This window comes from Ferrimonas marina (assembly GCF_900129905.1).
Taxonomy (GTDB): domain Bacteria; phylum Pseudomonadota; class Gammaproteobacteria; order Enterobacterales; family Shewanellaceae; genus Ferrimonas; species Ferrimonas marina.
Genome location: NZ_FQXG01000003.1, coordinates 1 through 56388, shown reverse-complemented (window position 1 = coordinate 56388; position 56388 = coordinate 1). Strand labels below are relative to the sequence as shown.

At 55.6% G+C, this 56388-nt stretch carries 62 protein-coding genes and 1 other RNA gene (1 of these 63 only partly in view); 35 read left to right on the top strand and 28 right to left on the bottom strand.

Going from position 1 to position 56388, the window contains the following annotated elements; all coding sequences use genetic code 11:
• Positions 1-2517, top strand: partial view of a DNA topoisomerase gene (locus tag BUC04_RS07255; protein ID WP_067663422.1) — the 3' portion only. It extends 36 nt beyond the left edge of the window; 2517 of the gene's 2553 nt are visible here — the last part of the coding sequence; its start codon lies beyond the left edge, outside the window; it ends in the stop codon at positions 2515-2517.
• Here the strand turns inward: BUC04_RS07255 and BUC04_RS07250 are convergent.
• Positions 2514-3029 (bottom strand): hypothetical protein, encoded by a 516-nt coding sequence (locus BUC04_RS07250; protein WP_143165577.1) that lies wholly within the window; start codon positions 3027-3029, stop codon positions 2514-2516. The genes BUC04_RS07255 and BUC04_RS07250 overlap by 4 nt on opposite strands.
• Positions 3030-3100: 71 nt before the next feature.
• Here BUC04_RS07250 and BUC04_RS07245 point away from each other — a divergent pair, with 71 nt between their 5' ends.
• Positions 3101-3379 (top strand): hypothetical protein, encoded by a 279-nt coding sequence (locus BUC04_RS07245; protein WP_143165576.1) that lies wholly within the window; start codon positions 3101-3103, stop codon positions 3377-3379.
• On the opposite strand, the gene BUC04_RS23875 is transcribed toward BUC04_RS07245, so the two are convergent.
• The 4 genes from BUC04_RS23875 to BUC04_RS07225 all read right to left on the bottom strand — a co-directional run bounded on the left by BUC04_RS23875 (position 3358) and on the right by BUC04_RS07225 (position 6361).
• A complete protein-coding gene (locus BUC04_RS23875) occupies positions 3358-3666 on the bottom strand; it encodes a hypothetical protein (RefSeq protein ID WP_156480032.1) in 309 nt (102 codons plus the stop codon). The genes BUC04_RS07245 and BUC04_RS23875 overlap by 22 nt on opposite strands.
• 69 nt (positions 3667-3735) lie before the next feature.
• Positions 3736-4839 (bottom strand): peptidoglycan DD-metalloendopeptidase family protein, encoded by a 1104-nt coding sequence (locus BUC04_RS07235; RefSeq protein WP_159437664.1) that lies wholly within the window; start codon positions 4837-4839, stop codon positions 3736-3738.
• A gap of 538 nt (positions 4840-5377) precedes the next feature.
• The gene (locus BUC04_RS07230) at positions 5378-5758 is read right to left on the bottom strand and encodes an HU family DNA-binding protein (protein ID WP_067663438.1); all 381 of its coding nucleotides are present in this window, start codon (positions 5756-5758) and stop codon (positions 5378-5380) included.
• A 255-nt stretch (positions 5759-6013) separates the two neighbouring features.
• Positions 6014-6361 carry a hypothetical protein gene (locus BUC04_RS07225; RefSeq protein WP_067663441.1) on the bottom strand — a complete coding sequence of 116 codons (348 nt, stop codon included), beginning with the start codon at positions 6359-6361 and terminating at the stop codon, positions 6014-6016.
• A gap of 125 nt (positions 6362-6486) precedes the next feature.
• On the opposite strand from BUC04_RS07225, the gene BUC04_RS07220 reads away from it, so the two are divergent.
• The 4 genes from BUC04_RS07220 to BUC04_RS07205 all read left to right on the top strand — a co-directional run bounded on the left by BUC04_RS07220 (position 6487) and on the right by BUC04_RS07205 (position 8627).
• On the top strand, positions 6487-6777 hold the full coding sequence (locus tag BUC04_RS07220) for a hypothetical protein (RefSeq protein WP_067663444.1): 291 nt from the start codon (positions 6487-6489) through the stop codon (positions 6775-6777).
• Positions 6778-6788: 11 nt separating this feature from the next.
• Positions 6789-7001, top strand: a complete 213-nt coding sequence (locus BUC04_RS07215) for a hypothetical protein (RefSeq protein WP_067663447.1) — start codon at positions 6789-6791, stop codon at positions 6999-7001.
• On the top strand, positions 6985-7416 hold the full coding sequence (locus BUC04_RS23570) for a hypothetical protein (protein ID WP_143165575.1): 432 nt from the start codon (positions 6985-6987) through the stop codon (positions 7414-7416). Before BUC04_RS07215 ends, BUC04_RS23570 begins: the two co-directional genes overlap by 17 nt.
• A gap of 74 nt (positions 7417-7490) precedes the next feature.
• A complete protein-coding gene (locus tag BUC04_RS07205) occupies positions 7491-8627 on the top strand; it encodes a mechanosensitive ion channel family protein (RefSeq protein WP_143165574.1) in 1137 nt (378 codons plus the stop codon).
• Between the two features lie 108 nt (positions 8628-8735).
• On the opposite strand, the gene BUC04_RS07200 is transcribed toward BUC04_RS07205, so the two are convergent.
• The 3 genes from BUC04_RS07200 to BUC04_RS07190 all read right to left on the bottom strand — a co-directional run bounded on the left by BUC04_RS07200 (position 8736) and on the right by BUC04_RS07190 (position 10791).
• On the bottom strand, positions 8736-9275 hold the full coding sequence (locus BUC04_RS07200; RefSeq protein ID WP_067663456.1) for a hypothetical protein: 540 nt from the start codon (positions 9273-9275) through the stop codon (positions 8736-8738).
• A 151-nt stretch (positions 9276-9426) separates the two neighbouring features.
• The gene (locus BUC04_RS07195; RefSeq protein ID WP_067663459.1) at positions 9427-10125 is read right to left on the bottom strand and encodes a thioredoxin domain-containing protein; all 699 of its coding nucleotides are present in this window, start codon (positions 10123-10125) and stop codon (positions 9427-9429) included.
• 54 nt (positions 10126-10179) lie between these two features.
• Positions 10180-10791 carry a metal-dependent hydrolase gene (locus BUC04_RS07190; RefSeq protein ID WP_073325728.1) on the bottom strand — a complete coding sequence of 204 codons (612 nt, stop codon included), beginning with the start codon at positions 10789-10791 and terminating at the stop codon, positions 10180-10182.
• A gap of 79 nt (positions 10792-10870) precedes the next feature.
• On the opposite strand from BUC04_RS07190, the gene BUC04_RS07185 reads away from it, so the two are divergent.
• Positions 10871-11422 carry a hypothetical protein gene (locus BUC04_RS07185; protein ID WP_067663465.1) on the top strand — a complete coding sequence of 184 codons (552 nt, stop codon included), beginning with the start codon at positions 10871-10873 and terminating at the stop codon, positions 11420-11422.
• Positions 11423-11425: 3 nt separating this feature from the next.
• Here BUC04_RS07185 and BUC04_RS07180 read toward each other — a convergent pair whose 3' ends face one another.
• The 4 genes from BUC04_RS07180 to BUC04_RS07165 are packed head-to-tail and all read right to left on the bottom strand — an operon-like array spanning position 11426 to position 13567.
• Positions 11426-12235 carry a L,D-transpeptidase family protein gene (locus tag BUC04_RS07180; RefSeq protein WP_067663468.1) on the bottom strand — a complete coding sequence of 270 codons (810 nt, stop codon included), beginning with the start codon at positions 12233-12235 and terminating at the stop codon, positions 11426-11428.
• Positions 12235-12825, bottom strand: a complete 591-nt coding sequence (locus BUC04_RS07175) for a hypothetical protein (protein ID WP_067663471.1) — start codon at positions 12823-12825, stop codon at positions 12235-12237. The genes BUC04_RS07180 and BUC04_RS07175 overlap by 1 nt, the downstream gene beginning before the upstream one ends.
• Complete coding sequence (locus tag BUC04_RS07170) at positions 12819-13277, bottom strand: NUDIX domain-containing protein (RefSeq protein WP_067663474.1); 459 nt, start codon at positions 13275-13277, stop codon at positions 12819-12821. Before BUC04_RS07170 ends, BUC04_RS07175 begins: the two co-directional genes overlap by 7 nt.
• A gap of 2 nt (positions 13278-13279) precedes the next feature.
• A complete protein-coding gene (locus BUC04_RS07165) occupies positions 13280-13567 on the bottom strand; it encodes an HU family DNA-binding protein (protein ID WP_067663477.1) in 288 nt (95 codons plus the stop codon).
• A gap of 107 nt (positions 13568-13674) precedes the next feature.
• On the opposite strand from BUC04_RS07165, the gene BUC04_RS07160 reads away from it, so the two are divergent.
• Positions 13675-14502, top strand: a complete 828-nt coding sequence (locus tag BUC04_RS07160; protein WP_067663479.1) for a hypothetical protein — start codon at positions 13675-13677, stop codon at positions 14500-14502.
• Between the two features lie 30 nt (positions 14503-14532).
• On the opposite strand, the gene BUC04_RS07155 is transcribed toward BUC04_RS07160, so the two are convergent.
• From BUC04_RS07155 to BUC04_RS07145, 3 genes are all read right to left on the bottom strand, one after another.
• Positions 14533-14979 (bottom strand): hypothetical protein, encoded by a 447-nt coding sequence (locus tag BUC04_RS07155; RefSeq protein ID WP_143165573.1) that lies wholly within the window; start codon positions 14977-14979, stop codon positions 14533-14535.
• A 53-nt stretch (positions 14980-15032) separates the two neighbouring features.
• A complete protein-coding gene (locus tag BUC04_RS07150) occupies positions 15033-15329 on the bottom strand; it encodes a hypothetical protein (protein WP_067663484.1) in 297 nt (98 codons plus the stop codon).
• Between the two features lie 75 nt (positions 15330-15404).
• Positions 15405-16001, bottom strand: a complete 597-nt coding sequence (locus BUC04_RS07145) for a hypothetical protein (protein ID WP_067663487.1) — start codon at positions 15999-16001, stop codon at positions 15405-15407.
• 57 nt (positions 16002-16058) lie between these two features.
• On the opposite strand from BUC04_RS07145, the gene BUC04_RS07140 reads away from it, so the two are divergent.
• The 3 genes from BUC04_RS07140 to BUC04_RS07130 all read left to right on the top strand — a co-directional run bounded on the left by BUC04_RS07140 (position 16059) and on the right by BUC04_RS07130 (position 19282).
• The gene (locus tag BUC04_RS07140) at positions 16059-16316 is read left to right on the top strand and encodes a cold-shock protein (RefSeq protein WP_067663490.1); all 258 of its coding nucleotides are present in this window, start codon (positions 16059-16061) and stop codon (positions 16314-16316) included.
• Between the two features lie 76 nt (positions 16317-16392).
• Positions 16393-18612, top strand: coding sequence for a helicase HerA domain-containing protein (locus BUC04_RS07135; RefSeq protein ID WP_067663493.1), 2220 nt, complete (start codon positions 16393-16395; stop codon positions 18610-18612).
• A 106-nt stretch (positions 18613-18718) separates the two neighbouring features.
• Positions 18719-19282 (top strand): hypothetical protein, encoded by a 564-nt coding sequence (locus BUC04_RS07130; protein ID WP_143165572.1) that lies wholly within the window; start codon positions 18719-18721, stop codon positions 19280-19282.
• 11 nt (positions 19283-19293) lie between these two features.
• On the opposite strand, the gene BUC04_RS07125 is transcribed toward BUC04_RS07130, so the two are convergent.
• From BUC04_RS07125 to BUC04_RS07100, 6 genes are all read right to left on the bottom strand, one after another.
• Positions 19294-19971 carry a hypothetical protein gene (locus tag BUC04_RS07125; RefSeq protein ID WP_067663499.1) on the bottom strand — a complete coding sequence of 226 codons (678 nt, stop codon included), beginning with the start codon at positions 19969-19971 and terminating at the stop codon, positions 19294-19296.
• Positions 19971-20990 (bottom strand): hypothetical protein, encoded by a 1020-nt coding sequence (locus tag BUC04_RS07120; RefSeq protein WP_067663502.1) that lies wholly within the window; start codon positions 20988-20990, stop codon positions 19971-19973. Before BUC04_RS07120 ends, BUC04_RS07125 begins: the two co-directional genes overlap by 1 nt.
• Positions 20975-21970: a type I-Fv CRISPR-associated protein Cas7fv gene (gene cas7fv, locus BUC04_RS07115; RefSeq protein WP_067663505.1), complete on the bottom strand. Its 996-nt coding sequence runs from the start codon at positions 21968-21970 to the stop codon at positions 20975-20977. Before cas7fv ends, BUC04_RS07120 begins: the two co-directional genes overlap by 16 nt.
• Positions 21967-24807, bottom strand: coding sequence for a DEAD/DEAH box helicase family protein (locus BUC04_RS07110; protein WP_159437663.1), 2841 nt, complete (start codon positions 24805-24807; stop codon positions 21967-21969). The genes cas7fv and BUC04_RS07110 overlap by 4 nt, the downstream gene beginning before the upstream one ends.
• Before the next feature lie 43 nt (positions 24808-24850).
• Positions 24851-25345 (bottom strand): type I-F CRISPR-associated endoribonuclease Cas6/Csy4, encoded by a 495-nt coding sequence (locus tag BUC04_RS07105; protein ID WP_159437662.1) that lies wholly within the window; start codon positions 25343-25345, stop codon positions 24851-24853.
• Between the two features lie 304 nt (positions 25346-25649).
• Positions 25650-26213, bottom strand: coding sequence for a hypothetical protein (locus BUC04_RS07100; protein WP_067663514.1), 564 nt, complete (start codon positions 26211-26213; stop codon positions 25650-25652).
• A 670-nt stretch (positions 26214-26883) separates the two neighbouring features.
• Between BUC04_RS07100 and BUC04_RS07095 the strand changes: the two genes are divergently transcribed.
• Complete coding sequence (locus BUC04_RS07095) at positions 26884-27210, top strand: cold-shock protein (RefSeq protein ID WP_073325726.1); 327 nt, start codon at positions 26884-26886, stop codon at positions 27208-27210.
• A gap of 143 nt (positions 27211-27353) precedes the next feature.
• Here BUC04_RS07095 and BUC04_RS07090 read toward each other — a convergent pair whose 3' ends face one another.
• Positions 27354-27923: a hypothetical protein gene (locus BUC04_RS07090; RefSeq protein WP_067663519.1), complete on the bottom strand. Its 570-nt coding sequence runs from the start codon at positions 27921-27923 to the stop codon at positions 27354-27356.
• A gap of 477 nt (positions 27924-28400) precedes the next feature.
• Here BUC04_RS07090 and BUC04_RS07080 point away from each other — a divergent pair, with 477 nt between their 5' ends.
• The 6 genes from BUC04_RS07080 to BUC04_RS07050 all read left to right on the top strand — a co-directional run bounded on the left by BUC04_RS07080 (position 28401) and on the right by BUC04_RS07050 (position 33379).
• Positions 28401-28793: a hypothetical protein gene (locus BUC04_RS07080; protein WP_067663525.1), complete on the top strand. Its 393-nt coding sequence runs from the start codon at positions 28401-28403 to the stop codon at positions 28791-28793.
• 7 nt (positions 28794-28800) lie between these two features.
• Entirely contained in the window at positions 28801-29196 is a 396-nt protein-coding gene (locus BUC04_RS07075; protein WP_067663528.1) for a response regulator, read from the top strand.
• 67 nt (positions 29197-29263) lie between these two features.
• Complete coding sequence (locus BUC04_RS07070) at positions 29264-30163, top strand: DNA replication terminus site-binding protein (RefSeq protein WP_073325721.1); 900 nt, start codon at positions 29264-29266, stop codon at positions 30161-30163.
• A 69-nt stretch (positions 30164-30232) separates the two neighbouring features.
• Positions 30233-31381 carry a conjugal transfer protein TraF gene (locus BUC04_RS07065; RefSeq protein WP_067663534.1) on the top strand — a complete coding sequence of 383 codons (1149 nt, stop codon included), beginning with the start codon at positions 30233-30235 and terminating at the stop codon, positions 31379-31381.
• Positions 31382-32194: a DNA adenine methylase gene (locus BUC04_RS07060; protein WP_067663537.1), complete on the top strand. Its 813-nt coding sequence runs from the start codon at positions 31382-31384 to the stop codon at positions 32192-32194.
• 729 nt (positions 32195-32923) lie between these two features.
• Complete coding sequence (locus BUC04_RS07050) at positions 32924-33379, top strand: hypothetical protein (protein WP_067663543.1); 456 nt, start codon at positions 32924-32926, stop codon at positions 33377-33379.
• A gap of 119 nt (positions 33380-33498) precedes the next feature.
• On the opposite strand, the gene BUC04_RS07045 is transcribed toward BUC04_RS07050, so the two are convergent.
• Together BUC04_RS07045 and BUC04_RS07040 are read right to left on the bottom strand one after the other, a co-directional pair.
• Positions 33499-36054 (bottom strand): DotA/TraY family protein, encoded by a 2556-nt coding sequence (locus BUC04_RS07045; RefSeq protein WP_067663546.1) that lies wholly within the window; start codon positions 36052-36054, stop codon positions 33499-33501.
• 153 nt (positions 36055-36207) lie between these two features.
• Complete coding sequence (locus BUC04_RS07040; RefSeq protein WP_067663549.1) at positions 36208-37038, bottom strand: hypothetical protein; 831 nt, start codon at positions 37036-37038, stop codon at positions 36208-36210.
• 91 nt (positions 37039-37129) lie between these two features.
• Here BUC04_RS07040 and BUC04_RS07035 point away from each other — a divergent pair, with 91 nt between their 5' ends.
• The 4 genes from BUC04_RS07035 (at position 37130) to BUC04_RS07020 (ending at position 41074) form a co-directional block, all read left to right on the top strand.
• A complete protein-coding gene (locus tag BUC04_RS07035) occupies positions 37130-37615 on the top strand; it encodes an A1S_2505 family phage non-structural protein (protein ID WP_067663552.1) in 486 nt (161 codons plus the stop codon).
• A 97-nt stretch (positions 37616-37712) separates the two neighbouring features.
• Entirely contained in the window at positions 37713-38165 is a 453-nt protein-coding gene (gene dut / locus BUC04_RS07030) for a dUTP diphosphatase (RefSeq protein WP_073325805.1), read from the top strand.
• A 9-nt stretch (positions 38166-38174) separates the two neighbouring features.
• Entirely contained in the window at positions 38175-38540 is a 366-nt protein-coding gene (locus tag BUC04_RS07025) for a hypothetical protein (RefSeq protein ID WP_067663558.1), read from the top strand.
• 68 nt (positions 38541-38608) lie between these two features.
• Positions 38609-41074 (top strand): primase/helicase family protein, encoded by a 2466-nt coding sequence (locus tag BUC04_RS07020; RefSeq protein ID WP_067663561.1) that lies wholly within the window; start codon positions 38609-38611, stop codon positions 41072-41074.
• A 523-nt stretch (positions 41075-41597) separates the two neighbouring features.
• On the opposite strand, the gene ssrA is transcribed toward BUC04_RS07020, so the two are convergent.
• Positions 41598-41959: a transfer-messenger RNA gene (ssrA, locus tag BUC04_RS07015) on the bottom strand.
• A 171-nt stretch (positions 41960-42130) separates the two neighbouring features.
• Here ssrA and BUC04_RS07010 point away from each other — a divergent pair.
• From BUC04_RS07010 to BUC04_RS06990, 5 genes are all read left to right on the top strand, one after another.
• Positions 42131-43261 (top strand): hypothetical protein, encoded by a 1131-nt coding sequence (locus BUC04_RS07010; protein WP_067663564.1) that lies wholly within the window; start codon positions 42131-42133, stop codon positions 43259-43261.
• Positions 43262-43347: 86 nt separating this feature from the next.
• Positions 43348-43977 carry a thymidine kinase gene (locus BUC04_RS07005; protein ID WP_067663567.1) on the top strand — a complete coding sequence of 210 codons (630 nt, stop codon included), beginning with the start codon at positions 43348-43350 and terminating at the stop codon, positions 43975-43977.
• 185 nt (positions 43978-44162) lie between these two features.
• Positions 44163-45824 carry a hypothetical protein gene (locus BUC04_RS07000; RefSeq protein WP_067663570.1) on the top strand — a complete coding sequence of 554 codons (1662 nt, stop codon included), beginning with the start codon at positions 44163-44165 and terminating at the stop codon, positions 45822-45824.
• Between the two features lie 15 nt (positions 45825-45839).
• Positions 45840-47636 (top strand): S8 family serine peptidase, encoded by a 1797-nt coding sequence (locus BUC04_RS06995; protein WP_082766766.1) that lies wholly within the window; start codon positions 45840-45842, stop codon positions 47634-47636.
• Positions 47637-47724: 88 nt separating this feature from the next.
• Positions 47725-48132, top strand: coding sequence for a hypothetical protein (locus BUC04_RS06990; RefSeq protein WP_143165571.1), 408 nt, complete (start codon positions 47725-47727; stop codon positions 48130-48132).
• On the opposite strand, the gene BUC04_RS06985 is transcribed toward BUC04_RS06990, so the two are convergent.
• Positions 48119-48706 carry a class I SAM-dependent methyltransferase gene (locus BUC04_RS06985; RefSeq protein WP_143165570.1) on the bottom strand — a complete coding sequence of 196 codons (588 nt, stop codon included), beginning with the start codon at positions 48704-48706 and terminating at the stop codon, positions 48119-48121. The two genes, BUC04_RS06990 and BUC04_RS06985, sit on opposite strands and share 14 nt — an antisense overlap.
• A 150-nt stretch (positions 48707-48856) precedes the next feature.
• Here BUC04_RS06985 and BUC04_RS06980 point away from each other — a divergent pair, with 150 nt between their 5' ends.
• The 6 genes from BUC04_RS06980 to BUC04_RS06955 all read left to right on the top strand — a co-directional run bounded on the left by BUC04_RS06980 (position 48857) and on the right by BUC04_RS06955 (position 52418).
• The gene (locus BUC04_RS06980; protein WP_067663581.1) at positions 48857-49369 is read left to right on the top strand and encodes a hypothetical protein; all 513 of its coding nucleotides are present in this window, start codon (positions 48857-48859) and stop codon (positions 49367-49369) included.
• A gap of 13 nt (positions 49370-49382) precedes the next feature.
• Positions 49383-49589 carry a hypothetical protein gene (locus tag BUC04_RS06975; RefSeq protein WP_067663585.1) on the top strand — a complete coding sequence of 69 codons (207 nt, stop codon included), beginning with the start codon at positions 49383-49385 and terminating at the stop codon, positions 49587-49589.
• A 24-nt stretch (positions 49590-49613) separates the two neighbouring features.
• Complete coding sequence (locus BUC04_RS06970) at positions 49614-50078, top strand: hypothetical protein (RefSeq protein ID WP_067663588.1); 465 nt, start codon at positions 49614-49616, stop codon at positions 50076-50078.
• A gap of 4 nt (positions 50079-50082) precedes the next feature.
• Entirely contained in the window at positions 50083-50781 is a 699-nt protein-coding gene (locus BUC04_RS06965; RefSeq protein ID WP_067663591.1) for a hypothetical protein, read from the top strand.
• Between the two features lie 108 nt (positions 50782-50889).
• The gene (locus BUC04_RS06960; protein ID WP_143165568.1) at positions 50890-51504 is read left to right on the top strand and encodes a hypothetical protein; all 615 of its coding nucleotides are present in this window, start codon (positions 50890-50892) and stop codon (positions 51502-51504) included.
• An 11-nt stretch (positions 51505-51515) separates the two neighbouring features.
• Positions 51516-52418 (top strand): hypothetical protein, encoded by a 903-nt coding sequence (locus tag BUC04_RS06955; RefSeq protein WP_067663597.1) that lies wholly within the window; start codon positions 51516-51518, stop codon positions 52416-52418.
• Positions 52419-52649: 231 nt separating this feature from the next.
• Here the strand turns inward: BUC04_RS06955 and BUC04_RS06950 are convergent, their stop codons facing one another.
• Entirely contained in the window at positions 52650-53744 is a 1095-nt protein-coding gene (locus tag BUC04_RS06950; RefSeq protein WP_067663600.1) for a hypothetical protein, read from the bottom strand.
• A gap of 26 nt (positions 53745-53770) precedes the next feature.
• Entirely contained in the window at positions 53771-54844 is a 1074-nt protein-coding gene (locus BUC04_RS06945) for a hypothetical protein (RefSeq protein ID WP_143165567.1), read from the bottom strand.
• 262 nt (positions 54845-55106) lie between these two features.
• Here BUC04_RS06945 and BUC04_RS06940 point away from each other — a divergent pair, with 262 nt between their 5' ends.
• Together BUC04_RS06940 and BUC04_RS06935 are read left to right on the top strand one after the other, a co-directional pair.
• Positions 55107-55370, top strand: coding sequence for a hypothetical protein (locus tag BUC04_RS06940; protein ID WP_067663606.1), 264 nt, complete (start codon positions 55107-55109; stop codon positions 55368-55370).
• Positions 55371-55384: 14 nt separating this feature from the next.
• Complete coding sequence (locus BUC04_RS06935) at positions 55385-56335, top strand: hypothetical protein (RefSeq protein WP_073325719.1); 951 nt, start codon at positions 55385-55387, stop codon at positions 56333-56335.
• Positions 56336-56388: the final 53 nt, after the last annotated feature.

The following is a 56388-nucleotide window of genomic DNA, read 5'->3' as shown; positions in this document are numbered from 1 at the left end:
GACGCCCTTGCTGAAGCGATGGACTGGGAGAAAGGCAGCGGCCAGCACCGGGGTACCTTCGAGGGCGAGCCCATTGCCGTCACCTGGGCCAAAGGCCACCTGCTTACACTCAAATCACCACAGGACATCAACCCTTCTCTGGGCTGGGATGACCCCAAAGCCCTCGAGCAGATCCCCCGGAACTACGAACTAACCCCGGTAGAGGACCCCCCGGGAATCCCGGCGCCGGCCAGGACCGAAGCGTACCTTAGTCGCATCAAGAAGCTGATCAGCCAATGTGATGAGTTCATCATCGGCACCGACTCCGACAGGGAGGGGGAGGCCATCGGCTGGCACATCCTCGACTACCTCGGTTACCGCGGCCCGATACGCAGGGCATGGTTTGCCGCGGGCATGGATCCCAAGTCCATGCGCACAGCTATGAGCAACCTGCTCGATCCTCTCAAGCACAAGGGCGGCCTGCGCGCTGCAGAGGGCAGGGCGCGGGCCGACCGCGCATTTGTCTACCTGGTACGCGCCTACACCTTCTACGGGCAGTACGGGAAGTTCGGCAAGCACCTTGGCACCGGTGATACCGGGCGGGAACGCGTAGTCTCGGTAGGCAGGGTACAGACCCCGACCCTGGCCATGATCGTCCGCAGAGAAAGCGAGATCCGACGTTTTGTCTCAGTGGATCACTACTCCATCACCGCCAGTATTGATGCCGGCGGGATCATCACCGCCAAGCTCAAGAGCCGGATAACCCAGGAGATCTACGCAAGCGAACCTGAGGGCGTCACCTGGGTGGAGAGCAGCGGCCCTGAGTCTGAATCCAAAGTGGGCTTCGATCCTCTCTATACGGACAAGGTGGTGGTTGACCGCTTCAACGACAGCGTCATGATGGTCGCAGATCAGGCCAAGATCACCAGTTACAAGGAAAAGGACACCCAGAAGGCGCCACCCAAGACCTACTCCCTGACTGAGGCCCAGGCCGATATCGGTAAGTTGCTAAAGATCGGGGTGGAGGTCGTCCAAACCATCATCGAAGACCTGTATGGCCAGGGCTTTGTCAGTTACCCACGTACCACCAAGTCCGAACTGCCGATGAACCTCTACACCCAGGCAGATGAACGCAATGGCATGCTGGCGGCGGCCGCGGCAATACCAGAGCTGGCAGAGCCGGCACTGTTGGCCCAGGCGATCCATAACGGCCAGAACGATGCTTACCGACCCTTTACCCCGGCAGTTTTCGTCAAGACCGATCTCCCTCACTACGGGCTGGTTCCAACACACAAGACCTACCCCGACGAAGGCCTCAAGCCGCAGAAAGGGAAGGGGTACAACTCTGGCCAGATGAAGCAGGCCTACCAGGCCATCGCAAAACGCTATGTCCTGGCAATGCTGCCACCGGCACAGATGGCCCGCCAGCAGGTGACGTTCACACTGCCAGTGCCGGATCTGTTGGGACACCCTGACAGCGTGTTTACCGGGACTGGTGAGCGGGTCATTGATCCCGGCTTCCTCAGCTATAGCGAATCCAGCACTAAGGACAAGGACACGTCATTCCAAAAGCTCCAACAAGGGGACATGGGCACGGTACAGTCCCTTTCGCTGGACTCAAAGAAGACCAAGCCACCCCAGCGCTACACCGAAACCAACATCGCCATCGAAATGGAGAAGGTGGGCAAGAACGTAAAGGACCCCAAATACCGCAAGATCTTGGAGAAGTCCGAAGGGATCGGTACCCCCGCGACCCGGACCAACGTCATTCAGGTGCTTAAGGCCCGAAAGTACGTAGTAGTCGATAACGGTGCCTTCAAACCCACCTCAAAAGGGATAGAACTGATCAACTCGGTAGCCGAAAACTGGATGCGCGTCCCTGAAACTACCGCGGTATGGGAAGAATACCTGCGTCAGATTGCTGAGGGCCAAGACGACGAGAAAAACTGCACCATGCGGGACTCCTTCGTAGAGAAACAGGTCACGCTTATCGAGGGAGTGATCCGCGGGCTCAACGAGCAGTACCTGGAGGATCTCGGTGAGAAGCCCCGGCGCCCTCCGTCCAAGGTGACCCCCAAGATGAAGTACCTCATCGAGGCCATTGCCAAGCAAAAGGGCGAAGAGGTGCCACGGTCTGTGCTCAACCGGCCGGCCAAAGCCGTAGAGTACATCGAAGCCAACATCCACGTACTCCCCAAACGTGAAGGGAGCAAGGATGGTGCCCCGTCGGATAAGCAGAAAGCCTTCCTCGAGGGGTTGTGGGGTAGACTGACCCCGGAGGGACAGACATCCCTAGGCGGCGAACAGGCGCTGGCTAACGCGCTCAAGGACAGTAAGGCCTGCTCGGCCCTGATTGAGAAAGCTAAGCCCGTAGTACCGCCGACAGAAAAAATGGAAACCTACGCACGAAAGCTGGCGGAGGGGATGCCAGAAAAGATCCGGCCGGGCGAGGATGTGTTTGCTACCGAGGATGCCTGCCGCCAGTTCATCGATAAAGCGAAGAAACGGCAGGCCAGGAAGAAGCGGAAGGCGAGCTAGTGTAGGCCCACCAGCCAAGAGGCCCCGAGTAGATGGCGCAGGTCTTCGACCTTTTGCCGGATGGCGCCAGGCAACTTGCTACTGCACAAGGGGTAAAACTCGGGGTGCAATCCGATGGCCACAGGCTGCATCTTCACCAACCACTCATCCGCGACAGCTCCAGTGCCCCACCGGCGGACTGCAGTGTCAGCCCCCAGGAACACCAACCGCTCAAAGCCTTCAGCACTGATCAGCCTGGGCAACTCCGGGTCTTCACCGTCAAATACCAACAGGACCCGGTCACTACCTTGCAGATGGGTTGTTTCTCGCAGGCACTGCTCGAGCGCCTCGACAGGAACCTCGCCGAGATCCGCGATCTCAGGCACCAGAACCACCCGGTAGCCTCCGTTGTCACAGAACTCTTGAAGCCCATTGCTCATGGCCTCTTGCTCGACAAGGCCCTGGGAGGACAGGCAAAAGTCAGGTTGGCGAACCTTGATGGTACGAGGGACAGCAGGGATAATCATCAACACGAAACTCTGAAGCGTTTTAAGCCATGATATTTTTGGCTTAGGATAACTTCAATAAATAATGCGGAGCAGTCATGCAGAATTGGAACAAGCCGGCCAGGTGGTGGGCATGCCGAACACTTTCAGTGGTACTGGTCATTATCGGCCTGGTGCTGCTGTATTACCCCAGTGCCGTCGCCAGTCTGCAGAGCACAGCGGTAAACATGCTCTACTACCATATCGCACAGGGCGGAAGCTACGGGGACGCGATTGAGGTGGTGGACATGATACTGAGCACCAGCATTCCCTCTACAGGGATCAGCATCATGTGCCTGGTATTGGCGATCTGCAGTTATTTGCTGGCGGAACCCTGAGCAACGTCATGAGCGACATGCTCGGCCAGCGCCCGGGTGTCGATCTGGTAATTGCCGGACTCGATGGCCCGGGCGATGTCTTCTAGGGACTTGTACTTGGGCGGCTGGTACTCGAGCAGGCGGGATTCCAGCCAACCCTCTTCGTTGGAGCGTGACACCTTAACACCAGGCTCCTGACCCCGCGCAGGCGCAGACGGCGCCGCCTGGGACGCCTGTCGTACCTCGCCCGGCGCGGCCGGTGCGGGTGTAGTTCGCTGCACTGAGTTGAACATGGTGATGGTAGCCAAAATTACCCCTGATACGTTACTAATCGGCAGAATATGGGCATTTGGTAAGTCACTTCAATGCTTTTCTGATCACCCAAGGTGGCTTTGGTAACGAGCCAGGCGCTCAATAAAGCCCTCCGCCATCAGCTGCTCCAGATCCTTCGATGCTGGCAGCGGCATAGTGAGCGGGTTCTTAGGTACCCCGTTTTCGTGGATCTCAAAATGCAGGTGGGGCCCAGTGGAACGGCCAGTATTACCCAGGGAGCCGATCACCTGACCGCGCCGAACCCTCTGCCCCTTGGTCACTGCCATGTCTGACAGGTGCAGATAATAGGTCTGGTACTTACCGTGCTTAATCCGGATGAAGTTGCCATTGAGTCGCTTATACCGGGCCTCAACAACCTCACCGTCAGCGGCCGCCAGCACCGGGGTGCCGACCGGACCAGAAAAATCCACGCCGTTGTGCGGGGCGGTCCTACCGGTAATGGGGTGCTTGCGATTTGGCGAGAAGCCGCTGCTGATCCGACGGTACTCCAGCACCGGCTTACGCAGGAAAGCCAGGGCGCCTGTCTCCCCATCCTCGGTGTAGAACTGCCCATCCATATGGCGATAAAGCGTAACGGACACCCTGGCTCCCTGGTATTGCACCGCTACCGCTTGTGCCGGAGAAACAGCCTGACCGCCAGCAACGACCTCTTTCAACAGCACCCTGAATCGGTCGCCGTTACGGATGTCCTTACCGAAATCGACCCGCCACTCAAGGTGACGCACCAAGCCCTGGACCATCGACGCCGATAGACCGGCCTGAACCGCACTGTCAAAGAAGACACCGCGCTGGACCTGGCCAGCGACAACGCGGATCACCGTCTCAGTCTCTTTGGCCTCGAAGACAGGGTAGAAGCGACCTTTCGAGTTGCGCTTCATCACCATGGCCTCACCAGCTGAGCTGTCCATGGATAACTCCACCAGAGCCCCCTCGTGCTGGCGGATGAACAGCTCTTCCCCGCTGCGCAGGGTGGATAGCCGAGATCTCGACCGCTTATCCCGCAGCAACTCCACCACCGTAACAGCCAGATCCCGTACCCCATGCTGCCTGAGGATCTTGGTTAGGTTATCGCCACTGGCCACCCGATGGGCCACCACGCTCCCCGCCGGTGCCGGCTGTGCCTGACTGTCACGGGCGGCACTTGCCACTGGGGCAACGACAGCTTCAACAGCAGGAGTAACGGCCTCAGCCACCTCATGGTCACCAGTGCTCCCCCCTGCCTTGCTGGCGGTGGGATCCTCAGCCCCGTGGCCCGCAGGTGGCCTCTCGGGTAACTCCGCCCCCGCTTCAGCCTGCACCAGAACTTGGTTGGCTGACGCTGTCGAGTTCTCTGATACTGAAGCCGGATCTGCAGTCTCCGACCGATCAAGGCCAGTGTCGGCAGGTTGGTTCAGCATGGCAGCTAGGTTATCGATCAGCTGATCCATTTGCTCGGCAGTGTAATGATCGCTTGGGTCACCACCCGGTGGCGCCACCCAGGCATCACCAACGAAATCGCCAGCAAGCAGGGGAGCGTCATCAATAGGATCAGAGCCAAGATCGAAGCCAACAACAGCGGGGTCGGGAGTAGGCGTGGTAAATCGGCCAAGCAAAAATGCCAGGACGAAGACACAGAAGTACAGAGGCAGCCCCCGGCGCGACAGCGCCGGGAGCTTGAAGTTTCTAGGGTGCATAATTAATGCTTGGTCAGGCCGCAGTAGCAGCGGAACGGTTCATATGCCGAGCCTGGGCTTGTGCTAATCCCGGCCGGTCCCGAACGGGTGCTGACTTGTTAACGGCCTCGGCCAGACCCTTGGCGGCCTTAAAACGGATGCGGATCTTGGCATCGACTGCGACCGGATCACCGGTTTTAGGGTTGCGGCCCATCTTAGGACGAGACATCTTGCCCTCGAAACAGCCGAACCCACGCAGCTCCACCCGGCCACCGTCCGACACGGTTTGCTGGATACAGCCCAGGAAACTGTCGACCAGGGTCGCGACCTCGGCCTGCGAGAAGCCAAGCTCCTCGAGTTCCAGGTCGTTGTGGATTTCCCTGCAAAGCTCACTACGAAGAATGTAATCTGTCAAAACTGCATATCAATCACTGGCTTTCTTACGGATAGGTATAACCGAGGTTGCCAATAACCACAATAGGATGAAACGACGATATGAGGTTCTCAATTCAAGGGGTTACCGCGGCGCTGTTTATCGTGGTGGCGCTGTGCTCACTGGGGATGGCGGGCTATTTTGCAACAACAGAGCCCCCGCAAGCACAGCTTAGCGGGGGCTGGGTATTCCTGGCAGTATTGTCTTCCGCCCTGGCGGTACGGCTAGTGCGAAAGCTTATTGCTTGAACCGCTCGTAGGGCAGGTAGGCTTTAACCGTACCTGGGTACTCATGGGCACACACGCGAGTGAGAACGTAGGTCGCGGCTATCAAAGCCAGGCCCATGCCTATCATCCAGGTGTCAGAGTGAGCAATCTTGCTCACAACCCCATGCAAAATCTCGGAGCAATACGCGACCACCAGGTACGGCGATGCTTCCGCATTCTTGGCCAGCAGAGGCAGCAAGTTGGTCTTAGTCGCCATGAACACCAGCATGACATACCAAAACACCATGCGACCCACCATGCGGTAGCCGTGATAATGGTAATGGGATTTGGTCCGGGAGTGGCTGACTTGTTCCATCATGTCGCCTCTATAATTTCCATAATTATCTCCGAGTATACAAAATAACCACCCCAGGTCAACCATTTATTTAGGCAATATAACGAATGGGATGATCCCGGGTGGTATTCTTTAAGTGAGGTGAAACGATGCTAGAAACCGACCTTCTCAATATTGAGCGACAGATCCACATGCTCCACAAGAGCCTGGTCAAGATCGGGATGAAGGTCGATCGTGCTTGCATCAACACGGAGGTTCGTGACTCCCTGAGCGGAGACATTGACTCCATTATCGAGGACCTGGCCAAGTACTCTGCCTTCCTACTCGATGTGCAGACCAGTCTGGCCAACCACGAGTTTCACCAAAACCCTAGGAGAACTCAGTTTGTACTTTCGCAGTTCCGCCACGTCCGGAAGTTTTGTGAGACGCAAGCTGCTTAACGGAGCAGCCAATGGATAGATTTGAACTCATCGAGGATAAGCACAAAAGGCAATGCCCGGAGACCTGGGACATGCAGGGCTTTATCGCCGACCTAATGGCCAAAATAGCCGCGGGTGAAATTCCTAAAGAGCAGGCTGTCGCGCAAATGTTTAGCCGGGCGAAAAGTAACCTCAGTAAGGTAGCCGAGCTCCAGAGGAACCAGGACTGTGAGCCGTTACACTAACGTCTTACTCTCAGTGATCGCACTTGCCATGATGTCCTTACCGGCACATGCCGGCGAGCATGAGGTGAGCCTAAAGCCCCCCGCACCCAAAGCAGAGACAGCCGAGCAAGCCCACCGTGTCGGAACACTAAAGCGCCACTTCTATCAGGCCGCGAAACAGGACAACCCCCGCACAGGCCCGAGCATTGATCAGCGCCCCTATCAACAGCGTCTGGCTGAGAAGTTGGAAAATCGGGAATCGCCCTCTATCGCGCAGCCTAGCGGCCACGCCAAGTTGAAACAACAACTCAAAGAAGTCGGCCCCAGCGTGCGCAAAGCAGATCATGCCAGGATGCATGAATTAATGCGCATGAGTTACAGCGAAAATGTCGTAAAGCCAACCAGGCGCACTCACGACCACCCCTGGCTGAAGTAATTTCCACCTAGCAACCATCTCCCCTTTGACGATGCGTTAAGATTTATACACACGCATTATTATTGGTACCCCCTGTGGAAGCGGCACAAGAAATCCCCCTCTCTCCTGGCCAAGTTTTGGTGTTGAAACTTCTGCTGTCATTCGTAGGGGCATGGCTGAGTCACTTCCTGCTCAAACGCCTTATTCACCAAGGTATGCTTGCCGCCGATCGCGAAGAGCCCGGCACCAAGACCCGAGCAATTCAAAGCGCTATCAGAGCGGTCTACTGGCCTGCCCGTGTCGGTATTGTGCTAGCATTCCTCAACCTGGTTGCATCAGGCCTAGGCGACTACTTCGCCGTAGCCGTACAGTCCAGACTTGGGCCACTCAATTGGTACCTGTCCTGGGGCCTGGCCCTGTGGTTCACACTCTCCCTGATTGGCAAGTTCCGCGAGTCCATTGCGCAGGATGCCCTGGCGCACAACAAGCTCATTGATTCCGACGACCCTAATTCGCGCTCGCTCTACCGCGATACCACCCACATCGAGACCGGCGCCCGGGTGCTGAGCATTTTCATGGTGGTGGCCTTTGGCTTGACCGGGCTGCAGGAGGCGGGCGTCTCCATGTCTGCACTGGCGGCCTTTGGTGGCTTTGGCGGCCTGGCGGTCACCTTCGCCGCCAAGGACTTCCTGAGTAACATCTTCGGCGGCCTGATGATCTACCTGGATAAACCGTTCACTGCCGGTGACTGGATCAAGGCTGAGGCGGATGGCATTGAGGGCATTGTCGAGGATGTCGGCTGGCGGATCACCACCATCAGGAAATTCAACAAGGTCCCCCTGTACGTGATGAATGCGCAATTCGCTAAGATCAACGTCGAGAACATCAGCCGCCTCACGCACTACCGACTCTACGAACGACTGTACATAGACACGGCTGACGCGGCCCTGGCGCCGGCCATCATGCGGAGCGTTGCTGGCATGCTGGAGAGCCACTCAGAGGTCGACGACAGCCAGACGGTGCTAGTGAAGGTTGACAGCATTGAGGATGGCAGGCTGCGGTTCTTTGTCTTGTGTTATTGCCGCACTACGAAGTGGGCCCTATATCACCAGATCAAGCAAGAACTGCTGCTGAACATCAACCAAATCGTCCAGGAGCATGGCTCTAAGCTGATTACGCCGCAACGAGCCGTATTGTTCCAGCCGGAACTTGCCGTGGAGAATAACCTTTAACTACGGACTGACTCGCCAAGCCACTCCCGCAGTGCTGCTAGACACTCAATATAAATGGCCACCAGATTAAGCTGGTGGCCATTTTAGATATCCCGTAGCGCTTGTCAGTCACCCTATTTCCGGTGAAGCCAAATCCACTTCCTTCACCGGCGCAAACCTTACAGTCTCAGTAGGGCCCAAAGGGACAATCTCGGCAAACCGAGCATGCAACGCTTTAGGCTCAACTATGTACTCACCACCATGCTTCCACATATGGCGTGCTAACCCAGCCTCTTCGAAGCGTTCATAGATACGCTTCGCTTCATCACTGAGTCGGCTGTGGTACTCCTGGCCCGACACAAGGCCGACATGCTGATTCACCAGGGCCAAGACATCACCATACAAGCCCTTTCCCCGATGCGCGGGTTCGATGTTCGCGTCTTCAGCCCGAATGTAACCACTGGTTTCGCAGTACGCAAAGTAGCCGGAACCAACGATGTCCCCTGCCGGGGAGTACAAGCGCCAGACCAGCCCAGGCTCCGTGCCACTACTGCCATCGTCATACTCAACATCGATGATGGTTTCGTGCTTACGAAAACTCAGTTTATAAATCTCGCCATTCTTTTTCGTGGCATAGGTGTTACCGACTAGCGCCTTGATAGAGTTCATTCCACACCCCACTTAAGCAAAACAAGTGCTCGAGCCGTCATGGCCCAGATCATGACCTGGCTCAGAGCGCACGGGATGCACACTGTCCACGGTACTTGAACCGCAATCCACCAACTAGCTGAGTCTAGGTGAGTACCCAGGCCTGATTGAATTACGGCTGTGTGGCCATCAGCCAATCCGACACCGCCACGATTTCGTCGTAGCCGGAGGTGATGTTTTCGATCATTACCCGGTACTTGCCGGAAACGGCTATGGCCGGTGTGGCATTCATGTGCGGGGTCAGCGCTTGTACCACCTGGCGGTCACGATGAAACTTCTCAGCAAACGACTGGCGCTGGTAGGTCTTATTGAATACCTCCGCTAGCTGCGGGAAGCCCATCCGGACAAAAAACATCTCATCCCCAGGGAACTTGCGGAACCCGGCGTGGCGGGCCTTTAGGTACTCCGGGTGAAGCGCCTCATGGCCGAGATGTTCCAGCGCGTAGTAGCGCATCGCCTCTACCCGATTTCGACCCCAAGGAGCAGGGACATAGGCCATCTCCGGCTTACTGCCGATATAGGCGAAATCCTCATAGGCCTCCTCGAGCCTGGCGCAGTGCACGCAGGCATAAGAGAACAGCATGGTGACGTTCTCTTTAGTCACAAACAGCGGCTCCTCCAAACGCTCCCAGTGCTGACCCTCGATGAACTCGGCTGCCGGAATGCCCCGCTTTGCCTGATCGGCGATGTCGGACGTTACCTGTTTGGCACCGATGTTAACCCTGAAATCGATAGAGCCATGCTTCCAATAGCTATAACCAAAAAACGCAACCACCAACAGGATGGCCGGCATTACCAAACGCTTAAACATGAACCGTACTCCTAGAAACAGTAACTCTAATTATTAATACACATCAGACAAACCTTAACCCCCGATCACGGTAAGAGCGCGCAGCGGGTTTAGTAGGTAGCTCTCAACCCATGGCCAACCAGGGGAATCCTGAGCCATTTGCCAGAGGAGAACATAGTAGGGTTGCGCACCACCTACCGTGGCGACGAACGCCTGCAGACCCAACATCAACATGATCAATACATACCACATCTCGGGTTCCCTACCGGTCCGGATCCATATTAAGGGTACGCGCCAGCGGGCTCTGTTGGGCCACAACAACGGCACCCCCCGGGCCGTGAATGCATCACACAGCATGTGACTGAGGTAGCCAATAAGCCACGCCTGCACAAAGAGGGTCCAGTCGGGGTAATCCATCAACACCAGATGACTGAAGGCCAAGGCCATGGCCAACACACATAAGCCGGAATGCGAAAACCCGCGGTGACCAATCAGCGCGCTAATCGGGCGGGACAAGAAGGGCACCAGGCTGCCAATGCGGGATTTTGGGTGGTCGAGATCCGGGGTAAGCGCCCCAACGATGGCCACTGGAGCTGTAACCAGCATATCGTTAACCCCAATGCTTAGCGCAGCACCGGCATGCAACCATACGGCCACACCACCATAGATGTGGGACTTGTAGTTCACTTCTGGTTTCGCCTGTTTCTTATTATTATATCGAAATGAAGTAGTGACCCCGGCCCTGGCGCCACAAGGACCCGTTTTCATGCAAGTGCGTGTGCCTGATATCGTTTCTCTGACCTATGCTAACCAGCAAAAGGGGCTGTACACCGGCTACGCTGCTCAGCGCACGGCTGCGGATCCCTCCTTGCTCGAGGGACGCTCGATCACCCGGGTTGGGCCAGGGTGGCAGATTGCATCTTTGCAGCTGGATATCATCCGCAACCTGCTGCTAAAACTAAACCGGCGCCTCGCATCCCCGAGAGCGTCGAGGGATTCACTGCTCGATCTGATTGAAGAAGGTGAGTCATTGCTGGCCTATCTGGATGACCAGGAACTGGCTGGGTTGCTCAAGATGCTCAACAGCGAAGCGTCGCTGGAGCAGATGCGCGATGGGGTAGGGGGGCTACTGGACTTGGTATCGAAGGAGTGGGAAAAAACCGGATTCTGCCTGCAACTCGAGGCTGAATCAGCGGATGAGACCGGCCCTGCACTGGACCGGCTTACCGGGCAAACCTATGAACATCCCAAGGGGGTGATGCTCAGCCATGGCCCGATCCCAGACGAGGACCACCTGAACAGACTGCTGACCCCGTAGGGCTTACCAGAATAGCTGCTCCATCATCGCACTCTCAGCCGGCGCCTGATAGCCCGGCCACAGGCCGTAGAGATCTGGGCTAAACCGCGGATCCCCTTCCTCATCTACCCACACCGGCATGTAGAGCAGGTGCAACGGTACCGGTGTACCCAGCTCCACTATCTCCGGGACTGCCCTTTGCTCTAGCAGTGAGATCTGGTCACCGCCAAGCAGAAAGTCGACCAGCGCCTGCGGATCTTCTACCCGGACGCAGCCAGCACTGACCGTTCTGCTCTCAGGGCTGCGGCCAAAGATGGATCTGTCCGGGGTGTCATGAAGGAAGACATTCATGGGGTTCGGTGCTTTGAACTTCACCGTGCCCATGGCATTGGCCCAGCCCGGCTGCTGCACCAGGTATACCCCTTCGTACTCGGCCTGCAGCTGGAGCCAGTCGATGGCGCTGTCCGGGATCCTTTGCCACTGGTCATCGTACAGGCGATACCCCAGGCCTGAGAATTTATCGGGATCGGCAATGAACTTGGGGATCAGATCTCGCTGGGCCATTCCAGCCGGTACGTACCAGCGGGGGTTCACCTCAAGGTACTCGATCGCATCGGTAAACAGCGGGGTGGGACGATTCAACCGGCCCACCCCGGCTTTCATGCGCCGAACCAGTTCCCCGTCCTGCAGCAGCCAGACTTCGGCAGCAGCCACATTAACCACCACCTCCTGGCCGACACCCGCCACCGCCTGCCACTGCTCCTGGCTCTTAGCTACGAACTCCGCCATAGAGGGGTACTCCTCCAGCGCAATGGCGAGGTCATTGAAGATCATCAGAAACGCCGCCTGACCTGGAACTGCCAACCGGCGGTCTTTTGTACGTCAAACCGGGCACCCACACCCCAGGTGCGGTTAATGTCGACCATGAACTGACTGTAAAGCCCAGTTCGGTGGTAGCCGTCGAGGTTGGTGTACTGGATCCCCCCCTCGAAGAACAGCCCCGGGATGAAGATCTCAGCGTCCATCCCAGCGTTCAGACGGTAACCGTACCCCGCCTCATCCCGCTCATGATAGAGCCCATAGGCCCGCAGGTAGCCATACACCCCCTCGGTGTTGATGACGGCCAATTCCCGGGCCAGATCCAACCGGAGTGTAGCGCCCAGGCCCACTTCGCCCCAGGGAGCACGTCCCGAACCATCGGCGTAGGTACCGGTGGTCTCGACGGCGAAGTTACGGTGGAACTGATTCACAGCCCGGAAACTGGCCCCGGACAGGGCCTGGTCAGCCGGGTGGGAGTAGACATAGCCCAGCGTAGCATGACGCTCGCTAGCCAGCGCCCCAAAGCCTATTGTACACAACACACAGGCCAGCAAAGCCTTGAACCCGCCATGGGTCCGCTTCAACGTCCGCAGCGGAACTACCATCCAGTTTCCTCAATCTTATCTTCGATGATGGCCAGCAATGTCCGCTCATACAGGCGACGAAGGCTGCCACACATCAACAGCTCAGCCCGGCCCAGCGGCACAAATTCATACTCGCTGGCCTCGGAGTGCAACTCACCCTCATGCTCGAAGTAGCTGTTGCAGAACAGATCGCCTATTTCCACCCCACTGCTGAAGTGCAGGTACAGGTGCAGATCCTTTTTGAAGTTGTACTCGAACTGGCCAAGGTCGATCAGCTGACTCGGCGTTAACACCATGCCAGTCTCTTCCTTGGTTTCCCGGATCGCCGCCTGCAGTGGGGTCTCATCCGGGCGCTTTACCCCTTTGGGGATGTCCCAATGAGAATTGATCTTGGCGTGCATCAACAACAAGCGGTTTGAGTCGTTGATCACCAGCACGCCACACGACAGCTGCTTCTCCGCCTCAGCACCCACTGTTAGGCCACCTGGTCTTTGAGCTTGGAGCCCGGAACGAAGGAAACTACACGGCGCGCTGAGATCATGGCCGGCTCCTTGGTTTTCGGGTTGCGGCCAGGACGGGGGTTTTTATCGGTCAGCTTGAAATTGCCAAAGCCCGACAGGCGCACTTCCTTACCCGACGCTAGGTTGCTGTGCATGCGTTCCAAGATAGTCTGGACGATCATCTTCGCCCGAGTCTTGGTTAGCTTCAGTTGCGGATTCGCTTTGATCAAGTGCTCCGCCATCATCTCTTTGGTTACCGTCATACTCAACCTCACAAGGCAATACCAACGTTCACAGATTAACAGCGGTCCCCGGAACTCCCAATACGCCGATGGAGCAATATTGTGAAAGGATTCGTTATACTTTAAATATGCACGTTACCGACGACAGCAAACACGACTTCCTGATCAGCCGCCCGGTCTTGTTCTGCCTGAACAGGAACCCGGCCGTTTGGGATTCCCAGGAAGCAAAGCACTGCCAGGAACTCCGTGACAAACTGAATCACGAGTTCGACACCATGCCGCCGGAACGCAACTCGGTGAAACTGGCCATGACCATTGGTGAAGCAAGGCACCTGGTCAAGGTACTGGTTACCGCCACCAACGAGCACAAGCTTTACGTGCTGCGCCACTACACCCCATCACTGCGCAGGCAGATTGTCATTGCCCAGCAAAGTCAGGACGGCACCAGTGATGAGTTCGACCGTGCCGCCAACCTCAATGACCAAGCAAAAGCGCTGGTTCGGCGACTCTCCCTGCAAGGCGCTGGCCTGATCCGTAGCCGGGTACAGGCGATGCCCTCCAACTGGCGGCCAGACGTGATCCCCTACCTTTCCGCTAAGCACACCCAACACCGGATCGACTTCAGCCCGACAGAACTGTTGCCTAAAGCCAGCCGCAATGGCGCGATCAGCTTTGCCTTACGGGCAGTGGTGGATAACCAGGGCCAGCCTATGCGAGAAGTCGTGACCGCCTTTGGCACCCCGCTGGGTAAGAGCAATAACTGGCAGTATCATGCCGCGGTAAGGCTGTGCGAAATGCTGGCCCTGTGTGCGGAAGGGTATCTCAAGCGGGTGACCGGGACCCCGGCATCGTTCAAAGGCAACGCACCGACCGAAGGCAGCAAGATGCTGCTGGAACTGCTGATCAGGAAACTGGTCACCGACACCATCCCCAAGAACGTGAAACCCGCCAAGTAGGCGGGTCATCATGCTATCGCTGTTTGCGGGCTAGTGTCCGGCAGCCTGAAACGCAGTATGCGGGATGTAAAGGCTCTCTACCCGATCACCGATGTCCAGCAACGCGACGTGCCCCACGGTTTTGTATACCTCAAAGTCACGCTGCGGCAACTCGAACTCCAGCATGAAGTAGCGCCCGCAACCCTTGGGATCACAGAACTTCCCCAACTCTGCTTGCCGAGTCACGGTGCCCTCACCGTCGCGCAAAGCCACAACCCGATTCTCACTTTCGTAGTACTTACCGCGGTAACGTACCGTTGCGACGATGGGCTTGCCGGCAAACTGGGTTACCACCAGGTTCATGTGGGTAAGGCAGGACTCGGTTTCGTCGGTGCAAATTTTGACGTAGCTATACGAAAGCCTATCCAGGGGATCCTTACTACTAACGGAGCATGCCGCCAGGAGTAGAGCAGAAACTGCAATAAATATGTACTTCATGCTTCTCAACGCCATGTTTAACTCACAAAAAAGGGCCTCGAAGGCCCTTTTTCTCATCGAGACTCCGCAGGGCCTCGGTTGGGACGCCGTCGTGCCTGATACATCTCAGGCTTGATGGGGTCCATATCCTCCTCTTCCCGCTCGCCCTTGGGGGCGTTCGGAGTGAAGGCAGGCACTTTCGACTTACTGTACCATGCCAAACCACCAAAGAAGGTAAGAAGTGCGGCCGTCGCTGGCTTAAACACCGCCAGTACCGCTACACCCGCCACCGCCACCACTAACATGACGATGTGTGACACTTGCAGAGACTGGAGTCCGTCAACTCCGTCCGAGCGTTGTTGCAGCTTCATAGAAACAGTCCTTGTGTCCAAGTGAACCTTAGTTGAGCAAGAACAATTATACACAAGTATATTTTCCGAGCAACACTAATGTACACTTAACCAGTATTTTTTTTGACCGCCCTTGGAAACTGGGACTGGTGAGGCATGATAAATACGCGATATAGGCTTGAAGAGGGCGCCGCCACCCTCGTGCCTGGCGAAGTCACGATAGTCGACCTCCATGCAGTAATCCGCATCGTAACAGCGCTGGCACAACAGTACCCGTCGGCCCATGGTGAGCACGCTCTTATAGGCGTGCTTCATAGCAGGCGTCATCTCGGTCAGCGGACGGGTGGTTGCGAACACGTACAGATCCGCGTCAGACCGCCCGATCGTCATCCCTAACCCGACCGATGACAGGGACTCATCAACAACAATCTGAGTTTGGAGTTTTGACAGAGCAATGGGCGTATCGGTGACCACCAGGGCGCGTATTGATGATCCTTGGACTCGGCCACCACTGCCACAGTAATCCACCATGGCAGTCATCAAGGCATCGAACAGGTCGACGTCCTCACCCAGCCACACCCCGCGGACCAACATGGGGCCCCGGATCATTAAAACGCAGAAATCTTCGAGCACCGCTTTACTGACGAACTGGCTCGCCCCAGGCACTTCAGTTGCTTTGGCTATATGCTTCATGTATGTTTTTCGTCTTATACGCCTTTCCGTAGAATAGATGCCGTAGGAACAGAGCCGATGTCACAGGTAGAGCGCCCGCCAGTTAAGCATGTCAAAGGGACCGTGCGTCAATACGTCGCCGAGAAAGGGGGCGGTTTCATCATTCCCGATATCGCCGCGGTTGAAACCTACGTCACCAGCGACGATATCACCGGTCACACTAATCTCAAACCGGGCGACAAAGTCGACTTCACCATGGAGCTGACGGAAAAAGGCCTACGCGCCAGAGACGTAGTGCTAGTGCACCGTCGCGGCCCCAACCCCCTGCACCGTTAACTCAACCCTCCCCCTTATTGGGGATCGGATCCCCCCGTGCTAGCTTGGTTCTACATAACGATTGAACCAGGCTTTCATGACTGCAAAACCTATCCTCTCGTTCCCACTGCGCCAACGCGGTGGACGTAGCATTGGCTATCACGAAGACACCCAAGCCGACGGCAACAACGAAGCCGGCCTGAGCCTCAATGACCTGACCCGCAATCTGCTGGTGCTTGGTGGAACCGGCTCCGGCAAGACCCGCAGTGTGTTCCTCCCCGCCACCCGCTCCCTACTCGAACAGGATTGCGCGGGTCTGGTACTGGACATCAAAGGGGACTACTTAAGCTACCTTTCCAGCGCCACAGCAAAGAGCAAGCTGACCGTGATTGGCGCCTCTGAGCACTGCGACCCCATCAACCTGATCCAGGGCATGAGTGATGAGGGCCTACGGCAACTGCTTGAGGCAGAGGTCAATGCCTACCGCTCTACCGATAGGCAATGGGGCCTGGGTGGGATCCGGGATGCCCTGCTGGTGGCGCACGCACTGAAAGACTGCTTGAACACCGAGCCCTCGTTGGCGCTGATCTACGACCACCTGGTGCAACCGAATCGCTTCTGTGAAGAGCTGTGGGCAGCCATCCACCGCCGCAGCCAGCTGCCCGAAACGCTGGCGCACTACCTCAGACAGGCCATTGCTGATCGGTTCAGCATCCTGTGGATGGGTGGCTATCGAGGCCTGGGCCCCACGGATCTGATTAAGGCGGACTTCCAGCAGACACAAGCCCAGTACACCTGGCAGACCTCAGTGCTGATCGGGGTGCTGCGGCCCTTTGCCACCAACCTGGAACTAAGGGCAAAGCTCAGCGCCGAAAACACCCAGGCACCAGACATTGCCGATCTGGTGTACCGCCAGGGCAAGATCATCGTGCTGGATCTGCCTTACTCGGTGTTCGCCCAATCGGCCTACACCTGCGCCCGGATTCTTCGCCAGCGTTTTGCTGAGGCGGTGTTCAGCGTTCCGACCGAGGTACGCAAGGCCTACCAGGACACCATTGCCCCATGCACCTTCCTGCTGATTGATGAATATCAGCACTTTCTCAGCGCCACCGCCGGAGCGGCGGCGACCGGTGCGATCGACGACAACCTGTTTCTTGATAAGTCCCGTGAGTACGGGCACGTAAACCTACTGGGTACCCAGGGGTTATCGAGCCTGTTTGCCCAGGCTCCACGCGAGGCGGTCTATGCAATCTTGCAGAACTGCCGGAACAAGGTGCTGCTGTCTACCAGCGACGAGGCGACGGTACATCACTTCTGCCAGCCGACCATCTCTGATGCACAAGCAGAGGACCTGTCACGCCCCAAGGGCCGCAACTGGGCATACCTCATCTCAGACATCAATGAGGCCAGTAAGGGCGCGTCCATCCAAGCAGACATTTTGTTGGGCCAAAGCGAAGCGCTGCCCCACATGGCCCACTTTGTTGAGCACCCATTCGCACCGGCTGCCAAGAACTACCACTGGGCCAACCGGCAACTGGCTCAAAACCCGTTGCTAGAAGCGCCGCAGAGTGAGGCCGTCTCCGACGCCCCCGCTGGCCCCGTGCTGATCACAGAGGCCCTGACTGTTCATGTGCTGAGCAACGTCGAGGACTTCGATCACAACGCATCGATGCTGGCGCCGGGTTTGCGCAACCTGCTCAGCGAGGCCCGATACTCGATAGAAAACCACCTGGACTGGTTCAGCGATTACGGCAGTAAGAGCGCACCGACACTGGTTGACTCCCTAGAGTGCTTGAAAGAGGAGCTGGAAGGGCGGTTCGGCAACGAGGAAGAGCTGGTGCTTGAGGAGGCCGCTCACGTTGTGCTGATGTTACCGGCTCCAGTCGCCAAATCGCTCAACTCCGATCCGCGCTCACTGGCCATGCTGGAGCTGATCGAGGATATCAACGAAGACACTGTCCATGTGCACCTGCTCGGCCAGGATATTACGGCGGAAGACGTCCCTGAACGGGCCCGCGGCTGGTTTCGAACCGATTTGACCGATCTGGTGCTCACCGTGGCGGCACTGCATCAGGACCCCACCACAAGCTACGCCAGTGCGGACTTTGCCGAATCAGAAAGGGCGACGCTGCAGGAGCGGATCAATCGTCAGTACCTGGTGGAACGTCACAACCATTTAACCTGCATTCGCGCATTAAATCGTGCCAACCGAGAAAACGATCAGCTGCAGGTGGAACTCAAGCTAGCCCATCTGGTTGCGAACGCTGTGCAGTCAGAAGGTTCTGCTTTTTCGAGAGAAAAGTCACCGGCCGTGTAAGAGATCGGCCATTGTGAATAAGCTGTTGGCGTTGTTAGTATTCCTGACGTTGAGTTGTCGGCGCCAAAGGATTGGCGTTGTGTGAAGTTTTGGATTGAGTGGTCTTATGCATAACGGATTGGCTTTAGCGTACCTCCTTCGCAACACCACGGAAGGGACAATACAACTGGTGTTTCAAGGGCAGTGCCCATCGGAGGATCCCACCTCGGAGATGACCTACGAGCGGGTGCCGGAACTGGACTGCTATGCGGAGGATCCGGCAGCATCCAAGCTGGAGTTGGTCCTTAACCACGACGTGCCCCACGAGTGCGAGCATTGCGGCCGGATCACCGACAACCATTGCATCGACCAGGGAGAGGTTGAGCCGGTTCTCAGCGACACCTACCGCTTTTACTGCAGCCAGCAGTGTGCCGATCAGGCCCATCATGACCGCGAAAAGTACCGCGCGATGCGACGCAATCTACGCCGATCCGCCCTCGAACGATTCCCCGATATTACCATCCTTGAGCTCACCGATTGCCAGGCCTCCGGGATCAGCAGACTGATCTTCGAATTCCCCGGCGGCACCGCCCCGGCTGAGATCCGCTCCACCAACCCTTACCACGTCGCAGTGAAGCGACAAGACCGTGCAGCCTGGCAAAGCTATGCCAAGCAAGGCCTGGCCAGCTAGCCGCTAACTCACTAGCACAGCGCTAACTTGTTCAGCCTTATCGCCTCGGTAGGCTTGAGTGGCATCTGCACCGAGGTCAACTCGGAGTGGGGGTTCTGGTCGGACACCAGATAGCAGTCGATCAGTTTTGATCGGCGTACCAAGGGCGAGAAGTGTAGCGGTGCATCTGAGCTGTCCATCGGGCCCAGCAAGAGTAGGGCACCGGCTTGCTCCAACCTGTGGTAGAACGGCATCAACGTATCAGGATGCGGATCAAACATCACACGACTCAAGTCACTCAACTCGGTTTCGCTGTCGCATGCCGGGCACTGAACCACCCCTTCACCACTAACTGGGCCTGACCAGCCGCAATTGAAACAGCTGCGGTCCCCCCAGGTGCCGAACAGGGACATTACATTAGCGCCGCTCCCCTGGTGCAGCCCCAACTGCGACGTACAGGCAATGGTAAATGAGGCCTTCCACCGGCGTTGCACCTGGGCCAGAAACCGCCACAGCTCCTGCATGCCCTCAGACTGTTCATCACGTGCCTGCTGTGCATAAGCCAGTGCATTGTCGTACTTTGCCATCTCCCGGTCGGATAACACCTGGAAGGCTTTAGGGCATAAGGCTTTGCTCACCACCACCACCACGGGCGTGCCGGTACCAATACTGCACTGCTCCACGCCAAACTCAAGGGCCAAACCCTTCATCAGTCCTCCTCCGGACTTAAAACTACGCTCATCAACTGTGCGGTACCGCTGCGACCATAGCGACTCAGCAGAACCCCCGATTGCTCTATTACCCGCTGTATTTGCCGCAGGTGAGTCCAGCGCTCTTCCAGCGTGTCCTTCACCGAAGCCACCGTGAGTGTCACCTGGCCATCTGCGCGCCGCCCGCCGCGCTTGTACTGGTGCACCGACTTGGCTACTGCACCGCTGTAAAGCGCTTCGAAGTAGGGGCGGGCAGGGCTTACCCACCCACCAGCAATAGGCTTGCCGGCCACCTGCTTCAACAACCTCATCCGATTGACAAAGCCATGGGCGAAACCGCGCTCGCACCGCTGCCGGCAATGCGACACCAACAACACCATAAGCACCGCCCTGAGCTGGCGCACATGCGCCGGGTCTTTTTCGTTACGGGCATCGGCATAGCTGAGACTCAACCAATCCTCGGTCGGTGGACGGGACCACCGTGCCACCGCCTCAAGGGCATCAATCTGCCACTCCTGCCCAGGACTCATCTCACCGTCCCACCACAAAGGGGCCGCCCTCACCATCACAGCCAATTCCTCCGGCTCCAGACCTGAGAACACCGACAACACCTGCTCCGCCGAGGCAGTGATCACCGCCAGAGCGCAACTTTGCTCAAGAACCGCAACAGCCGGCTTCGCAGCGGCCCATTGGCCCGGGACACAGAGATGCCCATCCGCTGAACTTGCCGTCTTAACCCGGGCCAGCCGGGCGGAGTCCTGTTCGTGTTGCTGCCAATCAGCAATGTGACTCACCCGGACCCCCTCCAGGCACCCTTTTGGCCCCTGCTCTATCAGCGTCATTCTTCGAATGTCGCCGGCAAAGCGATGTAACAAACCCAGTGCCAGATCAGACCGACCCGTGGAGTGGTAGATGGGGTTGGCACCATGACGGCGAAACTCGGCCGCTCCCGGGCTGGAGGGGGCGTCATGCTGGCTCAAGTCAGCGCCGCTGACATTGAAGGTCAGAACCAGCACCACTGAGCCTCGTAGTATTGGGCATAGGGCTCGCCTCGCTCGTTGCCCTGGAACTTAGTGGTATCCCATCGCTGCGGCCGGTCACTAAAACAGACCCTGACATCGTCGACGGCGAACATGCCCTGACCCTGGGTGATCACCAATGCTTTAAACCGGGCGATCACCAACTGAACCAGCACCTCTATTGCGTCCTGATCCAGCAATAAGCCATATTCATTAAGCGGCACCAACGCATTGCGGCGACTGAACAGGCCTACCTGCAGCCCAGGCTTCAGCTGGTCCAACCCAAGCATCAACTTGGCACGTTCCAGGTAATCCAATATCCCTACCCGAAGGCGCTCTGTGGCCTCAACGACCCCAGCGTCCAGTGCCCCACCCTGGATTGGGTAAGCGCAGCGCCAGGCAACCGTGGACAGTGAGATGAACTGCAGATCCTCTATCCCAATCACGCATCGCCCGCGGTAAGCGGTTTCGCCGGCTGTCGTGCGACTGAAGAAGGTGTTCCCCTTGCCGTCAGCGGTGGGATCGGCACCGTGGCAGTGCTGCTCGTACAGCGTGACGTTACCCAGGGTCTCCTCGAAGTCAGAGACGGTCAACGGGGAGGCTTTCATGTAGCCTCCGGATGCGGCGCCTTTGACGGTTTCGAGGTAGCCGCGCAGTAGCCCTACTGATGAGCTGAGCATAGCCAGTAGCTTCTGCTCGAGAAAGCCAACCCCCTCGCCGGACTTGGCGTGGAAGCAGGCATCACCGGACATGGCCAGGCCAAAGGCCTCTTCCCGGAACAGGTAGTGGCGAATGCACTTGGAACTGACGTAGATCTGGCCGTTTCTCAGCTTAGGGATGGTGTGGTTGGAATACTCAGGAACGTAGGTCTGTCCGGCAACCTTGACCGGCTCCCCCTTGGTTGCTACTCCGTTCCAGTTCACCACGCCATAGCCGTGGGCCCGTATATCGAGCTCTACATACTTGATCCCGTCGATCATACTTCGACTAACCCCACTGGCACCGACTCCTTATTCGACTCCACGATGACGTAGCGAAAGCCCACCGGCTTCGCCATCCCTAACTCTTCCATGTGCTGCTCGGTCAGTCCCAACACCAGCGGGGCATCCGGCCGGCGCGCATCTACCAGCATCTGTTTCTGCACCGGGATCTTGGCAGCCCCGAAGGTCAGCCGGTTGCGCATCCGCTTGAGGCGAGCGGGGGTGACATGGGCCATGTGCCGCTTCGCACGGTCACAGACCTCATCAAAGTCCCGGCCCCGCGCCAGCCTTTGCTCATCCACGCTGACCAGCTCTGCCGGGCAGTCAGTACCCTGGCCCAGATACCCCAGTTGATGCAGGCGATCCTCTTTGTAATGCTCAAGGGGGGCGGAGCAGTACACCGACCGCCCACGCAGATTGATCTTGGAGACTTGACGCTGGCCATTACTCACCAGGTATTTCCGCGGTGCCAAAGCGCACGCCTTAAGGCCGCGCTCTTCAATCTCTGCAGAGAAAGCCAGAAAATCTGCCATGACCGCACCCTGTGCTTGCGCGGGCCAGGCCAGCGCCTGCTTTAGCCTCTGATGCCATGCCGGTAGCGACGCCTTGACCCTGTCCAGCACATCCCGGGCGATGAACGCCCCACCGGCTTGCTTATCGGATTCAGCCAACTCCCCAAGACGCTTTTTCAATTGCCTGGGCCAGGTCAGCGGTTCCCCCGACAGGCTTTCACTGAGCACGCCCCACAGTAGCGCGTCACCCTCTGTGATCCACAATCCTTGTGACCGCGCAAGTTCGGCGGAGACGTCGGACGTTTCAGAGCAGAGCAGGGCCCGATAGAATTCGAGGTAGAGATCCGACAGCTCATCCATATCGAGCGCCGATCCGGCCCGCAATTGCATCCACATCAAAAAGGCCAACGCCGTATGGGCACTGTGCTGCTTCGAGAGCGAGTAATCCTTAATAGGCTCCACCGATTCGCCTGGCAGTGGCAAGGCTGCACGGTCTGGATCGCTGAACAGCGTCACCGGGGCAAATTCCGCGCCTCCGAAGCGGGCAATACGACCAAACTGCTGCAGCGTCGATTCCGGCGCCGCTACCTCCAGCAGACCCTTAGCCCTAGAGATATTCAAAGCAGCACGCCCGGCAGGGCCACTGATCAGGCGATCAAAGAGCTGGTTAGATGTGGTGGGCCCAAAATTCGCCTGCAGCAGCGCGAGTAGGCGCTGACGGTCAGATGTGCTGAGACTGGCATGAAAGGGGAGGGCACTATGGCAACCGCGCTCGATGGCGCCCAGGTAAGCCGCTTGTACTGACGCTGCCCGGTTCAAGAACACCGCTGTGTCCTTGCAGTCTTCGCGCACGATCCGATCCTGTACTGCCGCGGCGTTGAGCCTGGCGAAGTCCAACTGGTATTTAGTCGCGCTGTGCCGGCGGCAGCGAACGCTGTGTGCTGGCTTGGACCAGTAGGCCCCAAGAAACTGAAGGTGCACCGGTGCCGGGGTACCGGACAGCAAAGTAATGTCACGATCGGACTGGTAGGTCTTGAGCCAGACTAGCTCCCAAAAGAAGGGGAGCAGGGCAGGATCGGTGATCACCTCGTGGAACTCATCAAACACGACACTGGCGGCAAGGAAGCTGATAAGCCGGTCAGCCCTGACATGTTGAAGAAGATCAGCCATCATCTGGTCTACCGTGGTCACCAGGATGTCAAAGGCCTGCTCTTCCAGCGGGACCGTACCGCCTGGACCAGTCACGGTTTGCTCATCACCGGTCAGCAACGCTATCTGGGCTTCGGGCAACTGCTGCAGCAATTCGTGCCGCACCGCTTCACACACTGCCTTACGAGGACAGATCCAATACAGGGGGACCTTACCCCTTTCCCGCGGCCTCAACCGCACGGCCTCCAGGGCAATCTTGGTCTTGCCCACCCCGGGTGCAGCGGAACAGATCCGAGCGTCGGTATAGGCCAGGGCCATGGCCGCTTTCTTTTGCTGCTGCACACGTGGCTGAGACTGGTCGAACCCGCCCAAGTAGCGAGCAATAGAAGGGGTCAATACCCCGCTCCCCATGCCGTCATCGTAGATCGCCTGCGCCATTTGCGGATAACCCGACTGCTCTACCAAGGCTGAGAGTTCGGCCGGGGACAAGGCAGAAACCGCCCGGTCGGCACACACGACCATCGCCCTGGTGATCGAGCACAGCAGGTTGTGATGCCAGTGTGCTGAATGCTCAGCACAGTGCCGCTGTACAGTTGCTTTAAGACACATCCCGTTAGCTACCTGCTTAAACGGTGCCGCGGATTTGAAGTTGAGAGACGGTGAATCCAGCAGGCCCGGCAAAGCTTCCGGAAGGTGGTGTAACTCGACACCCTGGAGATGCTCTGGTGCCGCCGTGCGGTAGGCCTCGAACGCTTCGCGGAACTCTTCTTGCTGGGACAACTGTAGTGAACGGATCACCATGGCCCTGGTGTCGTCGGCTATTCGGCCTGCTTCTGTGCGAACCAACTGCGCATGGTGCCAATAGACTCCATAGAGAACGATGTCGGGGTAAACCTGGGCATTGCCGCTTACCAAGGCCGCCGCCAACAGCAGTGAGAACTCATGATGTAGAGGCTGTACCAGGGGATCGTAGTCAGGGCACTCAGCTTCCCGCTCATCGAACTCTGCCACCTGCTGAATGTAGGCCTGAAACGCCGGCAGCATCTTACCCAGGTCCCCGCAGCGACCACTGACACGGATCGTCTCCCGCAACCGGCCCAGTGACACCTCGGGCATCCCCGCAAAACAGGCAGAGTCAAAATGAAACGCAGCCTGATCAAACAGGGCCGCAGCCAACTCACCCACCGCCTGGTTGTGCTGCCATAGGATCTGGCCCGCTTTATTGGCAATCATGTTGCAGCATCTCAACTGGGAACAGCGGCGCGATGCCGCCTAGGCCGGCGCTGAGGCCGTAACTGCTGTACGGGCCAAGGCCACTTCTAACCTCGGTGGAATCAACGGGCGCCATCCTGACAGCGATCTGAAAGCGATGGCCATTGGATGTGCTGTTGATGTCGAAACTGGGTAAGGCGTTGTCTTTGTAACGCCCGGTGGCTTTCAGTGCCCGCCGCTGCCGGCGGCGTTCGCGGGAAAAGCGGACCCAACTGGCCTGCTTAGGGATAGCTTGAACGGGGTAGGTCAGGATCCCCTCTTGACCAGACAAGGCACAAAAAGGTGGGGACACCAAAAGGCTGGACAGGGAGTGTGGGTCCTCAGCAAAGAGCACAAAGCCACGGCCCAAACTGCGCGTAGGCGCGAGGCGATAATCAGGAAAGGCTATCCCTATGGCGCCGGGAGCATCAACTGAGCCCAGCGCCTTATGCAGCAAGGTCATGACCTCCCCGTGACGGGTAGGGCCCATGACCAGAATCTGCAGTCCAATGCAGTAAACCATAAAACCAATTAATTATTGGGTTTAGGTCATACTAAGACAGGGATTGGAAAACCCCAATCCCCTTTGCAAATGCCGCTCATTCAGTGGAAGGTAAAGGCCGCGATGAGCCCGGCCAAAGCCAGCCAGGGCAGGGTTGCCCCTACTGTGGTGAATCCCGGGATCCGCTTGCAACTCAATGCCGGGACGTGGGGCCGAGGCTTTTTCACAGTTACACCGGATCGGACATTACTAGCCAAGCGAGAACTCAACGGCCGTCCATACCACGGCCAAGCTGAGTTGCTAGTTGCCGTTGCCCCTCGAGACGCTTCTTAACGTGGTGTCCGACGCTAATATCTCCTAAATCGGGGTGGCCATCACTGAACTGCGAGTAAAACTCTTCCTCAGTGTAGGAGCCAGTGATCACTCCCTTAACAGTGCCACCACCGACCCTGGACACAGCGACAGTGTAATAACGATCGGTTTCTGGGTCCTTGACTGCGCAGATCGGAGGCGCACTAACGCTGTAGCCATCTTGTGACACCACCCACGGGTGGATCGCGCCCACGACAGACCTTCCGAACTCCACATTGCTACCGAAATCAGAACGAGCCGATGTCTGAACAGGGCTGTCCAGGAACTGCTTAGCGTCCTTTAGGTTGTGCTCAGTGGCCGGAATACAGAGCGAGCGGGTGATCAACCTCCCCTCAGGATCTAAAACGGCTCCAGTGATGGGGTTAGCGCGATCAATAGCCCGGAAAACCACAATGAGGTCATCCTCATTAAATTGAACAATATCCGGACGGCCCAATCCCCGTTTTGAAATCGCCATTCCACATCTCCAACTTCATATCTACTCCTTCAGTATATCAAACGCCGATCTGACTCATGGCACTAACGAATGAGGTTCCAGGCGCAATATTTACGGACTAAAAGAGGGATGCACACCCGCGCTTAATACGTTAGCGAGAGCGGAAGGGGATAAAATGCATACCCCGGGGGCTACTGCTGGTGTAAAACTCCTTGAGGGCGACTCATATGGGGTGAACTTCGATTAGGGGTTCCGGCAGCAATAGGGCAAATTAATTCGAACAGTGCCTAGTACCACTCATATCTCGCCGCCCTCGAGCAACGGGACGGCTGTGAATCTAGTTACCGGTCTACGCCAGGCTACCACCTCCCTCATTAGACAGGCTAAGCTCAGGTTCACTTACTGGGCTTAGCGCTCAGGTGGTCTGACCTATGTTCAGCTATACCCCAGCCAGAATGCCCCCTGTACATCTCCTGAACCAACATGTACACCTGTTCAGCGAGCTTGATTCAGGCCGGGTCGCCTGTCTATCATTCGGCCCACACACCAGAAGCACAAACCACAGAGACAAACTAGGTCATCTGGAGACAAAACCTAGTACCTTGATGTTGTTTTTGTGTGTTTTTTTACTCTGGTTTCATCGCTCAATTGCTGTAAGATACACAATAGTCAATCTTCTTGAGGCCGCAGGATGTCAGCCCCGAAAACGTATAGGTTCCCAGGGACCGTCTATTACTTTGATGATGTACGTGGGTTTGGTTTCGCCAGAACAAACCACTCCGATTCTCACGTCATGATTCACCATACGGTAATCGACATGTTCGGACACCGCATGCTGTGCCAAGGCCAGAAGATCTTCATGGATTTTGTGGTACACGAGACTGACGGCAAACCCGCGTATCGCGCGACCCGCGTGGATCCTGAGTGGATGGATCCGGTTGAAGCCTACGACTACATCGCAGAAACCATGAAGCGTGAAGCCAAGGGCCAGCCAGAGGCCGAGACTGCCGAACCGTAGCACCCCAAACACTGGACACTGAGGCGGCCGTGGGCTGCTTTTTTTGTGCCTGATGCTTTTGAGGAGGCTATAAATATGCGCATCATCTATAGGGAGATAGATGCGCACTATGAATACTCTAAATATTCATTTTCTGTTACAGATTAATGGCATTCCACTTCGTCAATTCCGGAAATCGTTTTTAGGTCGGAATAGGGACGGATCGGCGGCGAAACAAATTCGCTGGCCAGCATCTCTGACTCGTTATTAGGTTCAGTCATAAGTAATGACAATTCACGCATTCGGTCGATATTGGGCTGCTCAATTTCCGCCTGGGATTTGAACTCGGACGCTTCGCCTTTGTCATCTCTTATTAACCGCAGGATGCTGAACCAAACCGTACGCTGGTTGTCGGTCCGAACATAAAGGTACTCATCCTTCTTGTCGGCGTCCTTAGTCGGGCGCAACACAAGACCATGCTTGCGAAGGTGATCAACATCGCCAACGATGGCTGTGGTCACCGCTTGCGGAGACAGGGCAAACACATGGAGTCCAAAGAATTGCCGCTCAGAGGCAATCTCTTCTGCATCGCCCCGGCTGAACCTGGCCTCAAAGTAGCCGAGATCCATCGCCATCAGCCCAAGGTCATCGAACGGCAAGCCGCGCAGCAGACGGGCGCTGCATAGCGACACGATCTGCTTATGGAAGTCCTTGGTATCGATTTCTGCCGCCATGTTCTCGCTCCTAGACCTTATTATTATTGTTCTGCGGATTGCCCAGGTTAAGACCCTTTGACACAATCGTGCTGATGACCCACTCGAGGAGCCCACGATGATCGCCTTGCTGGTCCTGCCATACCTGTTCAACCCGGTCATGTCTCTGCCGGTGATAACCCTGCTGTGCCTGGCTGCCAGCGGGCAACTAAACACTTTGGCACTGCAAACACCCTGGGCTATCGAACTCAGCACTTGGATAGTGTACCCGTTCCGCGCTGGCGGCGTGGGCTCACTTTACACCCCGCAAATTGAGGTGATGTCCGCACTGTCCCTAATCCTTGGAGCCGGATTCTGGCTTGCCATCTTAACCCCCCCCGGGCGGGCGTTCTGGCGAAAGCGCCTGCGGTACGTACTGAACCCGGGGGCGGGTAGGGTGCCCAGTTAGACCGATGGATCTGACATAATATCAGTATTAACTATCGAGAGAATTGTGCGATGAAAAGCCTGTTCCGGGGCCATGAGGCCCGCATCAACCCGAAAGAGCTGCTCGAGGGCTCCAAGTCTGTCGAAGAGAGTTTTACCTCCGAAGAACTACAGCAGGCTCTGAAGTCCTCGACTATTATCGCGGCCATCCTGTTCGTCGCAGTGCTCTTCGGCTTGGTGGCCGCCATTATTAACGACGGCTGGCTGGGCACTCTGTACAGCGTGTTCGCGTCGCTGCTGTTCGGGATCAACCTGTACCGAACCCTTTTCCACAACTGGATGGCCCGCAAGTACGTAGAGGCGCAGCGCCAAGACAGGGAAAAGCCCAAACTGACCCAGCAAGACTTCTGGCGCGATGTAGTAGCCAGCCAAGGGGGGGCCATCATTCCAGTGGCTTCCTACTAGGGGGAAGATGATGAATCACGACAGATTGCTCACCGGTAAGCGGATCCTGGTTGTTGATGACATGGAGTCGGTCTGTAAGCAGATCGCTCGCCAGCTGCGACAATTGGGTGCGACTGATATTGAACTGGCCAATAGCGGCAGCCAGGCACTAAGCATGCTCGCAACAGGCCGCTTCGACCTGGTGCTGGCGGACTGGTACATGCCGGGGATGGATGGCTTGGAACTCACCCGGCGGATCCAGCAAGACCGCGACCAAGCCGGGATCCCCGTGGTGATGGTTTCCTCAGAAAGTAGAGCTGAACTAATCAGCCGTGCGCTGGATTCTGGGGTGCAGGCCTACATCACCAAACCTTTCAACAAAACCTCCCTGGGCTCAGCGCTAGCGCCGGTCATCACTTCCTAGCCAGTTGTCCGGACAGGGTATTTTCCCTATACTCAAGGCTGTTCATTAAGCCTGAGCGAACCTCCAATTGAATCTACTGAAGCTCCATTACAGTGAAGCCTTGCGTGCCGTGGACGATCTTAAGGCGTGGATGAGTTCTGTTACGCCCACCCGAGCCCTAGCCTTTGAGATCCCCCGGGTGCCATCAGATGATGAGCACGCCCCGATCACCCACGTCGACACCGCCGAACTTCACGGCGATACGGCTGTTGCTCACTTAAAAAGCGGAATGCGTGACTTCTGGATGGTCAGGAGCGAGGAAGATGACCTGTCCTCAAAGTGTGTCGCCCGCTACCCTGGCCTACTGCAATACCCAGCAGAGCACCTCAAGACCGCCGAACCCCTGATTGCCGCACTGAACGAGACTAAGCGCGCCTTCCACGCGCACCTGCTGGAACGGTTCAAGACCCGCTCTGAACGATTTGAAGCTGTGCACGAAGCGGCACCGGGGCTAATCACACTGCAGTTTATCAGAGCCGTTCCACTGCATACAGACCCTCTACGCAGTGTTGGCTGGTCCTGGGCGCGTAAGTTCAGCCTGGTCAACTTCACCCGTGACGAACTCTTTGCCAAGCTTCTGCATATTTCCGAATCGGACGCCGTAGATACGGCCAACACCGGCTGGTCCCGCTCTGCGTGTGAGTACGCCCTGAGCGAACTGCAGCATCGTCCACCACATCAACAGTACCAGTGGCGCCGATCCATCAAGGTCCACCCTGTGTGCAACCTTCGCCGTGCTAGCGACGAGCACGGACCGAAGTCGCTGCAGAAGAAAGCCTCGCTGCCACTGTTCCTGTTCCAGGATTCACCCCTGACAAAGATCAGCCCGCTGGCCAACTTTGCCGATGCCAACCAAGCAGCCTCCCGGCCAGGTGTCACTCACCGGACCCCCTTCATCCCTGAGCTGAATCTCTACATCCGAAACTAGCCATCCTCAAGGTTTCCACCCTGCCTGTGTTAAGGTATTAATTACTCAAGTTATCCCGAGTGGTTATTTATGAAGTACACAGTCCGGGTGGCCCTTGCTGCCGCCGTAGTCCTTAGTGCCAACGCCGGTGCCAGTGATTTGCTGGATGCCCGAACCGCCGCCATTGGCGGGGCCGGGGTCGCTGCGGGCAACCACCTCAGCGCCCCGATCCACAACCCAGCCCTTGTTGCGACCTATGGTGCAGAGGATGACTTTGCAATTGCCTTTCCTGCTTTCGCCCTGTCGTTGCAGGATGAAGCGGACCTATTGGATGGTATCGACACCTTCCAGGAGGCTCATGAGCAACTTAAAGCGGGCAATCCGGATCCCAACCTTCCCCAGGACTGGGCAGACAGCCTGATTGCCCTGGACGGGCAGAAAGCGAACCTCAAAGGTGCCGTAGGCCTGTTTGTGGCCCTGCCGAACAAATACCTGTCGTCCAACTTCTTTATGGCTGGCCAACTGAACGCCTACACCCGGGCCAGTGTCGACGAAAACGACATCACACAACTCGATCCTACCAACCCGGTGGTCAACTCCTACGGTGAAGTATTCGCCACCGCCAAGACCGACATTGGCATTGCCTTTGCCAAGGGCATCCAGCTGGCGGATCACCGTATTGCGTTCGGCTTCAGCCCCAAGTTCCAGCAACTGCACGCCTACAACTACCTGGTAACCATCGATAACTTCGACTCTAACAACTACAAGAACGACGAGAACTCGGTGGAAGATTCGTTCTTCAACTATGACCTCGGCATGATCTACGAGTACGGTGAGCACTGGCGCGTCGCCCTTGCGGGCAAAGACATGATCAGCCGTAATGTGATTAGTGCAGACCATGGCTTCGGTGGCTTCGAATACAAGGTTGAGCGTATGACCACCCTAGGTACCGCCTACGACCATGGTCGGGTGCTAATTACCGCAGATCTGGACCTTGAATCACGCAAGGACATCTTCGGTCAGGAGGAGAAATACCTACGTACCGGTGTAGAGTGGCAGGCCTTCCGCAAGGCCGCAATCCGTGCCGGCTATGCGCACGACCTCAAAGACACACATAAGGACCGGTTCACCCTGGGCCTCGGAATCAACATTCACGGCCCTGCATACCTCGATCTGGTTACCTCCTACGACCTGGACGAACGCTATGGCGCCGGAATCGTCATGTCCGCCTGGTTCTAAATGAGCGACAGACCTTTCCTAAAATGGCCCGGTGGCAAGTCCCGCCTGGGCCATTTCCTTTTACCCCATATTGATTCTGGCCAAGGCCTGGTAGAGCCCTTCGTTGGGTCTGCTTCAGCCTACCTCGCATCCGGGTACGATAAGGCCCTGCTGGCGGACGCCAATCCGGACCTGATCGCTGTCTACAGTCATCTTAAGGCGGACCCTGGGGCCTTTGTCTCAGATCTCGAACGCCTGTTCACCACAAAGAACAACACTGAGTCTGCGTATTACGGATTGCGGGATCGGTTTAATAGGTGCCGAGACAGCCGGAAGAGGGCCCTGCTGTTTGTCTACCTGAACCGGCATGGCTACCGGGGGCTGATCCGATATAACCAGTCTGGCGGCTTCAACGTGCCATACGGGCACTATCGAAAGCCGGCGCTGCCAACCGAACGACTGCTTAAAGCGGCCCAGAGGCTGGAGCAGTGCGCCATCCTCTGCCAAAGCTACCAGGACACGATGAGGCTGGCCAAGCCAGGGGATGTGATTTACTGCGACCCTCCGTACTCGCCTTTACCCGGTCGTAACTCGTTCACGGAGTATAGTACCGGCGGTTTCCAACATTCGGACCACCTGGAATTGGCCAGACTGGCCCTTGAAGCATCTCAGACAGGGATCAAGGTGGTGATCTCTAACCACGATACCGAATCGACCCGTGCCCTTTACCAGGCAGCAGACCACGTTGAGCAATTCGACGTGGCCCGGGCCATCGGCTCACACCACGCTGAGAAATCCGTTCGTGAGTTACTCGCCATTTACTTGCCGAAGTAGCCCAACCGATACCTAAGTTTTGCCCTTCGAGTCCTACAATAATTATGTTGATTAGGGGAGGGCATATGTTTGCCAGCAAATTAGTCTTAGCTTGCTTGATGCTATTTACAGCCTGGCAGGTGGTCCAACTATTCGCGTTCTTAGCCTATGGCTGCGTAAGAAGCTTGATTGATGTGATCACAGGGTCTGTCTTTTGCAATCCAATTTGGTGGTTTACCGACGTGCTCCTACTTTGCATTGCCCTTTGGATCTGGAGTTGCTTGGCCTATCTGATCCCCAACCATAACGACTCGACGGCAGCGCCAAGGGAAGATCCACAAACGCGGGCGCGCAGGCCAACCACTGAGTGGTACAAGCATTTCTAATACTGCGCCATGTTAATGCGCTGATTTTGCCTAGAAAACCGAGTTCGTGGCCGATTGCGTCCTCGTGTCGCCTCCTGAAATCACTACTGGATAGGACCGCCGTCACAGTGAGATCCTGTTGCAACTATTACGGAAAGAGTAGTTCCACATTGTCCCACCTGGTTGACTCGATCCTGTTCGCTTGCTTGTAAGAGATCTCCTACAAGCCAATGGCTCATTTCTCTCACGTGGATTGTGTGGATTCTGCCACCTGTCTTGAATTGACCATCTCTAAAGCCGGTGTATGATTGGCCCTGTTAAATCAGTTCGAGAGACGGATTCTCCGGCTGGTTAGCGTTGTCCCCTACGAAGAAGAAGACACGACATGATGTTAACTGCGAACATACTTCACGGATTGAAGGCCCAGTCGCACTTGATCGACGAAACACTTTCCGTCATCTCAGAGCCCGGGCACCGTTGCCAGTTAGAGGCCGCGAAGACCCAATTAGAGCAACTGGACTGCGACAAACCCGACACCACGGCTCTAAAGCAATTACATGCCACCTCAGCCATCGTGTACCAGGCACAAGATCATTTCACCGGCAGCCAAACCGGAACTGATCTGGCCCGGTTCGCTGATGAGCTGGTTATGGTTGAGCAACTGGAGTGCTCACTGACCTCCCCCCTGAACCGGAAGCCCACGGACGCGATGATCGCTGCCATGCAATCCCCAGGCATTGCTAACAACCCCTGGGCCGAGGACATGCTCAACAGCTACGCGATAGGACTCCTCTCTGAGCAGGACGCTCTAAAGTTCTTGAGCTCGCTGCAGGCTGCATAAGAAAGGGTCGGAAGCATCCCTTCCGACCCAATTAACGTTGCCTAGTGCCTATGGCGATGAATAGTCACCTAGCTAAGCGCTCACAGTCCATTCAATCCCGCTACTCGCACTAAGCAGAACTATTTCTTGCTGTCGCCTCCACTACCAGCATCTGAGGTTTCACCTAAATTCTGCCCCTGTTGATTCGGTGCCTCGGTAGATACAACGGAGGTGTCACCGTTCTCTTTGACGCCTTTGGAAACGGAGTCCTTTTCCTGAGCACCTTTTTGGTCGCCGCCACCTGCTTTGCCCTTACCCCCCTGAGGGCCTGTTGGAGAGTTCTTCGGGCCGCCACCGTTACCGTCACCCCCACCTGCGCGACGCTCGGACCTCTCCATTACGGCCTTGGCACCGGCCTGAGTACCACCAGACGCTTGAGCCGCAGTAGACTCGGCCATACCCTTATCCTCAGCGCCGAATGAGCCGATACCAGCAGACATCCAATTGAGCACGTTATCACCCAACTCACTTATAACAGCAATGCTCCGCTTTACCACCGCAATTACGAGCAGTGCATAGAGCAAACAGATAAACACTGCACCGATGACACCAGGCTTAACCGACGTCATGTACTCCGCCATTATCGTATTAACTACACTGAGCGCTATGAAAGAAATCGAGATTGAAGCAACTAGCCCAATAACTAACAAGGTAGGCCTTAGGAATATACCGGCAATTAGGGCAATAACTTGCTCCATCCTTGTGCCCAAAATACCTTCACCCTCAGGAGTAAGTATCTTAGTAACGGCAAGAGGTACAGCTGCCATTGCCTCGATGGTTACAATTAGGTATCGAATTAAGGCGAATATCCATACCAAAATTGGCATGATTGGTACAAGCAAGGCCAAAGTGAATGCGTTCATGGCCATGAGCACCATCAGTGCGAACATTTTAGCTTTGAAGAATTTAAAAAATCCAATAATAGCAGACAGAAGGAATGATGATGCTCCGGTAGACTCACCTGCCGTAACAAAACTTTCAGAAAAAATAACTGCACCTTGCATAAGCGTCAACACAGAAAGAGCTGCATCACCCATCCTGGTAGCGGTGACAAAGGGATCAGTTAATGCCGGTGGATTGTATCCGTCATTTAGATTAAAGCCGAGCTGCAGATACTCTCCGTTCACCAGCGCGTCGAGCAACGTTGCATTGATGTAGAGAGCCAACGGCCCAGAGGGATCACTTTCCCCGTCACCAAAAGACACAATGCTAGGAGTAGCGGTGCCACTAGAGCTCTGAGATTTGCCCGCCTCCTGGTGGACCACCTTAGCGGTTGCATATCGCTGGAACACATTTAGCTTTTCATCACAGTTAGACCTTGTCCAAAACTTCAACCTATCCCAGCCCTCTGGCTCAGAGACACAGCTTTGCCCATATGTTGGAGAAGCCCCATTACCCAAAGCATCATTGAGTTTCGCCGAAGGCGCGCCATGGAATTTCGGGATCTCGAAGTACATCAAACCTAAGCTAGCAAAACCCATTTTGGAATTGCGATCAATCCAGTCATCTACATCCAGATTGTCGCGGTACTCCCTTGAAGCATTCGCAATCAAGTTATCCCTAAAATTATCTATCGCAGTCAGGTACGCTGCCGTAATTAAGGCGCTGTCATTTACCAAAGAGGCATCTACGTCCGGGTCTTGAATTCTACTGTAGTTGCCAATATCCCCAAGCCCCCTGACCATGCGACCATTGACTGACAGACTTTGTGATGTTGGCGCCACCATTGCTTGAGCAATAGGAAATAACTCAGCATATGCCATTAGATATGCATTAATGATCGGGGCATCCATTTTATTCAATGCAATGGATAAAGGCGAGCTGCCCTCGGTATCAACTTCATCGCCTTTGCGAGAAGGAAAAACCATCTCGCCACAACTACCACCAACAAACTCAATGCTTTCAATCTCTGGAGTTGAAGATTGAACAGCTGATGTAAACCCATTAGCACTAAGCTGAGGCTTCAACTCACCGTAGACACCATTACGCCGAATTTTGAACAGCATGTCAGGCCTGCTGCTGATGCCGTGCTGATCCCGATACGCGATTGTGCACCCCAACTGGGCGAGCATGGTTTGCGCTTCCTGAGACAATTTGTATTGATTGACAACGATCGACGCCTCAGAGGGCCTAAATATCGACTCCATCACCCTGACGTGGAGAATATCTGCCGCATTTGACGCGGCCAAGATGAGCCCCATCATCAATGCTTGGCAGACCGAGAACACGTTAGCCATGCCTGGCGCCGGTATCAGGAGGGATACGCCGACACCGTATCGAAGAGGGAGCCATACCGTTGAGTAGGCTTTACCCAGCACCTCACCTTCCGAAGCAGTGCGCATGATCCCCGAGATCACCACATAAAGTGAGATCACAATGGCCAAAGCCATTGCCATGACGTTCATGAACCCGACAACCTCGGATATCAACGTGACGTTGCCTCCAGGCTCACAGATGACCTGGCCATAAAGGTCATACAGCCATTTTTGGAACAGCGTCATATCACCCGTGCAGATGTCGAACACATCTGAGATGGACTGAGTGAGTTCAGCCTCAGTGGTGGGAGTGGCCGCAGTGGCGGCGGCGGTGAACACGGATAGGCACATGGCCCCGAGCCACTTAATCGCTTTTGTCATTATTATTGTCAGCTCAGGCTATGGCTTTCTATTAATTATACGTGCTTGTTAGGTGTGTCTGTTGCAAGAAGGCCACCCGGAGGCGGCCTTAAGTGGTTTTGGGCAGTCGTGCTGAGCCCCAAAAAGTTATTCCATCATGCTGGAACGCTGCTTTTACTGGAGCCCCAACCCTGAAGAAGGGCGGGCCTGCTTCAGTCCCACAGCACACTGTTGCTTGAGCATGGCAAGTTCATCAGGCGGAAATATTGCCTCTTCCTCGGCATGTTTGAGCGTGACACTCAACAAGCGTTTATTGTCGGCGTACTCAACCAGGTCCTGAAGAAGGTTGCGCTTTTCTTCGGCCATCGATCTCATGAGTTTGTGCCCCTCCAGGCGGAACGTAATGTGGTCCAGCTTGGGCTCATACAAACCGTGAATCGCTGCAAGAAGCTCAGGTGAGATACCCCTCAGTTCACCGGCACGGTGACACTGCTCCAACTCATCAACCATCGCTGGTGTGTAATTGCAGTCCAACCCATTGAGATGGTTGTGCACCACCAGAGTGACCGGATCCTCGTTGACCTCACCCCACTCCAGGACCACCGCCTGAACCTCTGACAACACCTGATCATCACGGCTCTCAAACTCTTCCCTTGCTAAGCCCAAAGCGGAGGCTCGAGTGGCACTGCCTTTGAAAGCAGGGAGGCCGGGTTCAGTACCGATCTGCTTTGCGACCACTTTGCTGTCGCACCTCAACGGCCACATGCCATCCAAAGCGTCAAGGCGCCGGTCATCTCCAAACACAAAGTAGGCCTGATCACCCCGACTGGGGTCATAGTCAATGTCCAGAATGGTTTGACGGGTGCCTGCCACTCCAGTAATGGCTTCACTGGTAAGATGATGCTTTGAACCGCTGAAATTGATCATCGCTTCGTACTGCTCGATACACTCGGTGGCCCTTTCGATGACGCCCTGGTAGTGTTTTAGCAATTCTTGAATAGGCATGGTGTCCCCAAGTGCAATTGTGCCTGGTGTTTATTCCAGTATATCCGGGCTAATTGGCGGCCCCGTCAAACCGGCCCGAAGGAGGCAGTAGATGGGCAAGATCAGGTATTGGTCTGGTGACAAGATTGGCCGACCGACAAACCTTCACGAGAACTGCATTATTTATGCCGGTAGTAACGCGGAGGGCAGACACGGTTTTGGCATGGCAAAAATCGCGCGGGACCATTGGGGTGCCGTTTACGGCCAGAGCAGGGGACCGAGTGGCCGAAGCTACCTGGTGATGTGCAAAAATTTAACCCCGGGCTTCACTGACGCGGAGGGCCGACACTACCCCAAAGCCGGCTATCGTAGCGTGAGCAAGGAAGAGATTGTCGAACAACTGGTCGAGTTTTATGACTACGCCCGGACCCACCCTGAGCTGTACTTTATTGTGCCCTATCGCGAACAGCGCAACCTCAATGGCTACAGCCTTGATGAGATCCTACGGATGTTCGCTGATGCCGGCCCCATCCCGGACAACATAGTGTTCCATCGCGCGACTCGACCGATACTTAAACGACTTGGAGCCAGGCCTTAGCACTATGCAAAACAGGCCTCCAATTACGCTATGCCTCGACGCGAGGGCAAACTCTAGTTATTATCAATGGGTTACCTGAACAAGGAGTTCAATGATTATGGAAATGATCGTCTCAAACCCGGACACTTACGCCAAGACAGGCGGGCGCCCGGTCTACGCCACACCTCGCTCTGCAGGCCTGGATCTTCGTGCAAATATCGATGAGCCGGTAGTGATCCCCCCTGGCGAAAACCGACTGATCCCCACCGGCGTCCGCATTGACCCTCGCCGCAACGATGTCGCCGGCGAGTTGATGTCGCGCAGTGGCCACGGCCGCAAAAAACAACTGCGCCTGGCCAACTCCGTCGGGCTCATCGACTCGGACTACCAGGGCGACATTGGCGCCGTGCTGCACAACGACAGCAAAAAGCCGGTCACCATTGAACCCAAAGAGCGCATCGCTCAGCTGGTCATCGTGCCGATCCTGCAGCCCAACTTCAAACTGGTTTCCGAGTTCAGTGACGAAACCGAGCGGGGCGAAGGTGGCTTTGGCCATACCGGCACACAGTAGGCGACCAGAATGAGCATACAGATAGCGTTTAGCCACCTAGGTTTTGTCCGTGTTGGCGCTGAAGATTGCGAGGCCAAATCCGTGGTTATCTCATGTGAGAATGAGCAGGTGCTGACGGATATCCAGGCGACGGTAGAGCACCACCAGGACCACCTGAGAAGCTATCCAGCTCCGCCATCCCATCCGTTGGCCAAGCTGGAAACGGTTTCCTCTTCGGTGTTCCGAAACCCGGAATCGGAGGCGATCATCGGACTGCAGATCGTGGTGCCTGGCCACGCAGTGGCGCTTAGCCACCCAGAGGACAGCAAGATCCCAGAGTGGAAACTCGATGTGCCCGCCGGCGAACCCGTGAACCTTTTCCTCCTGCACTACTGAGTCCCGGTCTCAATGGTGCTGATTTTCTAACTGGTATAATTAATTTATGCAGCCAGAGAATCAGTACCATGTCCCTACGTTTTACTCTTCGTGAGAACAGCAGCGGCAAAATGGCCCGCCTAGAATCCCCCGACCAAGATGGCTGGGAGATCTTACGCAATCACCTTACCGGCGCGGAACCTAGTGAGAAACTGGCAAACGCCACTGGCTTTAGAATCGGCCAGTACGCTAAGGGGGGCAAAGGGCAAATCCATGCAGTGGGCATGGTTACGTTGGTGGTTAAATCGATCAACGACCGAGCTGCAGCCAAACTGGCCAACACCGATTACATTTTCTGGAAGATCCCCAACACCAGCCTTACCCAAATTCTCTTGCCGTTAAGCCGTGACGTCCCAGGCGAGGCACTAGACGGGTTTATGAAGAACCTCTGCGGTGCCCTGAATTACCAGTTCACCGAAAAAAGGGTAAAGCAGTTCTCCAGGGACATTTCGTTTGCTACCGAGAACGAAGCTTTTCAGCATCACGTCGGCAACCCACTGGATCCAACCAAAGTGCTGCCAGGCGTCGCACGCGTGTCGTATAAAAAACTCGCAAAACACCTATCAAAAGGTCAGGCCAGGACCGAGATCTTAAAACTCATGGTCGAACGCGGCGTTATACAGGTGATGGACGATCTTGGTGCCGATCCTCAGCTTATTGAGAGCATGAGGAACGAAAATCAGCACGTAGTGCCACCCAACAACTACGGTAAGCTCGATTTTAATCCTGGAGGCCAATTGGCAGCCAAGAAGTGTTTTCGCTTCTTCACACGGCAAAAGGCGTCACCTCTGGATGTTGCAATCGCCCTCCGGGATGACAAGGGCTTTCTGTCCAACAGCCCGATGTTTATGTGCAACCAAGGTGGCCAGAAGTCGTGGGGGCTAGCCCAGGTAATCATTGAGCTGATCCGCGACGACCCTAAAAGTAAACTGATCAGGATGATAGGTGAAGATGCTTGCATCGAGGAGCAGCCAACTGACCAGTCAAACTTTCGCCACGACAAAGAGCGGGAAGAACAACGCAAGGCTCAGCAACAGCGGGCAAGAGAGCATGCGCAAGCGAGGAATAAAGCCCGGCAAGAGGCCGAGGATTACTTCAAGCCTTGCGAGCGTGATCACCAGATGGTCCTGAATTACCTGTCTTCGCGATGGGGATTCAACCCCGGCCGACTCCCCCCAACGCTACTGTGGCATCCCGGGAAGGAGTATTACCACGATGGCCAAGTGCTAGGGTCTTACCCTGCAATGTCGGCCTGGATGGTACGATATGACAGCACTAAAGATCAGTTCTATCCAGTTGGAGGCCACCGAACCTTCCTTAACCCTAATGGCACTAAAGCGACATATACCTTCCAGGGTATTGAACGCAAACTGCCCGTTGGGAAAAAACAAATAACGAGTTTCGAGGAGTCGGATGGTGCCTTTACCCCCCTCAGTAGCCTGGGCGCCATTAAAGCCGCCGGCGTTTTAGCGGTCGCTGAAGGTATCGAGTCGGTAGGACCCGCATTGTACATGCTTAAAATCCCATCCATCAGCATGGTTAACGCGGGCAGACTTCAAGACCTTGAGCCCCGGCACCTTCCGCCTGAGGTTCAACACATCCATGTGTTCGCCGATCTGGATGCCTCTGGCACAGGCCTTCGTGCCGCCATGACCTTGCAGCACCGGATGCAGAATGCTGGGATCCAATGCGACATCCACCTCCCCCAATACAAGCAGTTCCCCCTCATCTTTCTCCCAGATGAGAGTAAGCCTGGCATCACTTTTGATGACTGTCACCGCGTGGCCGAGAAGTATGCAGAACAGGGCTGGAAGTGCTTCTTTATCCCCCCGCAGGGGCATAAGCCACAGGAGTCAGAGCGTGAACGACTTTGGCGCGTGATTTGTGATGGCATGTTTGCACTGCAGGGGTCAGAGGAAAGGGTCGGTGAGTTTATCCCTGCCGGCGACATCCACCGCCTCGAAGAAGGGTTACTCTTCGGCACTGACAAAGTAGGGCAGGATCGCCTGACCCTGGCATGGTCTGAAGAGGTCGACGCAAGAATGAAAGAGGCCTTCTCTGAGGAAATCCTAGATGCCATTAAGTTGCCTGAGACCAATACACCGTGGACCGACCCCAAGAAAATCCATGAGCTAAAGAAGGCACGAGATGCGAACGAACGTTGGGTTGACCTTGTCGTCGCCATGTCAGATGCATTCAGCAAACTGGAAAGCATGGGACCTCGTAGCCCGGCATCAGAGGGACCGCTACTCGAAGAGTGGCACCAGATGGATAACCTAATCCTACGGCCCAAGCGTGACCCCAAACTGCCAAAAGAGCAGGTCCCATATTCGGATCCCCGACTTGGCTTCGGCGAGTTGGACGACGAGGGCTACCCATTTAATATGGGTCACGACTTCTGTGACGCCGTTAAAGAACGCGGTCCCGCCGGATTACCCGACATTAAGATCCGTCGCTTAGAGCAACCGGCACCACCCCTGGACAGGTCTGCATAAAGGCTCATAAACACCAAACGCCCCTCGGGGCGTTTTTAGTGCAACAACTATGGTTTCAGCGAAACGTCACGGCTTAGCTTTACCAACTGGATCGTACGCAAGTATCTGCTCAGTGCTAACAATCAGTGCACCCCGGGGGATATCTCCGGGACCTGGGTCAAAAGTGATACTGGGTACTTCGGAGGGTGACTCGGCCGGGCTGAGAATTAACCTTCCGACGGTGCACTTCTCTGTGGGCGGCAAGACACCTTGGCGGACCGACTGCCAAAACGCTCCCTGGCCAGTGTCCCCATAACTTGCATTGAACTTCATGTGCAGGTGCTGGGCCAACTCCTGCACCCTGGCAGTACCCAGCCCACTAACGGGGATGATCAGAGGAGGAACCAATACAGGATCTGTTTCTGCAGGAACGACCGGGTGAGGTGGCATCAATATTTGCGGTTTCTTCTGGGTGATACTGACATTGATCAGCACGAGTCCGGCTCTTCTGGGAAGATAACCCAAAGAGCCCGACGATTCGAATTGGTGGAGGTGCCGGGAGTTGAACCCGGGTCCAGAATACCTACGCCATCGGCACTACATGCTTAGTCGCTCATTTAGTTAACCCATTCTGACGCCGAGCAACAGGCTTCGTCAGGGCGAGTCCGATTGGTTTTAACGCTTTCCCTACGGACGAAGGGTCCACGCGATCCTGCAGGGTTTGACTGCCTTGATCCTTGGCCAGCAGGCGGGGCCTTGGAGGCAGGTAGCTCATCGCTGTTTAGGCGACAGCTACGTACAGATCGTCGTTGGCGTCTGTAAAGTTTGCGGTTTTTTTACGTGGCCTACCGCACCACGGCATGCACCTCAGGGTTCGTATATCCTGTCGAATCCTAAATCACCCCCGGTCCTTTAATATTAACAGCCAGATGATCATGGTCAATCACTTTCCTGCAAACTTCCACATGCACCCATTCCACCGTGTGCACAACGGTACCAAGATTATGGATGGTAACTCTGGCCTTTCCTGGCGCAATGCGGTAATATATTTATGTATATCCATGTGAGGGTTTGTTGATGAGCTTTCCGCCTAACCCGTTCGGGGCCTGGACCAGTTTTGCCGGCATTGGCTCGCGGGACATCGATGCCGAGATCAGCCAGTGCCTTATCCGCTTCACTGCGGCCCTGGCACTGCAGGGTGTGGCTGGACACTCCGGTGCGGCGCCGGGTACTGATACGTCAGCAGAGATCGGGTTTATCCTGGGGCACATGCTGGCCAGACGTCACACCGCCCTAGACTCCACGCAGGTTGGGGAGATGACACCGCACCTGCCCTGGGCCAACTTTAACGGGGCTGGCAGCAACCCCAACAGCCGGGTATACCAGCCCGCGGCCACAGCCATTGCCGAGCAGTTCCACCCCAATTGGGCGGGCTTGAGTGCCAGTGCCCGACACTTGATGGCCCGCAATAGCCACCAGATCTTACCGGATTTGAAACACCCGGTGTCCGCGGTACTAGCCTACACAGCGGATGGCTGCCAGGACGGCTCGGCCACGACCTCCCGTACCGGTGGCACCGGCCAGGCCCTGCGGCTGGCAGATCACCACCACGTGCCGATCTTTAATGCCGGCAATCCCGACACCCTGGCCATGATGGATGCCTACCTGGAACAGGTACAATCCTGGTGCGCAGGGCAGGGCATCGACTTCAATGCCGAAATTGAGCACGGCATGCAACGACTGGTACCCAGCGGTTGGCGGCGACACCAGGAAGGATTGACCATGGCCCTGCTTGATGGCCTGCAAAACCCCTTGCTGCTGCTGGCCACCGATCGCAAAGGCACGATCGAGTCGGGCGTAATGGAACGGGTCCTAGCCGGGGGTGTTACCAACAAGGTCGTGTTGGAACCCGTGTCCAGATCCAAGCGGGGCGATGTACTGCCCGGGCATCTTCATCTGGATGGGCGCGTAGTTGATGTGGCTGCAATCTGCTGCCTTAACGACAAACCCAAGGCGGGCCAGTCCTTGCGATTTCAACACCAGGGACTGTATGACGGGCTGAAGACTCTGCGCAACCGAACAGTCGGCCGGCAACTTATCGCGCCGCTTCCTGGCTGTGCTGATGGCAACGCCTGCCCAGCAACGGTGACGCGGATGCTGAGCGCTGGATTACCCCGTAGCAAGGGTGTCCGCCTGGACCTGCATTGATTACCCCCGACTTCATCCCTGAACCAGTCAAAGCGGTATAATTAATTGATAGCAAAACTCTGACCGGGACACTCAGGGGGTAATCCTTGGCCCAACTCTACTTCCATTATTCGGCAATGAATGCCGGTAAGTCGACCTCGCTACTGCAGTCGGCACACAACTACAAAGAACGCGGCATGTTCCCCATGCTGATGACCGCAGAATTCCACAGCCGCGGCAGTGAGGGGGTCATCGAATCCAAGATCGGCATCGACAGCGAAGCACTGATCTTCAACGCCGACACCGACATTCGGGCCACCCTGGAGAGCCAACTGGCGGATGGCGGCGTCGACTGCATTCTCATTGATGAAGCCCAGTTCCTGACCAAGACCCAGGTGGAGCAGTTGACCTACATCGTCGACAAGATTGAGATCCCGGTGATGTGTTTCGGGCTCAGGACTGACTACCGGGGTGAACTGTTCGAGGGGGCCAAATACCTACTGGCCTGGGCGGACAAGCTGGTGGAGCTGAAGACGGTGTGTTTTTGCGGACGCAAAGCCACCATGGTGATCCGCTACAACGAAGACGGTAGCCACCCGATCACCCAGGGTGACGATGCCGTTCTGGTGGATGGGCCGACCAAGTATGAATCCGTGTGCCGAAAGCACTACCACGAATTCATCAACAAGACTAAATCAGATCAGGCCGCCGATCACAGCGCCGGCAGTAATCGCTAATACAGCGATCGGGAACACAGGATGTTGTCGAAAAAAGGCCATGGTTTTGGCTCCTGCAATAGAAAAACGGTCACTTTTCAGCCTCATCATAGGGCATGGGACCGACATCAGTAAAGCACATTGGCCGCCGATGGCGGCCATCTTGCGAAAACCGGCTGCCAAAGGCCAGCATACCGGAGACAAGTATGATCGACATGGCTAAACCCGCTCTACTACTGGCCTTTATCACGGCACTGACCGCGTGTGGTGGCTCTTCAGGAAGTGACGATCCCAAGCCAACCACCGGCGACAACAACCGAGCCCCAACCCTGACCCTATCCACTACAGAGATTGACCTACCCACCGGTGGCGAGGCCTCATTCTCCTACGAGGCCAGCGATCCCGACGGTGATCCCATCACTGTCACCCTCAAGAGCTCAGACCCCCGGGTGCAGGCCAGTGCCGCTGAAGGGGTGATCACCTTGCAGAGTGAAAAAGGTGCAGAACAGCACAGCGGCACCATCACAGTAACGGTCTCGGACGGCGACCTGTCGACATCTGCAGAGGCTCAGTACACGCTGTGGGATTACCTGGCGTTCAGCCTGGAGTTGACCGAAGAAGCCCAAGATCAGAACTGGCTAATCCAACCTGGTGCCTCGATCAGCGTCCCCCTGGCTTTCCAACCCGGTACAGTCGACCCAGCGGATCTCTCCTTAAGCGTAATCATGGCCCGCTCAGTCGATACCGAGACCCCGGTCCAGAGCAGCATCGGCGTTGACCTAACCAAGGGCACGATGGAAGTGCAGGCCCCATTTGGCGAACCGGATAGTTATCTGGTCACCCTGACCGCAGACGATGGCGTCACCGAGCGTGTTCTGCACTGGTCGTTCCAACTAGCCAATAACAGCCTGCTGCCGATCCCCGACCTGGCGCGCATTGAGTACATCCCCGCCAACGGTAGCCGAACCCTGGCCATCACCAGTGACAACTCGGCGTACCCCGAAACCTTCCGCCTGCAGAGCCAGAGCAGCATCTCCATCACCTCAGGTGATCCCAACCTTCTGGACATCAGCATCAGCGCGGACGGCAAGAGCTTCACCGTAACGGCACTCCCCGGGGCCGAGAACAAGCATTTCACTTACTGGCCGGTTACCACCGACGCCTCCGGTGTGGAGGCCTCAGCCGAATACTACTTCTATGTGACCGCGGAGACCGGGCCACTGGAACAGGCACTGATCCAGGACATCAACGACACCCGGGCTTACATCCAGGCCTCGAGTGAGCTGGAATACCTCGGCCTGTTCTTACTGGACCTGCAGTCCGTAGCCGGCCACCTGACCCCGGGACAGCACCAACTGGAGCGAGATCGGATCTATGACCGCAGGCACAGCCTGCATCGCAGCCTGATGGCGGAGATTAACTGCATGGAAGATGCAGCAGTCTACGGCTTGGTGCGACAGCACAGCGGGTCTACGGCGATCTGTAGCTTCGGTGAACGCAACCTGGAGGATGCCGGCACCGGCGACACCTCCGGCAACCACTATGCCGATCCCCAGAACCAGGCAGCCGCCCTCGAGCGCCTCGAGACCATCCGCTACCTAGCGTCCGAAATCATGGTGCTCGACAGTGGCTACACCCTGGAAGAGCACGTTAATGCCCTGGTCGACCAAACCAAGACGCTGTACCCAGCACTTCAGGTTGGCCACGTCAGCTGGGTCCCGCTGCAGGAGTACAGTCCTGGTCGCTATAGCCGCCTGGTCGGGAACAACGACTACGGCACCTACATCGATGGCAGCTGGGTATTCGACCCCGGCTATCGCGACCTTCGCATTGCCACGGCCAAGGCCAATGGCTCCATTCACTACTAAAGGGACTTTTTCACGATGAAGGCAATGCTCACGATTCTCACCCTGGCAATGACCTTTCAGGTCAGCGCCGACAGCCTGATTGTCATGGCTCCCGAAGCGGATATGGCCAGCAAGCTGGAACAGATCAACCAAAACGAACAGATCACGTTGGAGTACGACCGTGACCTGGGATTGGACCGGATCCGGATCACGGTTGTGCAAGGGGACCGGGCTTCCGCGTCGGCCGCCCTGGAGCAACAAGGTTTTTCTCACGTCGAGACGGATCAGTTTCTGCCCACACCCGAACGTCGTGCGGTCCCGGTAGAGGCCAGGGCAGGGCAACTGCAATCGCGCGCCCTGGATCTGAACCAGTTCAATGACCCCCTGTTTGTCAGCCAGACCTTTCTCGATGACTCCGGCCGCAGCAATCGTGGCGCTTCCGGGATCATGGCACTGCGCAGTTCCCTAACCGGGTCCGAGGGCAAAGTTCGAATTGCGGTTCTTGACTCAGGGTCGCTGCCGCATAAGGACGTGCAGTGGTCCAACGATGCGGCCAACATGGTGGCTTTTGGCAGCTACTGCAGCTTGATGAGCCCCAACGGCGGTGACGAGACCTGTGCCAGCAACTACATCAGCACGCGTCAGCGCAGTAATGACGCCACAGACAAGCAATGGCTTGGGCCGGACCGAAACGGCAACTACGCCATCGCCATCGATGGGCACGGCCTGGCAGTGGCGTCTCATATTGGCGCCACCACCAACAACGGCCGGGGCCTGGTGGGGATCGTGCCCCATAACCAGGTGGAGCTTGTCCCAGTAAGGGTACTGAGCTACCACGGCGGTCTGTCGTCTGATCTGGCTGACGGGATCCTGTGGGCGATCGGTGAATACCCTCACAGTGACATCTCACCAATCAGCGAGCCTGTCGACATCATCAACATGAGCCTGGCGGGCAATGTGGGCTTCAGTTGCGCCGAAGACAGCTACCTTTATGCGGCCATGGAGAAAGCCCGTGAGAAGGGCGTTCTGTTGGTCGCCGCTGCGGGTAATGACTCCAACGACGCCGCTCTCTACTCCCCCGGGCACTGCCCCGACGTGATTAACGTTGCCAGCGTGACCGAAACAGGCATGCTCTCTTGGTTCAGTAACTATGGGGAAGCGATTGAGTTTGGCGTGACCGGGGAGAACATCGCTGGGGCGTACCTCAACACCGGGATCTACGATGGCACCTCTGAATTCCGCTCCTACTGCCCTGACGACGGGGCGGACTGCTATGCCAACTTCTCCGGGACCAGCATGGCGTCACCTGTGACTGCAGGGATCCTTGCGCTGTTGATGCTCAATCACCCGGACGAGAACCCCTATAGCCTGGTGGGCGCCGCTATCGCTACCGCCAAGGGCACCACGGGCCAGGAAGATGGCGAACTCACGACGGCGGCCAAGATGGGGATCGGCCACGGCATCATCGACGCCCAGGCCACCATGGCGTATCTGGATGAGGGAACCCTCCCACCTGTCACCGCAGAGTACCGGTACCCGAGCGTGTCATCTCCAGTGGATCTGCTGGCGCTCGAGGTGGTCGGCCAGTACGTTGCCGATCCCTGCAATATGGTGAGCGTCAGGGCAGGGCACCTGGATCAGGCGGTGCCGTCCGTTCGTTACCAGGGCGTGACCCACCATGCCGACGGCTCCCAGTCCAATTTCAGTACCTCCAACCCTGACATCGGGGTCAACCGTAGCCTGGTGGCCTCCATGGAGGTCTCAGTCTGCAATGGCACAGAATGCGGCGAAAACCAACCTGTCCCACTCCCCCCAGCCCGGACCTGTAGCTAACTCCCCCCCTTCAACCCCTGCTTAATGCAGGGGTCTTTACTTCAAGTCGCCCTTTAAATATACTAATGTATATTAAGTGGGAGGGCGTATGTCATTTGAGCCAAAGGAAGGCCGTCAACTAGAGTCAGGTATGCGGGTCCGCACCTACGTGAACCTCAACCGGCCAGGATACATCTCGATCATGCTGGACGAAGGGCCGGACAAAGGGAAAATTGCCGGCTATGCACGCTGCGTAAAACTCGATGACATCACCTTCCAGGTGAGTGCCAAGGGACAGGAGCGGGTACGACGGCAACGGCGCAAGGCAGTTCACGCCTTTGCCAAAGGCACCTACCAGGGCAGCCTAGATTCTCTGCCCGCCGAACCCTTCACCGAGGCCACCTATTGCCCCTACAGCAACCAGCACTTCGTGATCCGCGGCACCCAGAATGAGCCCCAAAGCAACGGGCCCGGCTATGTGGCCGGAAAGTCGGTGTGGCTAACTAGGCCGGTTTGATGGCGATGAAGTTCATCCAGGTTACGGGCTCCAGGTTGTCCTGCCGAGCGCCGGTATACCAAAACTCCGACAACCCTAAGCCCGCAGAGGCGATGGCCTCCTTGGCTTCCTCAGGGCTGTAGCGCTCCTCGATGGTACCGCGGGTGGGCCGGCAACCCTCACCCACCTTCAACGACAGGTAGAATCGCCCTCCTGGCACCAGGCCAGTCGATAAGTGCTTCATGGTATCGACGAGCTCTGCCCTGGGCACGTGAAGTAGTGAAGCCATGGCCCACACTGCGTCGTAACGCTTCTGTTGCGCCGGGAACTCCATGAAGCTGCAAACATGCACCGTCTGGCCACTGTGGTGACAGGCGATCTTGGCCAGCTCAACCGACTTATCAAATCCCATCACCTTGAAGCCGAGTTGGGTGAACAACTTCATGTCACGACCGGCACCGCAGCCGGCATCCAGGATGGTGGCCTCGGGCTTCAGCGCGGGCAAGAACCTCTGATAGACGTGGTCCAGGTTGGCCCCCATCGACGCATCAGCGTACTCCCGGGCGCAGGATTCATAGTAGTTAACCGTCGACACATCACGTACCTAATTTTGGCGTTCAACCACGCATTAATAACAACCTTCGAGCCAGTTCGCAATACAACCTTTTTTCACTCACATCTCATTGACACCTCGCAACAATTCGTTAGGATGCAAGGCGTTGAGGCCCTGAGCCATGGAGTGATGATGGATCCCGAATCAGTAAAGAATTTCTACCGTAGTAGTGATGAGTGGTTGCGCGAGATGCTGGCGAAGTGCGAGCAGTCGCACCTGGCCGCGATGTCCGACCCCAGCCATTCCCCGGCATTCACCCAGGACATTATGCGGCTTTACAGAGTCCTGATCGGCAGTACCGTAGAGCTTGCCTCGAAAACTCTGCCACCCGGTATCTCTCAGGCGCACGAGATGCACCTGCGATTGGCTCTTGAGGAGCTGTCAGTAGCCCTTAGCAATATCGACCACCTTGGCGCGTGTCGACTAACTGTCTCATACACCAGCAAACCCAGCCAGGAGGATATGGCTGCAGTTGATCAGTTCCTTGAGGACATCCACAACGATCTCAAACTCGGCACACCTAACGACGAACTGGTCGAGAAGTGGACCCAACTGATCAACACCCGCCTGCAAATCCATGGCGATAATCGCGCGATCCTCACCGTCCGCGGGCCCAATAACACGAACAACTCCACCGTAAACTGAAAGGATTCAGACAATGAATAATATTGCCCATCTGCAGGTCGATGCCGATCAGACCATCACCCTGATCCAGGCCGAGATGGCCGGCCAGCAGGAAAAGGTCGTGGCCAACACCCTGTCCGATGCCAACTACGCCATCAACAGCAGGGCAGGGCAGAGCTACGTTCTGGTGGTACCAGAGCGCCTGCGCCTGGACCTGGTCGACATCCGTAACGCGGCTTAACCCCGAAGGCCAGGGATGCGCCTTTTGTGCCGTTGCGGGCAGCCGCTGTCGGTCGACCTGCAGGGCCCCGCCTTGCAGTGGCCGGCAGATGACCAAGCGTTTAGCTACGATGCGCGGATCGAACTGCCGAGAAACCGGATCACCCTGCGTGGCAAGCCGGCAGAGTACGCCATCCACCCCGTGGACTATGTGGTGGACTTCGACCCCGCTGAGGGCTTCCGGCCCAAGGTCGACGGATGTTGTGGCTACCAGCGGGTACCGCTGTTCTGTCCCAGGTGTGGAAGCCATGTTGGCTACGGCCATTTCGACTGCACGGATGTACGCAGGCTGGCACTGAAACCGAATATGACGCGCCGTGGCTACCTCAGTCACCGTCGGGTCCAGCGACTCGGCAATGCGGGGGCCATGGCGTCAGTACGAAAACGAGAATTTGAGGGCATCGGAATGGAGCCCTCACCATCAAGGTCTAAAGACCAAATCAAGGAGTGACGTAATGTCCAAAAAGATGTTCCTGATGAGCCTGAGCTTGATCGCCGGCGCCGCTGTAGCCAACCCTGCCCAAGCTGAGCAGGCGATGAGCTTCACGAACCAGCAGTTCGTAAACACCGACTCCAACGTGTCCGTGGTTTACGCCGGCGATGCGGCCATCTCTGGTGCCTACGAGATCGTTGATGGCGTGTCCATCGGTGCCAGCTACATGGACATAGCAGAAGGCTACATCGGCATCGGTGCCAAGTGGCGCTTCCACGAGACCCAAAGCTCTGGCCTGTTCAGCGGTAAGCCAGGCGCCTTCGCTATTGCGTTTGACTACGTGACCGGCGATCTGGGCTTTGATATCGATGAAGAGGCAATGGGTATTGCTTTGCTGTCCACGTCTTTCGTCAATGATAGCTTCAGCTACTCCACCAAGATTGGTTGGGAAACCAATGAAGTGTCAGGCCACGGCATGTCTATCTCTGACGACCGCTTTGCGTTCGGTATCGGCGGCCACTTCCAGCTGGAAGGCTTCTACGCGGATCTGACCTTCGATTACGCCATCGGTGACTACGTTGACTTCATCATCCTGACCCCCACGGTTGGCAAGGTATACGGCGACTTCGATTTCTCCGCCGGCCTGACCTGGGTGAAGCTGGCTGGTGACGCCGACGACAGCGACAGCGAGTTCGTGATCAAAGCACGCTACAACTTCTGATGATCCTGCCCCGGGACCCGGGGCGGTATCACAGGCAGTTTGCCGTCCGAACGGGCCAGGCTGGTATGATCTACTTATGGATCTCCACAAGCCCGTTCGGACTTTTTTATGCCCATTAATAATGAACGCTCTTTGCGGTTAGCCGCGGTGAACCGCGACAACTGCCCAGCCAACAGTGGGGAAATTGGCATCCTGATCCCGCTCCAGGGAAACGGCAACATCCTGTTCCGCAACGGCGTAGAAGGCCCAGGTGGTAAAGCCAGGTCTCTGCCCATCTTCAGCATCTGCCAAGGTGTCCCTGTGCTGGCCACCCTGGAGAAGCACTTAAAAGATCTACACAAGGCCGACGCCGAACTGTATACCAACATTGAAGTGGCATCCGGCAGGACACCCAAGTCCCTCAAGATCTTCGTGGGATGGAACACAACACACCAGATCAGGCAAAGCGATAAGCGCAGCTCGGTCCCGTTCTATGATGTATTCACTGCGCTCAACTCAGGCCGGATCAGCGATCTCTATACCCAGATAGCCCTGGGCCACTTCTTCAACAACTTCGGCCACCTCCCCAAATTCCACTTGATCGACAAAAGCTCCGCGTTCTTGCATGGCGTGGCCATGCCCATGGCCGATAAGGCATCTAACCCCTACCGTCACCGGGACCCCATCAACGCCAACGAGTGGGACGAAGGGAAGGCTATCGCTAACGAATATCTTCTCAACTAAGGAATTACACAATGGATTTCAAAAAAGCTCACGACTCTCTGATAAAGACCTTAGCCGAGGCAATTACAGCTAGCGCTGAACTTCAAGAACATCAAAATGAAATCAAGAAGGCTGAGAGCAAAAGGCAAGATTTACAACATTTAATTCCGAAAATCGCTGTCGCTTCTTGGCATGATGATGCAGACATAAAAGATGCAGAACGGAAACTGAAATTATCCCTTCGCAAAACAGATATTCTGGTAGAGGCTTTAAGAAAGGCCAGTGACAAAATAGAACTGAATTTTGATAAAAAGGTGAATAGGTACATCGACAATCGAACTGCCCTTTCTGAAAAAGGGGTAGGTTTAATTGATACCTCTATGTCAATTCCCAATCTTTTTTCTGCTGACATCAATAAAGTTAAGGAAATCGTCTCGGAAATTAAAGAATCAACAAACTTCCAAATTCATGTTGTTGAAACCAACAATTCAGCGTCAGAAATTGTAGTGTTAGGTTGCGTAAAAGGTATGCAGGCCGTTAGCGGTGCCATTCAATCATCCGTTGAGAACGGCGAGATAAAGCAGCGTCCCAGCACCATATTCACGCATTGGCTTCCTAAATTCACTAAAGCCGAAAAGGATTTGGACCCTGCCACTCTGTCACCGGACAATCTTCCTTACTCGCTGAATCGTGTGGATATTAGCAAAGCGGAATTTGCCCAGGCTGTCAATGTCAGCATGGATACCTTGGGCTCCATTAATTTCTGCAGCCCCGCGATGGGCAAGCAAGAGATCCGGGAGATAATTCGCTTTTCGCCTCGCCTTACTACTGGTAGCGAGATTGGCATTAACGGGGTAAAGTTACGCGATAAAAGTATCGTTGAAAATGCAAAGTCATTTTTTACTAAGGAACCTGGTCTAACCCCGTCGCAATAGCTATGTGGGATATGCTAGCGAGCAATGGCCTTAATCTATCGCTAACAAACCACAAAAGACATCCGCGTCCTTTGTGGTTTGTAAAGTAGAGATTTGGAAGTAACCGACCTCCTTTAAAACTTTTCAAGGTCGATGCCGTACTCCTTTGCAGTGGCACGCTAGAACATATAACACCCCAGATAGCACTAGATGAATGTCTATTGCTCTTCCTGTTGAGCAACATGATCCGGCTTACAAACCGTAGCGCGCTTTAGTTTCTTCCACAGATTTTTTGAGGTTTAGCAAGTCAACTGAGAAAACAATGCTCCAATCACCGCCGTAATTAATAGTCCCTACTTGGTACTTGTTGTCGATAGAGAAGACTACACCGAAGCCAAAATCATCCGCGCTAGCCCTATCGTTATAGCTTGCTACTAAAGATGCGCCGCATGGCTTTCCCATGCACCATTTAGTTCCCTCCCAGTAATTAACACCCAAGACCTCGAACCCCACGGAAGCCCCCAGCTGCTCTCCGTCTTCCGCACTACCGAGATTCTCTATCCATACACTCGGGCGCATCAGTATCAGTTGTGTCCTCGGGGCCCTATTCTCTTTGTCTCTTTCGGACCCTTTGTATATCCAGTGATAATTGGCTAACGTCTCCCAAGGCCACTCGCCACGCGAATGCTCGATGTACCTCTCCCACTCTTTTCTTTTCTGAGCATGATGTTGCTCTTGTAGTAATTTCTGCTTTTCCCTAAGGGGGGATAAAGCAAGATTTAGCATGTCTGATGAATAACGCACAAACGCATAACAGTCCACCTGGCACGCATACATGCCTGTGCCCTCTCCTGCCCTATACACGACCGTTAACGTCGTACCGGGACCGAGGTTAGCATCATCTCCATCACCTGATACATCTGACGTTACGTCTGTTATTTGAACTTCGACTTCACTATCCTGGAGCTTAAATTCACCACGGTCTCCAACCCTTAAAGCCTCACCGTCCACCAAAATAGACGGCAAAATGGCCTGCTGCAAATCATTCCCCATAATCAAATCTACAGTGAAACTATCTTTAACCCAATTAGCAGAGTATACTGCTATTGAGTTCAACTCCACCACCAATTGGCTGACATCGATAGAATCGCCGTTGACGATCATAGACTCAAGATCTGAACACAGATTGAACGAATCCCGCCGGATCTGAAAGTTAAGGGGTACTTGTGGCTCATTTTTCATGAATGTCGATTCACAAAATCCTGCATTAATCAACTTGTCTTGGTTCGCGTCAACCCTGAGGGGGACCAACACAACAACCAAAGCTATAAAATAGACCAGTTTCATGTTTGCTCCAGATATCTGTGTTGATTTTATTTCATTAACTTTTCTACGGTAGGCGCAGAACTCAGAAGCTTTGCCAACTCCACAATGGCCTCTTTTGGGTTAGTCACCCCACTGAACTGAATTGGCCAATTATCGTCACTTTGTCCCAGTGAGTCTTGCAGTTCAGACACCAGGTCGGTCAGTTCAATGTTATTTACATTAAAAGTCGAATTGTAGTATTCATTAAATGCAGCCGTTGTTTTGGCCTCATCTAATGAAAGTCGGCCGTCGAATATGCATCTTAGTAGTGGGATCGTACATCTCGGGTTTCTTAAGTAATGTCCGATATCATGCGTTATAACAAACTTCCCATCCTCAAACCCCTCGAGGCTTTCAAGCGTAATATCTAAATGCCCCTGTGTGCTGATTAGGCCACGCCATCCCTGCGGTGCAACAAATGGTCTTATCATTGAGATAGGGTCGAACTTGTGCTTTACGGTGATCAGAGCTTTTGTGACACCATCAGCATCAAAAAATGATAGCGGTTTAAGCCGATCTAACTCCCCGCTATGCTCGCTCACGAAACCACCCACGTCTGATAATAATGTGATTGAACCATAGGCACCTTCAGTCTGGAATTGCCGGTATTCATCACTAGACATCAATTCAAACGCATCCCTAATAACTGCAGTCCCCAGAGAAAACGCCACAAGGTGCATGTTAGATCTGCTGGTTTGCTGGGTTCTCAAAATCCTTGCTAATTGCTCAAGAACGCTTTCGTTAATCAAGCCACGGAAGTGTGTTTTATAGAGCAGGGTGTCTAACATATGCGTGTACAGAAAGCCGTCGTTGTTTGCTGCATTGTTCGTGACATTAGTCAATGTATTGACGAGGTCTCCGATACGATTCGTTTTAATTCCTGTTACCCCACCTTTGCTCAACTTGTTAGAGAAATCACTTGCCGACTTTTTCCACATGTCTCTAATTTGCTCGAAATGGACGTTGTAGTTAACAGAGTGGAATTTGAGTGTAATGTCCCGCATGGGCCCAAAGTGTTTTGCAATACGCTCCAACGCCAACTTGGCGGTCTTTTCCAACTCTGAGGTGTTGGGCTCACCCATCCCATGGATTATTACGATATGCTTCGTGATAGTGCTCGGCATTTCTTTACCCCCTATTCGAATTTAGCTGTTACTAGCTTTGCACCCGAATACGTAAGGCACTGAATTTGGTGTGAATCGGTGGACATTCAGTGAATTCTACTTATAAGTTACTGTATACGTCCGCAAGGCTACGAATCACTACCCTGAGTTACCATGTCACACCCTGCTCCTTGGTAAAATTGAATCATCAGCTACTACCAGGTGAGGCAATGATCAACCTATGGAACTCTTACTCGACGGCAGCAAGATCACGCTGTTCCCCTTTCGCCACCCGAAGAGCAATGTGATTCTTCTAGCCGAGGCAAAGGCTCCCTTTGAACGCATGGGCTATGAGGGGCTGTCGGTGAAGCACTTCATCGACACGCTTTACTGCGGAGGGGTCGTAGTCCAGCTGGGTAACAACCTGTACCTGGACTGCGAGGTAGCGATGCAACCGTCCTACGAACTCATCCTCACCATTCCGGCATTGAGCCATGTTGCATAATTAATGGGACAATCATGAAACCACATACCCACGGCATCCTCGAGTCGTCCGAGTCTCTAGCCAAGCTCTCGAAATCTATCTCAAAGAATGACCAGGCCCTAGAAGCCGCTAAAGAGTGTATGTTCTCACTCGGCGATCATCTCTCAGAACACCGGTCGGCCCACACCAAAGATGCGATCACCAATTTGAATAGCACGATTGGCGGACTTGCCCAAGACATCGAGCGCCGCCAGGCTATAGGCAAAGAGCTGGAAAAGAAGATCGAATTCGCCGTTAGAAAGTATGTTCAAGAGGTCACCGACTACGTCAAAGCAGGCGGTAAGGGATTCTACGATGTAGTGGTTCTGCTTGTTGGTTATGGGAATAACGCCCTCCAACACGAAAGGGACAATCAATTCCTATTGGACAGGTTGTCGATCTCCAACCCCTCCACCAAGGTCATCTTCGACCAAGCAACCGCTGTTGTACCCATGGCAGGATATAGCGATTTTAAGCTTGTCCTTACTGACCAAACTGGGCTTAAGAGCATTGAAAAGGTCATCGCAGAGCATCCGGCAATCCCGCTACCCTGGGCCTTCACCCGCTATGTAGACCAGCGAGAACTCTACCATGGCGCGGACACCAACAAAATGAGCTCAATGGCAGAGCAATGTGTTGCGGAAATGAACCGGAAAGGGCGTGGCTACAAAGAAGAAGAATTGGGCTTCCTTGGGCAGTTGGCCAGCATTCCGAAACACCGAAATGGCATCACCGGCAAACACACCTATAGCACAGAGTGCGCGCTAGCATGCCTTCATTTGGCCACTAGCGACTTTACAAAAAAAACGAAGGTAGATAAGCACTTCGGAGGCCCTCGCAGTGACTATACCTGTTCGACAGTCTATAGGGGCAACGCTCACCGTTCGTCACCTCACGTTGACTTTAGACTGGACTCCTACGATGTTCAAGTAGAGTACAAACCGTAACGTATTTAAAAGTGTGAAAAACATTGTTAAGCTCCGTCCATGTAGGTTCATGG

Excerpts from the sequence above, each read along its gene's own strand:
- BUC04_RS07010 (WP_067663564.1), top strand. The coding sequence starts at position 42,131 with ATGAGCTTTCCGCCTAACCCGTTCGGGGCCTGGACCAGTTTTGCCGGC.
- BUC04_RS07020 (WP_067663561.1), top strand. The coding sequence starts at position 38,609 with ATGTCCCTACGTTTTACTCTTCGTGAGAACAGCAGCGGCAAAATGGCC.
- BUC04_RS06980 (WP_067663581.1), top strand. The coding sequence starts at position 48,857 with ATGGATCCCGAATCAGTAAAGAATTTCTACCGTAGTAGTGATGAGTGG.
- BUC04_RS07155 (WP_143165573.1), bottom strand. The coding sequence starts at position 14,979 with ATGAAGTACATATTTATTGCAGTTTCTGCTCTACTCCTGGCGGCATGC.
- BUC04_RS07100 (WP_067663514.1), bottom strand. The coding sequence starts at position 26,213 with ATGGCGATTTCAAAACGGGGATTGGGCCGTCCGGATATTGTTCAATTT.
- BUC04_RS07135 (WP_067663493.1), top strand. The coding sequence starts at position 16,393 with ATGACTGCAAAACCTATCCTCTCGTTCCCACTGCGCCAACGCGGTGGA.
- BUC04_RS07175 (WP_067663471.1), bottom strand. The coding sequence starts at position 12,825 with ATGGTAGTTCCGCTGCGGACGTTGAAGCGGACCCATGGCGGGTTCAAG.
- BUC04_RS07025 (WP_067663558.1), top strand. The coding sequence starts at position 38,175 with ATGAGCATACAGATAGCGTTTAGCCACCTAGGTTTTGTCCGTGTTGGC.
- BUC04_RS07040 (WP_067663549.1), bottom strand. The coding sequence starts at position 37,038 with ATGCCTATTCAAGAATTGCTAAAACACTACCAGGGCGTCATCGAAAGG.
- BUC04_RS07150 (WP_067663484.1), bottom strand. The coding sequence starts at position 15,329 with ATGAAGCTGCAACAACGCTCGGACGGAGTTGACGGACTCCAGTCTCTG.
- BUC04_RS07220 (WP_067663444.1), top strand. The coding sequence starts at position 6,487 with ATGCTAGAAACCGACCTTCTCAATATTGAGCGACAGATCCACATGCTC.
- BUC04_RS07215 (WP_067663447.1), top strand. The coding sequence starts at position 6,789 with ATGGATAGATTTGAACTCATCGAGGATAAGCACAAAAGGCAATGCCCG.
- BUC04_RS07145 (WP_067663487.1), bottom strand. The coding sequence starts at position 16,001 with ATGAAGCATATAGCCAAAGCAACTGAAGTGCCTGGGGCGAGCCAGTTC.
- BUC04_RS07165 (WP_067663477.1), bottom strand. The coding sequence starts at position 13,567 with ATGACGGTAACCAAAGAGATGATGGCGGAGCACTTGATCAAAGCGAAT.
- cas7fv (WP_067663505.1), bottom strand. The coding sequence starts at position 21,970 with ATGATCGACGGGATCAAGTATGTAGAGCTCGATATACGGGCCCACGGC.
- BUC04_RS07195 (WP_067663459.1), bottom strand. The coding sequence starts at position 10,125 with ATGTTTAAGCGTTTGGTAATGCCGGCCATCCTGTTGGTGGTTGCGTTT.
- BUC04_RS06955 (WP_067663597.1), top strand. The coding sequence starts at position 51,516 with ATGGATTTCAAAAAAGCTCACGACTCTCTGATAAAGACCTTAGCCGAG.
- BUC04_RS07245 (WP_143165576.1), top strand. The coding sequence starts at position 3,101 with ATGCAGAATTGGAACAAGCCGGCCAGGTGGTGGGCATGCCGAACACTT.
- BUC04_RS07160 (WP_067663479.1), top strand. The coding sequence starts at position 13,675 with ATGCACGTTACCGACGACAGCAAACACGACTTCCTGATCAGCCGCCCG.
- dut (WP_073325805.1), top strand. The coding sequence starts at position 37,713 with ATGGAAATGATCGTCTCAAACCCGGACACTTACGCCAAGACAGGCGGG.
- BUC04_RS07125 (WP_067663499.1), bottom strand. The coding sequence starts at position 19,971 with ATGAAGGGTTTGGCCCTTGAGTTTGGCGTGGAGCAGTGCAGTATTGGT.
- BUC04_RS07080 (WP_067663525.1), top strand. The coding sequence starts at position 28,401 with ATGAAAAGCCTGTTCCGGGGCCATGAGGCCCGCATCAACCCGAAAGAG.
- BUC04_RS07140 (WP_067663490.1), top strand. The coding sequence starts at position 16,059 with ATGTCACAGGTAGAGCGCCCGCCAGTTAAGCATGTCAAAGGGACCGTG.
- BUC04_RS07200 (WP_067663456.1), bottom strand. The coding sequence starts at position 9,275 with ATGAACTCTATCAAGGCGCTAGTCGGTAACACCTATGCCACGAAAAAG.
- BUC04_RS07185 (WP_067663465.1), top strand. The coding sequence starts at position 10,871 with ATGCAAGTGCGTGTGCCTGATATCGTTTCTCTGACCTATGCTAACCAG.
- BUC04_RS06990 (WP_143165571.1), top strand. The coding sequence starts at position 47,725 with ATGTCATTTGAGCCAAAGGAAGGCCGTCAACTAGAGTCAGGTATGCGG.
- BUC04_RS06965 (WP_067663591.1), top strand. The coding sequence starts at position 50,083 with ATGTCCAAAAAGATGTTCCTGATGAGCCTGAGCTTGATCGCCGGCGCC.
- BUC04_RS07060 (WP_067663537.1), top strand. The coding sequence starts at position 31,382 with ATGAGCGACAGACCTTTCCTAAAATGGCCCGGTGGCAAGTCCCGCCTG.
- BUC04_RS07045 (WP_067663546.1), bottom strand. The coding sequence starts at position 36,054 with ATGACAAAAGCGATTAAGTGGCTCGGGGCCATGTGCCTATCCGTGTTC.
- BUC04_RS07090 (WP_067663519.1), bottom strand. The coding sequence starts at position 27,923 with ATGGCGGCAGAAATCGATACCAAGGACTTCCATAAGCAGATCGTGTCG.
- BUC04_RS07000 (WP_067663570.1), top strand. The coding sequence starts at position 44,163 with ATGATCGACATGGCTAAACCCGCTCTACTACTGGCCTTTATCACGGCA.
- BUC04_RS07065 (WP_067663534.1), top strand. The coding sequence starts at position 30,233 with ATGAAGTACACAGTCCGGGTGGCCCTTGCTGCCGCCGTAGTCCTTAGT.
- BUC04_RS07105 (WP_159437662.1), bottom strand. The coding sequence starts at position 25,345 with ATGACCTTGCTGCATAAGGCGCTGGGCTCAGTTGATGCTCCCGGCGCC.
- BUC04_RS06960 (WP_143165568.1), top strand. The coding sequence starts at position 50,890 with ATGCCCATTAATAATGAACGCTCTTTGCGGTTAGCCGCGGTGAACCGC.
- BUC04_RS07130 (WP_143165572.1), top strand. The coding sequence starts at position 18,719 with ATGCATAACGGATTGGCTTTAGCGTACCTCCTTCGCAACACCACGGAA.
- BUC04_RS07075 (WP_067663528.1), top strand. The coding sequence starts at position 28,801 with ATGATGAATCACGACAGATTGCTCACCGGTAAGCGGATCCTGGTTGTT.
- BUC04_RS06995 (WP_082766766.1), top strand. The coding sequence starts at position 45,840 with ATGAAGGCAATGCTCACGATTCTCACCCTGGCAATGACCTTTCAGGTC.
- BUC04_RS06940 (WP_067663606.1), top strand. The coding sequence starts at position 55,107 with ATGGAACTCTTACTCGACGGCAGCAAGATCACGCTGTTCCCCTTTCGC.
- BUC04_RS07095 (WP_073325726.1), top strand. The coding sequence starts at position 26,884 with ATGTCAGCCCCGAAAACGTATAGGTTCCCAGGGACCGTCTATTACTTT.
- BUC04_RS07050 (WP_067663543.1), top strand. The coding sequence starts at position 32,924 with ATGATGTTAACTGCGAACATACTTCACGGATTGAAGGCCCAGTCGCAC.
- BUC04_RS07180 (WP_067663468.1), bottom strand. The coding sequence starts at position 12,235 with ATGATCTTCAATGACCTCGCCATTGCGCTGGAGGAGTACCCCTCTATG.
- BUC04_RS06950 (WP_067663600.1), bottom strand. The coding sequence starts at position 53,744 with ATGAAACTGGTCTATTTTATAGCTTTGGTTGTTGTGTTGGTCCCCCTC.
- BUC04_RS06935 (WP_073325719.1), top strand. The coding sequence starts at position 55,385 with ATGAAACCACATACCCACGGCATCCTCGAGTCGTCCGAGTCTCTAGCC.
- BUC04_RS06945 (WP_143165567.1), bottom strand. The coding sequence starts at position 54,844 with ATGGGTGAGCCCAACACCTCAGAGTTGGAAAAGACCGCCAAGTTGGCG.
- BUC04_RS06975 (WP_067663585.1), top strand. The coding sequence starts at position 49,383 with ATGAATAATATTGCCCATCTGCAGGTCGATGCCGATCAGACCATCACC.
- BUC04_RS07225 (WP_067663441.1), bottom strand. The coding sequence starts at position 6,361 with ATGATGGAACAAGTCAGCCACTCCCGGACCAAATCCCATTACCATTAT.
- BUC04_RS07035 (WP_067663552.1), top strand. The coding sequence starts at position 37,130 with ATGGGCAAGATCAGGTATTGGTCTGGTGACAAGATTGGCCGACCGACA.